This is a genomic window from Methanofollis tationis (genome assembly GCF_013377755.1).
GTDB lineage: Archaea > Halobacteriota > Methanomicrobia > Methanomicrobiales > Methanofollaceae > Methanofollis > Methanofollis tationis.
Genome location: NZ_JABXWR010000001.1, coordinates 895,971 through 952,217, shown reverse-complemented (window position 1 = coordinate 952,217; position 56,247 = coordinate 895,971). Strand labels below are relative to the sequence as shown.

Annotated in this window: 58 protein-coding genes and 2 tRNA genes (2 of these 60 running past the window's edge); 43 read left to right on the top strand and 17 right to left on the bottom strand. The window is 61.1% G+C overall.

The features are described from left to right. From HWN36_RS04890 to HWN36_RS04880, 3 genes are all read right to left on the bottom strand, one after another. On the bottom strand, positions 1 to 90 hold the beginning of the coding sequence (locus HWN36_RS04890; RefSeq protein ID WP_176788333.1) for a TIM barrel protein. It extends 759 nt beyond the left edge of the window; the window shows 90 of its 849 coding nt (coding positions 1-90); its start codon is at positions 88 to 90; its stop codon lies off the left edge, out of view. Positions 91 to 140: 50 nt separating this feature from the next. Continuing rightward, positions 141 to 213: transfer RNA gene (locus tag HWN36_RS04885), tRNA-Gln, on the bottom strand. A gap of 50 nt (positions 214 to 263) precedes the next feature. Continuing rightward, positions 264 to 989: a thymidylate synthase gene (locus HWN36_RS04880; protein WP_176788332.1), complete on the bottom strand. Its 726-nt coding sequence runs from the start codon at positions 987 to 989 to the stop codon at positions 264 to 266. 318 nt (positions 990 to 1,307) lie between these two features. On the opposite strand from HWN36_RS04880, the gene HWN36_RS04875 reads away from it, so the two are divergent. From HWN36_RS04875 to HWN36_RS04845, 7 genes are all read left to right on the top strand, one after another. Next, positions 1,308 to 3,725, top strand: a complete 2,418-nt coding sequence (locus HWN36_RS04875) for an MEMAR_RS02690 family S-layer glycoprotein (RefSeq protein ID WP_176788331.1) — start codon at positions 1,308 to 1,310, stop codon at positions 3,723 to 3,725. Positions 3,726 to 4,077: 352 nt separating this feature from the next. Beyond that, positions 4,078 to 4,389: a nucleotidyltransferase family protein gene (locus tag HWN36_RS04870; protein ID WP_176788330.1), complete on the top strand. Its 312-nt coding sequence runs from the start codon at positions 4,078 to 4,080 to the stop codon at positions 4,387 to 4,389. A gap of 612 nt (positions 4,390 to 5,001) precedes the next feature. Beyond that, positions 5,002 to 6,549: an AMP phosphorylase gene (locus HWN36_RS04865; RefSeq protein ID WP_176788329.1), complete on the top strand. Its 1,548-nt coding sequence runs from the start codon at positions 5,002 to 5,004 to the stop codon at positions 6,547 to 6,549. Then, on the top strand, positions 6,539 to 7,942 hold the full coding sequence (locus tag HWN36_RS12245) for a PEGA domain-containing protein (protein WP_176788328.1): 1,404 nt from the start codon (positions 6,539 to 6,541) through the stop codon (positions 7,940 to 7,942). The genes HWN36_RS04865 and HWN36_RS12245 overlap by 11 nt, the downstream gene beginning before the upstream one ends. 186 nt (positions 7,943 to 8,128) lie before the next feature. Then, positions 8,129 to 11,008, top strand: coding sequence for an Ig-like domain-containing protein (locus tag HWN36_RS04855; RefSeq protein WP_176788327.1), 2,880 nt, complete (start codon positions 8,129 to 8,131; stop codon positions 11,006 to 11,008). Positions 11,009 to 11,252: 244 nt separating this feature from the next. Then, positions 11,253 to 14,243, top strand: coding sequence for an Ig-like domain-containing protein (locus HWN36_RS04850; RefSeq protein ID WP_176788326.1), 2,991 nt, complete (start codon positions 11,253 to 11,255; stop codon positions 14,241 to 14,243). 230 nt (positions 14,244 to 14,473) lie between these two features. Further along, positions 14,474 to 17,374: an Ig-like domain-containing protein gene (locus tag HWN36_RS04845; protein WP_176788325.1), complete on the top strand. Its 2,901-nt coding sequence runs from the start codon at positions 14,474 to 14,476 to the stop codon at positions 17,372 to 17,374. A gap of 17 nt (positions 17,375 to 17,391) precedes the next feature. Here HWN36_RS04845 and HWN36_RS04840 read toward each other — a convergent pair. After that, positions 17,392 to 17,463, bottom strand: a tRNA-Arg gene (locus HWN36_RS04840). Positions 17,464 to 17,581: 118 nt separating this feature from the next. Between HWN36_RS04840 and HWN36_RS04835 the strand changes: the two genes are divergently transcribed. After that, a complete protein-coding gene (locus tag HWN36_RS04835) occupies positions 17,582 to 18,019 on the top strand; it encodes a dCTP deaminase (protein WP_176788324.1) in 438 nt (145 codons plus the stop codon). Continuing rightward, the gene (locus HWN36_RS04830) at positions 18,016 to 18,972 is read left to right on the top strand and encodes a DUF128 domain-containing protein (RefSeq protein WP_176788323.1); all 957 of its coding nucleotides are present in this window, start codon (positions 18,016 to 18,018) and stop codon (positions 18,970 to 18,972) included. The genes HWN36_RS04835 and HWN36_RS04830 overlap by 4 nt, the downstream gene beginning before the upstream one ends. Here HWN36_RS04830 and HWN36_RS04825 read toward each other — a convergent pair. Further along, complete coding sequence (locus HWN36_RS04825) at positions 18,965 to 20,788, bottom strand: tubulin/FtsZ family protein (protein ID WP_176788322.1); 1,824 nt, start codon at positions 20,786 to 20,788, stop codon at positions 18,965 to 18,967. The two genes, HWN36_RS04830 and HWN36_RS04825, sit on opposite strands and share 8 nt — an antisense overlap. 258 nt (positions 20,789 to 21,046) lie before the next feature. On the opposite strand from HWN36_RS04825, the gene HWN36_RS04820 reads away from it, so the two are divergent. Beyond that, positions 21,047 to 22,036 (top strand): 5,10-methylenetetrahydromethanopterin reductase, encoded by a 990-nt coding sequence (locus tag HWN36_RS04820; protein ID WP_176788321.1) that lies wholly within the window; start codon positions 21,047 to 21,049, stop codon positions 22,034 to 22,036. A 105-nt stretch (positions 22,037 to 22,141) separates the two neighbouring features. After that, a complete protein-coding gene (locus tag HWN36_RS04815; RefSeq protein WP_176788320.1) occupies positions 22,142 to 23,074 on the top strand; it encodes an HIT family protein in 933 nt (310 codons plus the stop codon). 316 nt (positions 23,075 to 23,390) lie between these two features. On the opposite strand, the gene HWN36_RS04810 is transcribed toward HWN36_RS04815, so the two are convergent. Next, positions 23,391 to 24,233, bottom strand: coding sequence for a F420-dependent methylenetetrahydromethanopterin dehydrogenase (locus HWN36_RS04810; RefSeq protein WP_176788319.1), 843 nt, complete (start codon positions 24,231 to 24,233; stop codon positions 23,391 to 23,393). Between the two features lie 137 nt (positions 24,234 to 24,370). Between HWN36_RS04810 and HWN36_RS04805 the strand changes: the two genes are divergently transcribed. From HWN36_RS04805 to cmk, 28 genes are all read left to right on the top strand, one after another. Continuing rightward, complete coding sequence (locus HWN36_RS04805) at positions 24,371 to 24,775, top strand: Tfx family DNA-binding protein (protein WP_176788318.1); 405 nt, start codon at positions 24,371 to 24,373, stop codon at positions 24,773 to 24,775. A gap of 612 nt (positions 24,776 to 25,387) precedes the next feature. Further along, the gene (gene rpl3p / locus HWN36_RS04800) at positions 25,388 to 26,401 is read left to right on the top strand and encodes a 50S ribosomal protein L3 (protein WP_176788317.1); all 1,014 of its coding nucleotides are present in this window, start codon (positions 25,388 to 25,390) and stop codon (positions 26,399 to 26,401) included. Between the two features lie 6 nt (positions 26,402 to 26,407). Further along, positions 26,408 to 27,148, top strand: coding sequence for a 50S ribosomal protein L4 (gene rpl4p / locus HWN36_RS04795; RefSeq protein WP_176788316.1), 741 nt, complete (start codon positions 26,408 to 26,410; stop codon positions 27,146 to 27,148). 5 nt (positions 27,149 to 27,153) lie between these two features. Continuing rightward, the gene (locus HWN36_RS04790; protein ID WP_004037683.1) at positions 27,154 to 27,402 is read left to right on the top strand and encodes a 50S ribosomal protein L23; all 249 of its coding nucleotides are present in this window, start codon (positions 27,154 to 27,156) and stop codon (positions 27,400 to 27,402) included. Positions 27,403 to 27,414: 12 nt separating this feature from the next. Further along, complete coding sequence (locus tag HWN36_RS04785) at positions 27,415 to 28,131, top strand: 50S ribosomal protein L2 (protein ID WP_176788315.1); 717 nt, start codon at positions 27,415 to 27,417, stop codon at positions 28,129 to 28,131. A gap of 12 nt (positions 28,132 to 28,143) precedes the next feature. Beyond that, positions 28,144 to 28,557, top strand: a complete 414-nt coding sequence (locus tag HWN36_RS04780) for a 30S ribosomal protein S19 (protein WP_176788314.1) — start codon at positions 28,144 to 28,146, stop codon at positions 28,555 to 28,557. 5 nt (positions 28,558 to 28,562) lie between these two features. Further along, positions 28,563 to 29,024, top strand: a complete 462-nt coding sequence (locus HWN36_RS04775) for a 50S ribosomal protein L22 (RefSeq protein WP_176788313.1) — start codon at positions 28,563 to 28,565, stop codon at positions 29,022 to 29,024. A gap of 1 nt (position 29,025) precedes the next feature. Further along, positions 29,026 to 29,736 carry a 30S ribosomal protein S3 gene (locus HWN36_RS04770; protein ID WP_176788312.1) on the top strand — a complete coding sequence of 237 codons (711 nt, stop codon included), beginning with the start codon at positions 29,026 to 29,028 and terminating at the stop codon, positions 29,734 to 29,736. After that, complete coding sequence (gene rpmC / locus HWN36_RS04765; RefSeq protein ID WP_004037688.1) at positions 29,737 to 29,946, top strand: 50S ribosomal protein L29; 210 nt, start codon at positions 29,737 to 29,739, stop codon at positions 29,944 to 29,946. Continuing rightward, on the top strand, positions 29,943 to 30,218 hold the full coding sequence (gene rnp1 / locus HWN36_RS04760) for a ribonuclease P protein component 1 (RefSeq protein WP_004037690.1): 276 nt from the start codon (positions 29,943 to 29,945) through the stop codon (positions 30,216 to 30,218). Before rpmC ends, rnp1 begins: the two co-directional genes overlap by 4 nt. Positions 30,219 to 30,228: 10 nt before the next feature. Next, positions 30,229 to 30,549: a 30S ribosomal protein S17 gene (locus HWN36_RS04755; RefSeq protein ID WP_004037692.1), complete on the top strand. Its 321-nt coding sequence runs from the start codon at positions 30,229 to 30,231 to the stop codon at positions 30,547 to 30,549. A 1-nt stretch (position 30,550) separates the two neighbouring features. Continuing rightward, a complete protein-coding gene (locus HWN36_RS04750; RefSeq protein WP_176788311.1) occupies positions 30,551 to 30,949 on the top strand; it encodes a 50S ribosomal protein L14 in 399 nt (132 codons plus the stop codon). 9 nt (positions 30,950 to 30,958) lie between these two features. Continuing rightward, a complete protein-coding gene (gene rplX, locus HWN36_RS04745; protein ID WP_176788310.1) occupies positions 30,959 to 31,324 on the top strand; it encodes a 50S ribosomal protein L24 in 366 nt (121 codons plus the stop codon). Further along, a complete protein-coding gene (locus HWN36_RS04740; protein ID WP_176788309.1) occupies positions 31,325 to 32,047 on the top strand; it encodes a 30S ribosomal protein S4e in 723 nt (240 codons plus the stop codon). It begins immediately after the preceding gene. Next, entirely contained in the window at positions 32,047 to 32,556 is a 510-nt protein-coding gene (locus HWN36_RS04735; RefSeq protein WP_176788308.1) for a 50S ribosomal protein L5, read from the top strand. The genes HWN36_RS04740 and HWN36_RS04735 overlap by 1 nt, the downstream gene beginning before the upstream one ends. Next, positions 32,556 to 32,714 carry a 30S ribosomal protein S14 gene (locus HWN36_RS04730; RefSeq protein ID WP_004037701.1) on the top strand — a complete coding sequence of 53 codons (159 nt, stop codon included), beginning with the start codon at positions 32,556 to 32,558 and terminating at the stop codon, positions 32,712 to 32,714. The genes HWN36_RS04735 and HWN36_RS04730 overlap by 1 nt, the downstream gene beginning before the upstream one ends. Before the next feature lie 9 nt (positions 32,715 to 32,723). After that, positions 32,724 to 33,116, top strand: coding sequence for a 30S ribosomal protein S8 (locus HWN36_RS04725; protein ID WP_176788307.1), 393 nt, complete (start codon positions 32,724 to 32,726; stop codon positions 33,114 to 33,116). A 12-nt stretch (positions 33,117 to 33,128) separates the two neighbouring features. After that, positions 33,129 to 33,653 carry a 50S ribosomal protein L6 gene (locus HWN36_RS04720; protein WP_176788306.1) on the top strand — a complete coding sequence of 175 codons (525 nt, stop codon included), beginning with the start codon at positions 33,129 to 33,131 and terminating at the stop codon, positions 33,651 to 33,653. Between the two features lie 5 nt (positions 33,654 to 33,658). Continuing rightward, on the top strand, positions 33,659 to 34,078 hold the full coding sequence (locus HWN36_RS04715) for a 50S ribosomal protein L32e (protein ID WP_176788305.1): 420 nt from the start codon (positions 33,659 to 33,661) through the stop codon (positions 34,076 to 34,078). Further along, positions 34,071 to 34,523 carry a 50S ribosomal protein L19e gene (locus tag HWN36_RS04710; protein ID WP_176788304.1) on the top strand — a complete coding sequence of 151 codons (453 nt, stop codon included), beginning with the start codon at positions 34,071 to 34,073 and terminating at the stop codon, positions 34,521 to 34,523. The genes HWN36_RS04715 and HWN36_RS04710 overlap by 8 nt, the downstream gene beginning before the upstream one ends. Position 34,524: 1 nt before the next feature. Next, entirely contained in the window at positions 34,525 to 35,052 is a 528-nt protein-coding gene (locus HWN36_RS04705) for a 50S ribosomal protein L18 (protein ID WP_176788303.1), read from the top strand. Between the two features lies 1 nt (position 35,053). After that, on the top strand, positions 35,054 to 35,671 hold the full coding sequence (locus tag HWN36_RS04700) for a 30S ribosomal protein S5 (RefSeq protein WP_176788302.1): 618 nt from the start codon (positions 35,054 to 35,056) through the stop codon (positions 35,669 to 35,671). Continuing rightward, positions 35,672 to 36,133: a 50S ribosomal protein L30 gene (locus tag HWN36_RS04695; protein WP_176788301.1), complete on the top strand. Its 462-nt coding sequence runs from the start codon at positions 35,672 to 35,674 to the stop codon at positions 36,131 to 36,133. Positions 36,134 to 36,138: 5 nt separating this feature from the next. Beyond that, on the top strand, positions 36,139 to 36,564 hold the full coding sequence (locus HWN36_RS04690) for an uL15m family ribosomal protein (protein ID WP_176788300.1): 426 nt from the start codon (positions 36,139 to 36,141) through the stop codon (positions 36,562 to 36,564). A 25-nt stretch (positions 36,565 to 36,589) separates the two neighbouring features. After that, entirely contained in the window at positions 36,590 to 38,023 is a 1,434-nt protein-coding gene (secY, locus tag HWN36_RS04685; RefSeq protein WP_176788299.1) for a preprotein translocase subunit SecY, read from the top strand. Then, the gene (locus HWN36_RS04680; protein ID WP_176788298.1) at positions 38,024 to 38,593 is read left to right on the top strand and encodes an adenylate kinase; all 570 of its coding nucleotides are present in this window, start codon (positions 38,024 to 38,026) and stop codon (positions 38,591 to 38,593) included. It abuts the gene before it with no gap. A 2-nt stretch (positions 38,594 to 38,595) separates the two neighbouring features. Beyond that, entirely contained in the window at positions 38,596 to 39,195 is a 600-nt protein-coding gene (locus HWN36_RS04675; RefSeq protein WP_176788297.1) for a DUF106 domain-containing protein, read from the top strand. 1 nt (position 39,196) lies between these two features. Beyond that, positions 39,197 to 39,724, top strand: coding sequence for a (d)CMP kinase (gene cmk / locus HWN36_RS04670; RefSeq protein WP_176788296.1), 528 nt, complete (start codon positions 39,197 to 39,199; stop codon positions 39,722 to 39,724). 629 nt (positions 39,725 to 40,353) lie between these two features. Here cmk and HWN36_RS04665 read toward each other — a convergent pair. Together HWN36_RS04665 and HWN36_RS04660 are read right to left on the bottom strand one after the other, a co-directional pair. Then, the gene (locus HWN36_RS04665; RefSeq protein ID WP_176788295.1) at positions 40,354 to 40,587 is read right to left on the bottom strand and encodes a hypothetical protein; all 234 of its coding nucleotides are present in this window, start codon (positions 40,585 to 40,587) and stop codon (positions 40,354 to 40,356) included. 94 nt (positions 40,588 to 40,681) lie between these two features. Further along, a complete protein-coding gene (locus HWN36_RS04660; protein WP_218133190.1) occupies positions 40,682 to 40,939 on the bottom strand; it encodes a YwbE family protein in 258 nt (85 codons plus the stop codon). Positions 40,940 to 41,177: 238 nt separating this feature from the next. On the opposite strand from HWN36_RS04660, the gene HWN36_RS04655 reads away from it, so the two are divergent. Then, entirely contained in the window at positions 41,178 to 41,594 is a 417-nt protein-coding gene (locus tag HWN36_RS04655; protein ID WP_176788294.1) for a hypothetical protein, read from the top strand. Positions 41,595 to 41,765: 171 nt separating this feature from the next. Here the strand turns inward: HWN36_RS04655 and ftsA are convergent, their stop codons facing one another. Beyond that, positions 41,766 to 43,115 carry a coenzyme F390 synthetase gene (gene ftsA, locus HWN36_RS04650; protein WP_176788293.1) on the bottom strand — a complete coding sequence of 450 codons (1,350 nt, stop codon included), beginning with the start codon at positions 43,113 to 43,115 and terminating at the stop codon, positions 41,766 to 41,768. 91 nt (positions 43,116 to 43,206) lie between these two features. Between ftsA and HWN36_RS04645 the strand changes: the two genes are divergently transcribed. After that, entirely contained in the window at positions 43,207 to 43,800 is a 594-nt protein-coding gene (locus HWN36_RS04645; protein ID WP_343044925.1) for a phosphoribosylanthranilate isomerase, read from the top strand. Here HWN36_RS04645 and HWN36_RS04640 read toward each other — a convergent pair. The 3 genes from HWN36_RS04640 to HWN36_RS04630 form a co-directional block, all read right to left on the bottom strand. Beyond that, a complete protein-coding gene (locus tag HWN36_RS04640; RefSeq protein WP_176788291.1) occupies positions 43,794 to 44,732 on the bottom strand; it encodes a flavodoxin domain-containing protein in 939 nt (312 codons plus the stop codon). The genes HWN36_RS04645 and HWN36_RS04640 overlap by 7 nt on opposite strands. A gap of 112 nt (positions 44,733 to 44,844) precedes the next feature. After that, on the bottom strand, positions 44,845 to 46,671 hold the full coding sequence (locus tag HWN36_RS04635) for a DUF2207 family protein (RefSeq protein ID WP_176788290.1): 1,827 nt from the start codon (positions 46,669 to 46,671) through the stop codon (positions 44,845 to 44,847). Position 46,672: 1 nt separating this feature from the next. Next, on the bottom strand, positions 46,673 to 47,236 hold the full coding sequence (locus HWN36_RS04630; protein WP_176788289.1) for a LemA family protein: 564 nt from the start codon (positions 47,234 to 47,236) through the stop codon (positions 46,673 to 46,675). Between the two features lie 90 nt (positions 47,237 to 47,326). Between HWN36_RS04630 and HWN36_RS04625 the strand changes: the two genes are divergently transcribed. Then, positions 47,327 to 48,460, top strand: coding sequence for a DUF362 domain-containing protein (locus HWN36_RS04625; protein WP_176788288.1), 1,134 nt, complete (start codon positions 47,327 to 47,329; stop codon positions 48,458 to 48,460). Here the strand turns inward: HWN36_RS04625 and HWN36_RS04620 are convergent. From HWN36_RS04620 to HWN36_RS04605, 4 genes are all read right to left on the bottom strand, one after another. Next, positions 48,457 to 49,500 (bottom strand): WD40 repeat domain-containing protein, encoded by a 1,044-nt coding sequence (locus HWN36_RS04620; RefSeq protein ID WP_176788287.1) that lies wholly within the window; start codon positions 49,498 to 49,500, stop codon positions 48,457 to 48,459. The genes HWN36_RS04625 and HWN36_RS04620 overlap by 4 nt on opposite strands. Beyond that, complete coding sequence (locus tag HWN36_RS04615; RefSeq protein WP_449405514.1) at positions 49,497 to 51,278, bottom strand: helical backbone metal receptor; 1,782 nt, start codon at positions 51,276 to 51,278, stop codon at positions 49,497 to 49,499. Before HWN36_RS04615 ends, HWN36_RS04620 begins: the two co-directional genes overlap by 4 nt. Before the next feature lie 198 nt (positions 51,279 to 51,476). Next, positions 51,477 to 53,042, bottom strand: coding sequence for a DUF4430 domain-containing protein (locus HWN36_RS04610; protein WP_176788286.1), 1,566 nt, complete (start codon positions 53,040 to 53,042; stop codon positions 51,477 to 51,479). After that, positions 53,027 to 54,892 (bottom strand): outer membrane protein assembly factor BamB family protein, encoded by a 1,866-nt coding sequence (locus HWN36_RS04605; RefSeq protein WP_176788285.1) that lies wholly within the window; start codon positions 54,890 to 54,892, stop codon positions 53,027 to 53,029. Before HWN36_RS04605 ends, HWN36_RS04610 begins: the two co-directional genes overlap by 16 nt. 262 nt (positions 54,893 to 55,154) lie before the next feature. Between HWN36_RS04605 and HWN36_RS04600 the strand changes: the two genes are divergently transcribed. Continuing rightward, a complete protein-coding gene (locus HWN36_RS04600) occupies positions 55,155 to 55,322 on the top strand; it encodes a hypothetical protein (RefSeq protein ID WP_176788284.1) in 168 nt (55 codons plus the stop codon). A 93-nt stretch (positions 55,323 to 55,415) separates the two neighbouring features. Here the strand turns inward: HWN36_RS04600 and HWN36_RS04595 are convergent, their stop codons facing one another. Further along, a protein-coding gene (locus HWN36_RS04595) for an IS256 family transposase (protein WP_176787296.1) crosses the window boundary here: on the bottom strand, positions 55,416 to 56,247 show its 3' portion. 296 nt of this gene lie beyond the right edge of the window; the window shows 832 of its 1,128 coding nt (coding positions 297-1,128); its start codon lies beyond the right edge, outside the window; its stop codon occupies positions 55,416 to 55,418.

Sequence of the window (56,247 nt, the reverse complement as noted above, 5' to 3'; positions counted from 1 at the left end):
CCGTCCTTCGTGATAGCGTGCGGCGAGGGCGGCAAAGGTCTCTTCGTCGTCGATGCGCACGCCCGCGCCGATCCTGTACGGCCGGTCCATGATGATTATGTGGCCGCTGCTCTGGCATCAGTCTGTCGGAAAAGAAAGAGTAGCCCGGAGCAGATTCGAACTGCTGTCGGGGGATCCAGAGTCCCCCATGATTGACCGCTACACTACCGGGCTGTGTGCCTTAATCTGTTCGCTCTTCGGGGTTAAAAGGGTGACGGATTGCGTCAGACCTGGCGCGAGCGCGCACACCGCCCGCACGCCCGGCAGACCTCGGGCATCGGAGCGATTTCGGTGCCTTCTTTGCAGAACGGGGGGATGTCGTTTACGTCCCGCCGGTAATAGATGTGCGGCACCAGGGAGATGTGGGTGTAGGCCCCGCAGGGGATCTCCAGTTCTTCGGCGATCGCCTTCTGCAGGTGGGCGAGGGCGAACATGTTTGCGCCGGCGGCGCTGAGCATGTCGTTGCTCCTGAAGACCACCTTCATCTGGAGTTTGCCGTCGCGCACGACGCACTGGACGAGCTGGAGGCAGGGGCAGTCGTGGAGGGTCTCGTCCACCGGGGGGTTCCAGGTGATCGCAACAGCCCGCCGGCTCTCCGGGGCCTCCCGCAGCTTTTTGACGATGTACCCGATCTGGTCGGCGTGGACTGCCGCGCCTTCGGCGCAGAGCCCCTGCCCCCAGTCGAAGAGGCGGCCGTGGTAGTCGTACTCGAAGACCGAGTCCGAGCCGTGGAGGAGGGCGTCGGCGTAGGAGTCGAGGAACCGGCGCCCGAAGCGCGAGCGTCCGCTCGCCATCGGTTCGGCGAACGGGTCTTCGACGGTGATCGCCGTCTCCTCGAACTCCACCGTCGCCTCGCCGTCCTCGGTGTCGAGCACATAGCCCTTCTCCAGGATCATCTTCACCACCAGCTCGTGCGCCCGTCCGAGGGAGGGGGCCCTGATCACTCTCATGGAGAAGAATTGGCCGGGCCCGATAGATGAGTGTTTGCCCGTTTGGTGTGGTGGCGCGAGAAATGTTCGGAGATGGTCCGGCGCTGCCGTCCCTCCGTTTTCAAAAAATGGATATTATCGGGTGATATCGGATTTCAGGGTGAATGCGCCGTCTGACGCCCCTCCTCCCGGCCGCACAACCACAAAGGATATATTAAGTGTTACACTAATAATGTCGTATATTCCGGCAATCGGAGTATTGGGCATGGTGAATCCGTATTCGACATCTGTCGAAGAGGGCTCGTCTGCTCACCACGTTTACGTTAAAGGAGGAATTGAATGAAGAGTACATCTAAGATGATGGTTATCGCCGCAGTGCTGCTCCTTGCCGCTGCGATGCTGGTTATGCCGGCGTCCGCAAGGGTTGTAGCGAACGGCGGAACCGTCTTTGACTACGAAACTGGTCTCAACCTCTCCGCCTTCGTGGCGAACGGCGACCAGCTCGCTAAGTACACCGACGATGACCCGACCAAGGGTCAGATCTTCTCGGTCCCGGTCGCCAACGCAACCGCGTTCGACCTGACCCAGATCGACATGCAGGGCAACTACGGCACGTACTTCCACGTCCAGAACCTTACCCACAAGATCTACATCCGTGACCCGACTGTGTCTTTCAACGCAGTTCTTCAGGATGACGTCACCTCGTCCATCGCCGGCAAGACGGTGACCAAGAACACTGTCATCGCCTTCCGGTTCGACGCCACCGAGGTCGGTACCTACCTCACCGGTGCGGATGTCGCTACCGTGAATGTCGAGATCGTCACCCCCGGCGGCGGTACGATCCGTCAGATCAACAACGCTACAGGTGTTCCCCAGGTCTTTATGGATCTCCGGCTGGACGCCCCGCGGACCTACTTCAACAACATCGACATCAGCCAGCTTGAGGCAGGCACCTACACCGCAAAGGCCGTCTGGGCCACCCCCCAAGGCTTTGCCGACTACGCCACCGACTCGAACTCCGTGAGCTTCACCGTCGCTTCGAAGGAGATCTCCATCGTCTCCAACAAGGAGAACGTTGTCAGGAACAACCCCTTCGTCGTGACCATCACCGGTGACTCCAAGACGAGATACTACCTGTACATCAAGGACGCCAGCCTCACTGCGGCGAACCAGTACCCGACCATCAAGCCGGGTCAGCCTGATGTGAACATCACCAACGTCGCCTTTGTGCCCTTGATTGGCCCCGCTGCCGCCGCCACCCTCGCCAACAACGAGCGTGCCAAGATCGGCGGTGTAATCGTCAACTCGACCGGCGCCATTGTCAACACCACCGCCGGCGGCACCCGCTCTGTCGAGTTCGGCACCACTGCCACCACCGACGACAAGACCTTCACGATCAAGATCGTCGACCCGGCCGACGCCTCCAAGTACGATGAGGTCAAGGTCAAGGTCGAAGAGGGCGAAGTCACCATCACCGCCGAGGGCGCAGGCTCCTACTACCTCGGTGAGGAAGTCAAGCTCTCCGGCACCAACACCGACAGCGACAACGTCTACCTCTTCATGACCGGTCCGAACCTCGGCACCGACCTGAATGGTGTTGCCCTGAACAACCTCAGCCGCGACGCCTCTGCCGGCAACTATGTTGTCCGCGCTGTCGAGTCCGACGACACCTGGGAATACCGCTGGGACACCGCGGCTCTCTCGGGCACTGGCTCTATCCTTGACGCCGGTACCTACACGATCTACGCGACCAGCAACAACGTTGACAGCAACGGTGCCTTCGTCTGCAAGAACCGTCTCTCCGACGTGAAGTACCAGACCTTCTCGGTCGTCTTCAAGGCGCCCTACCTCTCGCTCAACGACATCGGTGCCGTTGTCGCGAAGGGCGACGAGCTGAAGATCACCGGCGTTGCGGAAGGCAAGCCCGACCAGGTCCGTGTCTGGATCTTCGGCAAGAACTACCGCAACCTTGGCGCTACCGCCACCGTTGAGGACGACGGCTCCTTCGAGTACACCCTCGAGCGCGCCGACACCCAGGCCCTGGCCACCGGCCAGTACTTCGTCGTGGTCCAGCACCCGATGACCGACGGTATCTTCAACGTCATTCCGTCCCCGACCGCCTCCCAGCCCTTCCGGATCACGGATGCGCAGGGCAACGCCATCGACCTCGGCAGCCTCGCTGCCTCTGAAGCCGCCACCGCCGTTGTAGAGGCGCTCAACTCGCCGAACTGTGACGACACCTACCGCAAGGTTTCCTTCACCCTTGAAGAGGCCTGGATCAGGATCGACGCCATCGGCGACAAGGCCGTCGGCGACAAGTTCACGATCACCGGCACCACCAACCTCGCGGTCGGCAATGACCTAATTGTCGATGTGACCTCGGCGTCCTTCGCCGCGTCCACCAAGGACCAGGCGACCTCGTTCTCCGGCTCCTCCGGTACCGTGGTTGTCGCTGAGGGCACCGACTACAACACCTGGTCCTTCGCCGTTGACGCCTCCAGCTTCAAGGCAGACCAGTACTCTGTTAAGGTCGAGTCGATCGATGCCGACGTGACCACGAGCACCACCTTCAACGTGCTCGAGGGCGTCGCCACCACCGTCCCCGCGACCACTGCACCCGTGACCACCGCTCCGGCGACCACCGTCCCGGCGACCACCGCTCCGGCGACCACCCCGGTCTCTCAGCCCGGCTTTGGCGCGCTGATCTCCCTGATCGGCCTCGGCGCTGTTGCGTTCCTGGTCATGCGCAGGAACTAATCCCCCTTTTTTTCTTGTAATTTTCCCGCGGCGCTGATCCTGGCCGCGTTTGTGTTGTGATTCTGTTTTTGCATGGTGCCGGGGGATGACCTCGCCGGTTCCTGTGCGAAACCTGCCCGTCGTCTCTGTGTGGACTCACGCTCTAGGGGCGAAAAGAGGCGAAGAGAGGATTTGATCGAGGCACGAAGCGAATCCTTTGGGATGCAATTCCACTGCGACACCTTTGTGCCGATATCGTGCAGGGTGCCTTTTGCGATCTCATCATGAAGGGTCGCGGGTGGACCATGGGAGGGAAAAACCATATCTCCCTGCCCGTACCACTCCATCGTACCAGAGGAGGGAAGAATAGGGAATGCACCGGATCATCGCAGAGAAAATGTCGGAGATCGTTGAGATTTGCCGGCGTCACCGGGTAAAAACCCTTGAACTCTTCGGCTCGGCGGCCGGGGAGAATTTCGACCCCGAAAGGAGCGATCTCGATTTTATCGTCGCCTTTGAGCCCATGCCGCCTGCTGACCATGCTGATGCCTATCTTGACCTCGCACTGGACCTCGAGGCGCTGTTCGTCCGCCCCGTCGATCTGGTGGAGATGGCGCCCCTCAAAAATCCCTATTTTTTGAAGGCGATCGAAGAATCAAGGGTACCTGTCTATGCTGCGCCGTGAGATCGGGAAGTACCTGCCGCCGCTCCGGCCCTGGTGAAGAGGATACTGGACGATCTTTTGTCTGGAAATCAATGAGGGTTTTTGTCGTTCTTCTTCGGGGGATGAGGTCACATTATAGACTCTTCGCTGTTTCATGTAGGTAACGCTTTCACACGTGCCTATCGATCAACCGCCTTCCCCACGCTGCACGCCGGGGGTTGCACCCCCGGACCCCCGCGCACGATTGGACCGGGAAGGCACACACGGTATCCTGAGGGATTACGCCCATCCCCCCTATCGCAGATCAGCGGGGCAAGCCAGCCTCCAGGCACCAGCACAGGGATCAACTCCTTTTAATCTGGAAACACTCCTCGCCCTCTCAATCGCGACCTGCTTTGTGAGGTCAGCCCATTATCCCGTGTCGCCTGAGAGGAGTCAAATGAAGATATCAGGGCTACCCACACACAGTAGCGAAGAGCCACATTATAGCACCTTCGCGTGAATGGGCACCCAAACATTCATCCACGGTCATGTTTTGCACCTAAGGGTCCGCATCCTCAAACACTCTTTCCGGCACTCTTTTCTGGGTACAATGCCGATACCCTTTAGAGAAGAGAGGAGCATCTCTATTCCATGAAGCTTACAACCAAATCGATCGATATCGAGAACCGCGGCGTCCTTCTCCATGCCGGCGACGCCCGGGAGATCAGCGTGCGGGACGGCGACCGCGTGGAGGTGAAGAACCACATCACCGGCGAGTCGGTCTCCGCCTTTGTCGATACCACGGCCTCCATGATCCCGCAGGGCGTGATCGGCATCTACCGGCCGACGCAGGTGCGCATCGACGTCCTGGAGGGCGCCGAGGTGGAGGTGCGGGCGGCCGACCGCCCGGCGACCCTTGACTTCATCAAAAAGAAGATGGACAACCAGCGCCTCGACAAGGAAGAGACCCTCGCCATCATCAGGGATGTGGTGGACGATGTCCTTTCGCCGAGCGAACTCACGGCATACATCGTCGCCACTTACACAAACCCCCTTGACATGGACGAGGTCGAACACCTGACGCGGGCGATGGTGGAGACCGGGGAACAGCTCCATTTTCCCTCGTACCCGATCGTGGACAAGCACTCCATCGGCGGGGTGCCCGGGAACAAGATCAGCCTCCTGATCGTCCCGATCATCGCCGCCGCCGGGCTCAAGATCCCCAAGACCAGTTCCCGCGCGATCACCGGGGCCGCCGGAACGGCAGACCTGATGGAAGTCCTCGCCCCGGTGGCGTTCTCCGCCCTCGAGGTGCAGCAGATGACCGAGAAGGTGGGGGCCGTGATCGTCTGGGGCGGGGCGACGAACATCGCCCCCGCGGACGACCGGTTCATCACCGTCGAGTACCCCTTCAAGATCGATGCGCGGGGGCAGATGCTCGCTTCGGTGATGGCGAAGAAGTTTGCGGTGGGTGCGAACCTGGTCGCCATCGATATCCCGGTCGGGGAGCACACGAAGGTGCCGAACGCCGACGAGGGGCGGAAACTGGCGCGGGAGTTCATCGACCTCGGCGAGCGCCTCGGGATGCGGGTGGAATGCGCCCTCACCTACGGCGAGTCCCTGGTCGGGCACACCATCGGGCCAAAGCTTGAGGCGAGAGAGGCCCTCGCCGTCCTGGAAGGGGCGACCGAGCCGAACTCGCTCATCCAGAAAAGCCTCTCTCTTGCCGGCATCCTGCTTGAGATGTCGGGCAAGGCGGCGCCGGGGCAGGGCTATGCCGCGGCGCAGGAGATCCTCTCTTCGGGCCGGGCACTTGAGAAGATGAAGCAGATCATCGAGGTGCAGGGCGGCGATCCGTCGGTGACTTCGGCCGATATCGTCCCGGGTGAATTCCAGTTTGTCGTGAACGCCCCGGCGACCGGGTATGTGGTGGAGCTGAACAACAAGGCCCTCATCAGCCTGGCCCGCGCCGCCGGGGCCCCGCAGGACCAGGGCGCCGGGGTGTACATCCACGCGAAGAAGGGGTCGCGGGTGCGGAGCGGCGAACCGATCTTCACCGTGTACGCCGACCGGAAATGGCGCCTCCAGAAGGCGCTCGAGGAGGGCCGGCGGCTCATGCCGGTCGTTGTCGAGGGCATGCTCATCGATCGGGTGCCGGGTCGGCACTGGGGTGCGGGAGGTGATGTGCGTGGCGTATAAGGTCCCGCACCGTCTCCTCTTCTCCCTCATCGCCCTCGCCCTTCTCTGCTCTGCAGTCCAGGCGGTGACCCTCACGGTCACGGTGAAGGACTACGAGAGCGGTTCGTATCTCAGCGGGGCGTCGGTCTATGTCAGCGGCACCTATGTGGGCAAAACCGGCTCGTCCGGGACGTTCGACTATGCGCACTCTCTCACCTCGGACTTCAGCCTGAAGGTGACGAAGTCCGGGTATGCGGACTGGTCTGAGTGGATCGACTACGATGATACCTCGGTGACGGTCAGGGTGAAAAAGACCACCGTGGACCTTGCGGTGGTCGTCTACGACGCCGATACCGTCAAGCCGATCAGCGGGATCAGGGTGGCGATCACCGCAAAGGGGAGCGGGAGCGTCGAGTCCGAACGGACGAACTCTGCCGGGAAGGCGGTCTTTGACGTCGACGCGAGCGAGACCTACACGGTGGGGATCGATGCCGACGATTATGAAAGCCTTGAACGGGAGATCGAGATGGACGGGGAGAGCAGGAACGTCCAGTTCTGGCTCTACCCTGCCGGCCGGTTTGCCTTCAGGGTGCTGGATGCGCAGGACCAGAGCCCGATCGCCGGTGCCGAGATCAGCATTGGCGGCACCGTCAAGGGCGTGACCGGGAGCGAGGGAACGCTTGCCACCGTCCTCGACCAGGGGAGGTCCTACCAGGTGAAGGTAACGCACACCTCATACCAGGAGTACCTGCAGGAGGTGTACATCGGTGAAAACGCCGTTGTCACCGATATCTTCCTGAAGAAGGCCACCTATCCGGTCTTTATCTCAGTCTTCGACGAGGAGACAAAGCCGGTGGAAGGGGCGACGGTGACGGTCGACGGGTCGCGTGCGGGCGTGACCGACCGCTATGGCAGGCTCAGCCTCGGCCAGGTGGTCGGAGGGAGCCATACGGTGGCGGTGAAGGCGGACGGCTACACCTCCTGGGAGGGTACCTGCACGCCGGGCGCCACGGGTGCCGATCTTGCGGTCGAACTGGCCTCTGTGCCGGTCTCCCTCTCGGTGCTGACCGAGGACGCCGACCATGCGGCGCTCTCGGGCGTTACAATCGGGGTGAACGGCGCCTCGCAGGGAGTCACCGCGGCGGACGGCAGGCTCGTGCTCAGCCTCAAGCCCGGCACCTACAATATTTCCGGCTCTCGTGAAGGCTACCTGACCGCATATGCGGACCGGACGCTGGCGGTCGGGTCGTCCGGGGAGTCGGCGATCCTGACGCTCAAGCCCGAGGGGCCGACGCCCATCGTCGTGGGGGCGGCCGCCCTCATCCTGATCGTCCTCCTGCTGGCCGGCGTGGTCGTCACCCGCAGGATCAGGATGGTCGGGCGCCGGCGGCGGCCCGGGCAGAAGGGTTTCTAGATCTTTTTCTTTTTTTTCAGGGCCTTTATTCCAGTTGATTCCCCTGATGTTTCTAAGGGTTGTTCTTTTTGACTGGATCCGGAAAAATTGCTATTTTTATGAATATTATATCATATCGCCGTTGCGTGATAAATAGATATATTTATATAATAATTTGGTATCTTATAGGTTACGCAGGGATCTGCCATGGATATACCTATCAAAAATATGTTTCTGATCGGCTTCGTCCTCCTCGCACTGGTTACGGCCGCATCAGGTCTCCCCACCGTCAGCGTCTCAACCGATACGGCCTGGTTGACGGCCGGCGGAAGTGAGACCGCAACGGTGACGGTGCAGGTGAACGATGAAGCCTCGCGGATTGTTAGCCTCTCATCTACGCTTGGAACACTCTCCCCCTCTATCGTGACCACCGACGCTCGGGGGCAGGCGACGACGACCTTCACGGCCGGAACGGTGAGCGGGACAGCGACGATCACGGCGGTGTTCACGGACGAGAACGGCACACCGGTGAGCGCGTCGGTGGACCTGTCGATCGATCACGGCACACCGATTGAGATTTCGTCCCTCTCCTGCCCGGAAGAGGGCAGTGTCGGGAGTGAAGTCGAGATCGCTCTCGCCCTGTCGGACCGGTGGGACAACCCGGTCGATAACGCCAACATAATCGAGAACGTCACCTTCTCGGTCGGGTCGCCGGGTGACGGCGCGGCTTTTATAATCGGTGATCGGAATGCTGCCTCTGTCTCGCTCCCGGTCGGCCCTGACGGTCTGGTGACGGCGACGCTCCGCCTCAGCACGATGGCCGGGGAGAACATCGTCCAGATCACCCCGCCCGGTGCAGTGGGTGACCGTTATCTCACGATTCTGGGCGTTGCAGACGGGCCGCCGGTCTCTATCGAGAGCGCGTATGCCTCTGCCTCGTGCCCGGCCGACGGCGTGGGCACGGTCCTGATCGCCTACACCCTGTACGACCAGTATGGGAACCTCTGCAATGAGGCGCCGGTCAGGATCGCAAGCAGCCTTGGTGAGGCGACGGCGGTCACGACCAACTCGTACGGCAGCGTGCTCGTGCGTTATGGTCCGAAGAACGCCCCGGTGGATGTGACCCTCACCGCGACGGCGGCAGAGGACGCCTCGGTCTTTACCATCGATACCTTCTCCTTCGCATCGACCGATCCCGTCAACCTTGTTCTCGCCGCCTCTCCCCTGAATATGAAGAGCCTCGATGTCGATCCCTCGTCGGAGGCAGGCCTCGCGGCATGGGTGACTGATGAGAGCGGCGTCACCGTGACTGATAATCAGGTGGATGTGACCTTTACGATCACAGATATCGACGGCCACGGTGCGACTCTGACGGCCGATCCCTGTCTCAACGGTGGTTCTTCAACGGTCATGCAGGCGACCGGCGATGACGGTGTCGCCAGCGTCACTTTTACGCCCGGGGCGTTCGCGACCTCTGAGGATGCGACCGGCACCTGCACGGTGACGGCGACGGCGACGCTGAACGGGACTGTGGTTTCCCGGAGCGTTGATCTCTCCTGGCGGAACTACCCTTCGTTCTCCGTCTCGGTCTCTGCCTCGCCGTCCACAGTTCTGATCGGCAATGAGGCCAACGTGACCATCTCTCTGGCTGGCGATGGGTGGGAGTTTGGTCCGGCTCCAATGGATGTCATGATGTGCATCAGCAGGGCACCGACGATGCTGGATGGTGCTCCTCCTGCGATTGGAGTTGTAAAGAATGTCGCAAAAGACTTTTCAGCAATGATGGACTCCGGTGCGGACTCTCTTGGCCTGGTATCATATGGATGTTATCTCGATGAAGACGTATCTCTTGATCTTTCCCTGAGTTCGGGCTTTTCAACATTCAATGCCTCTATCAATGCTCTTTCGCCTGAGGATACGACGAATGGCAAGGGGCCTGATAAAAAGAGTGGTCTGGATCTTGGCATTGCTCTTGGAATGGCGGTTGATGAACTGGTAGATCATGGTACTTCCGATAATAAAGTGATCGTGGCAATCCTTGATGACGAGTTTACCAATGGTTGGAACCGTGATTCTTGGGAAACCTCTGCAAAACAGAAGGCAATCGATAACGAAGTTAAGATTTATGTTATCATTCTGGATATGCCGAAGAAAAATGGAAATTCGAATGGAAATGATCATAACGGGCTTGAAAAGAAGATTGAAGAAATGGCGGAGGATACAGGCGCAAAGATACTGAAAATTGATGGCACAAATTGTAACAATTACAATTCAGATCTTGTTGCGTTTTTTGCAGTGATTAAATCCGATCTAAAGGATGCTACGATCTTTGAAACAACACTGGATACCAGTCTGGTTAACGTCACGGTCACGAACACCACCGTCACCGATTTGCCGGTTCTGGGTGGGAATGTTCTCCAGTACCAGTATGTTGACGGTGTCTCGACAAACATAGTAAACCAGACCTGGGTCTCGACCACCGTCGATGACACGCTCGACTGGACCGACCGGGTGCTGGACTACGACATCGGTACAATGGAGTACGGCCAGACCTGGACCGCGAACCTGCGCTTCGCCCTCCTGCAGACCGGCACCATCGGCCTCTTCACCGATGGGGCATCAAAGATCAGTTTCTCGAATGCAGCGGGCACCACCTATGAGCAGACCCTCCCGCCGGTCTACATCACCGTCTTCGACCAGGAGACGGCCGACATCTTCGGCACGAGCGCGCTCTCGATCCCGTCGCTTGACGCACTGGGCGACAACAACACCCTCAGCATCGCCGTCGACTGGACGCTCGACTATGCCGGTGAGCACCCCGAATCGGTCAGGCAGCGGGCCCAGTACCAGTACAGCGCGGACAACATCGTCTGGAACAACCTCTGGCATGACTTTGCCGTCCCGGCGGTCGATGAGGATGTCACCGGGGATTACTCCGCCGAACTCGACACCGACAAAAAGAACGGCTATTACCGGATCCGCATCCATGCCTGGGAGGCGATCAGCGGCGGCGCCGAAGCATGGCGGACCACCGAGCAGCCGGTCAGGATCGACGACGGCAAAAAGATCAGGATGAAGCTGATCTGATCTCCCCTTTTTTTCGCGTCCCGCTGGTGTCTCCCCTCGCCCCCCCCCCCAAAGACGCCTGGCCTCTATAATTAATGCTACTTTAAATAGATTTTGATTTATTCTTACTCTTTTGAATCATATATTCTGATAAAATCCAAAAAATATCTATATTTTACAAAAAATGGCCGTTTAAAGAATGTTTGAAAAATAGGTATTTTTAAATACCGCCAAAAAATCTATTCTCTCCACGAGAGGTGGAACGATGGCAACACTGCGTCCCGGGCTCTTCCTGCTCTGCCTCCTGCTCATCTGCACGGGGGCGGCGGCAGGGGAGCCCTATGATATCACGGTCTCAACCGGAACAGACTGGCTGATCGCAAACGGCGCCGACTGTGCGGCGGTCACGGCCACGGTCACGAGCGGCGGCGCCCCGGTCACCGGGGTGGGCGTCACGTTCTCCTGCGACCCTGCGATGGGCAGACTCTCCCGGGCCCTGGCGGTCACCGACGGCAGCGGCGTCGCACGCTCGACGTTCACGGCGGCGACGACGAGCGGGGCCGCGGAGATCACGGCCTCGGCCACCTATGGGGGCGACAATGGTCCGGTGACCATCTCTGCCTCTTGCGTTCAGCAGATCGACCACGATACGCCGTATCGACTGGCGTCCCGCACCTATACGAGCGAGGTCTCGGTCGGCTCCGTGACCCCGATCGTCCTCTCCATGCAGGACCGCTACAAAAATCCGATCGACTCCCGCCGGACGGCTGAAACCGTCCGCTTCACCGTCGGCTCCCCCGGTGGCTCTGCCGGGATCTGGGACGGAGCCGCCTATGTCGATGACTGCGTCCTGCCGGTGGACGAAGACGGGAACGTCGCCGCCGTCCTGAAGACCTCCTCCCTTGTCGGGGAGAACATCGTCTATGTCGACCTCCCCGCGCCGGTGGCCGACACCTACTTCACGATCTACGGCATCGGAGACGGGATCCCGGCCTCGATCTCCTGCACGATCAGCCCGACCGGCACCCCGAACCCCTGGGTCCCTGCCGACGGCGTCAGCAAGTTCTCCATCCTCTACACCCTCAAAGATGCCGCAGGCAACCCGGCCGGAAACCGCAGCCTCTCGATCACCGCCCTCCCTGGCGAGGACCGGACCGTCACCACGAACTCAGACGGCCAGATCATGATCACCTATGGCCCCAAGGACACCACCGGCACGGTGACGATCACGGCGACCTCTGACGACGACCCCTCCGTCACCTGCTCCAGGACCGTCCAGTTCACCAACACCGCCCCGGTCGAGATGCTCCTCTCTGCAAACCCGCAGACGATGCCGAGCCTTGACGCAAACCCTGCCTCTCTCTCAGAGATCCGTGCGAAGGTCATGGATGAGAAGGGCAACCCGGTCTCGGGTGAGACGGTGGCCTTCTCGATCGACGCCATCGATCTCGAAGGAAACGTCTGCACCGATCCCGTCCTCATAGAAAATACCGCCACCACCGACGGCGATGGCTACGCCGTCGTCAGGTTCGTCCCGGGCGCCTTCGCCCTTCCCGGCAGTGACGACTACAACCAGACCGCCACCGCCACCTGCGCCGTCGTGGCCGCGTGGGGCGAGGTCACCCACTCCATCCCGCTCGCCTGGAAGAACTACCCCTTCCTCTCGGTCACCACCTCGGTCGATCCCGAGACCGTCGAGGTGAACGAGACCGTCAGCGTGAACATCACGCTCAGGGGCGACGGGTGGGCGCTTCAGCCCGATCCGATCGACGTGGTGCTCGTGATCGACCGGTCGGGGAGTATGCTCAAAGACTACCCTGACCGCATGGTATCGACCATGTCTGCCGCAAAGACCTTTGTGGGTCAGATGAACCCGGCAAGGGACAGGATTGGGATTGTATCCTTCGGTGCCAGAGGAACTGCCGACATCTATGCGTACTCGTATAAGTATTGGGCAGGAAATGACACGTCGTACTGGCGCGACTCCTCGCCGGCCAACGACGACGCGGCGTATATTTCAGCCCATTATCCTGGCAACGGAAAGTGGTATGCCGACTATGCGACCACGGACTCTCCGCTGAGCTATGATCACGCCGCCGTCCTCTCTTCCATCGACAACCTCGTGCCGTACTCCGGGACACCCATGCGGCCCGCTCTCTATAAGGCGGTTAAGGAGTTGATCGGCAACGCCACAAGCGATGTGCGTGCCATTATCGTGTTATCGGACGGTGACTGGAATACCGGCGGCGATCCTCTTGCTCAGGCGTCGGGATACGATTATTATTCCGATCTGAGTGCGGAAGACCAGAACATGGCCATCTACGCGCAAAACAACAATGTTCGCATATACTCCATCGCGTTTGCCCAGGATATTTCAACGATCGGAAAATCCACCCTGCAAACCCTCGCCTCCACTACCGACGGCATGTATTACGAGGCTCCCACCGCCGACGATCTCACGGCGATATACACCGAGATCGCCGGCGAGCTCAAAACCGAGGCTGGCGTCGACACCACCGTCGGCCTGCAATTCGACAACGTCCTGGTGAACGGTCTTGCGGTCTTCAACGACCCCGCAGACCCGGTCCTCGACTATGTCTACCTCCCTGGCGAATCGACGGTGATCGGGAGCTGGATCGACAACGAGACCGGCCGCCACGAGATCCTGCCGCTCGCAACCCACGACAACACCTCTGAATGGGCGGCCGGCCTGAGCCTTGCCTTCAACGTCGGCACCGTCCGGCTCAACCAGACCTGGACGGCCCGCTTCACCCTCACGGTGCTCAAGGAGGGGAACATCAACATCTTCGGCCCGGGCTCCCTGATCACCTTCAACGGGGGGGCCTCGAACCTCACCCTGCCCGACACCTTCGTCACCGCCGTTCCCGACCTGAACAACACCGGCCTCAATTCATCGGTTCTCTCTGTCGACACCCTCGCCCGGGAGGGCTCGGGCGAGGTGACCGACTTCCTCCCGCTCATCTGGAACCTGAACTACACCGGCGAGGGGACCGTGACCCAGCGTCTCTATTACTCCACCGACGATAAACACACCTGGACGCGGTTTGCCACCCTGACGGCCGTTGCTCCGGGCAACATCACCCAGCGGTCGAGCCTGGATGTCAGGGTGCTGCCTGCCGGCTACTACTGGATACGGGTCCGAGCCACCGCCCCTGACGCCCCTGATGCGATGGACGAGCTCATGGCGCCGATCCTGGTGGGATCCGCAGAAACCCCGAAGATCAAACTTGAGTAGGGTCCTGCCCCACTCCTTTTCTCTCCGGCGGCCATTCGCCCTCCTTGCAGCCGGCCTGCATTGTGCAAATATGATTTTCGACAATCATTTTCAATGTTATTCTGTATTTGTCTGTGATTTTATGGTTTTCAATCCTGCAAAAAACAAAATTTTATGTTTATTCAATTAGATAAATATACAAAATATTTATATATTGTTCGCGTATTCACTGACTCACCTCGGGGGAGGACATGTCAGCACTACGTTTTGGTCTTATTTTTGCAGTGCTCCTGCTGCTCTGCGCTCAGGCGGCGGCCGGTTCGCCAATGGTCACCATTGATTCGGATACAGAATGGCTCGTTGCCGGCGGCCCGCAGAGTTCGTGGATCGCGGTGCAGGTCACCGACGATGCCGGCTCCCCGGTGAACCGGGCAGAGATCACCTTCTCCTGCGACCCGGCGCAGGGGGCGCTCACTCCCGGCACCGTAAAAACCGGCCCCGACGGCACCGCCCGGGCCAGGTTCTCTGCAGGGACGGCGAGCGGCACCGCCGCCATAACGGCGGTTGCCCGGTGGCAGGAGGGCGATACTCCGGTAACGGTATCCTCCGTCTGCGAACAGCAGATCGATCACGCCGCCCCGCAGAAGATCGCGGTCCTTCGCTACCCTGGCGAGATCACCGCCGGCACGACCGCATCCATCCTCGTCATGCTCGCCGACCGATACGGCAACCCTATCGACTCCCGCCGCACGGCCGAGACCGTCCGCTTCGTCACCGGTTCGCCCGGCACCACGGCCGGCGTCCATGACGGCATCGACTACGCCGATGACGTCTCCCTTTCCGTCAACGAGAGCGGATGGGTGACGGCGCTCTTCAGGGCCGACTGCGTCGCCGGCGAGAACATCGTCTACGTCGACCTCCCCGCCCTGGTGGCCGACGCCTACCTCACCATCCGCGGCACCGCCGACGGTGTCCCTGCCTCGATCTCGGCCTCGTTCTCGCCGACATCTCCCATTCCGGCGGACGGAACGGGTATCTACCGCATCGTCTATATCGTAAAAGATCGCTATGGCAACCCGGCCGGAAACCGCTCCATCAACATCGCCGCCCTTCCGGGCGAGGAGACGACGGTCCGCACGAATTCGCTCGGAACGGCGGCGATCTCCTATGGCCCGAAAGACTCAGCCGGTGCGGTTGAGGTGACGGCGACGGCGGCGGACAACACCTCGGTGACCGTCACCGTCCCGGTCGCCTTCACGCACCTCTCCCCCTCAGACATGCTCCTCACGGCAAACCCGCAGACGATGCCGAGCCTGGACGCAAACCCGTCGATCACTGCCACCATCAGGGCAAAGGTGATCGACGAGAAAGGCAACCCGGTCGCCGGGGAGAGCGTCTCCTTTGCGATCCCGGGAGACCGGCAGGGCGCCTCCCTCAATACAACCTCGGCCGTCACCGACCGGGACGGCTACGCCAGCGTCCTCTTCACTCCCGGCGCCTTCCCCGCACCCGGCGAGGCCGGGTATGACCCGACCGCCACAGCCGCGTGTACTGTCGAGGCGCGGTGGGGCGATATCGTCCGCTCCCTCCCGCTCATCTGGAAGAACTACCCCTTCCTCTCGGTCACCGCCTCGGTCGAGCCCGAGACCGTCGGGGTGAACGAGACCATCAGCGTGAACGTCACCCTCAGGGGCGACGGCTGGCGGCTCCAGCCCCACCCGATCGACGCCGTCCTCGCCATCGACTGCTCGGGGAGCATGAAGGACCGGATCGCCGGGGCCGACACAAAAATGGCAGCCGCACAAACCGCTGCACGCACCTTCGTCGCCCGGATGAACCCCTCCTCCGACCGGATCGGGCTCGTCCCTTACTATGAACGCTCCGCACCCGTTCGGGTCAGGCTCTCGACCGACTACGTCGCAGTCATCTCGACCATCGACGCCCTCTCGCCGGCCGGCTATACGCCGACCCGGCTTGCATTGAAACGCGCCATAGATGAACTCGTCGCCTACCCGAACCCCGACCCGGACGCGGTGCGGGCCGTCGTCCTGATGTCTGACGGGGCGTACAACTACTTCGGCGACCCTCTCGGGCGTGGGAATGCGTCATCGACGTATTACGTGACCTCCTCAGACCGGGAGGCCGACTACCGGTGGCACGGCTACTGCAACGGCACGGAGTACGGCCTTTCCGCCCTCCCAGAAGACGACCTCTCGGCCTATGCCCGCGCCAGCGGGATCAGGATCTACTGCATCTCCTTTGGCGACGGCATCGTCGAGGGGGACAACACCTACGACACCATGACCGCCCTTGCCGGATCCACCGGCGGTTTCCACGAGCACGCCCCTGATGCGGCCGCGCTTTCCGAGGTCTACAGCCGCATCGCCGGTGACCTGAGGGACGAGGCCGGGGTTGAAACCGTCATGGACATCTCCATGCAGGAGATCTCGGTGAACGGCGAGCGCATCTCTGGCGCCGACGTCTTCGATTACCAGTATATCGAGGGCTTTTCGACGGCGGTGGAGGACTGGATCGGTAACGCGGCGGCACGCTACGATTTCGTCGCCCCCTGCACCCTGGACCAGCGCGATGACTGGGAGGACGATCACGCCCTCCACTTCGAGATCGGCACGGTCCGTCTCAACCAGGTCTGGACCGCCAGATATACCCTGACGGTCAAAAAAGCGGGCAACATCAATGTCTTCGGACCGGGCTCCCTGATCGCCTTCAACGGCGGAACTTCGAGCCTCACCCTGCCCGACACCTTTGTCACCGCCGTTCCCGACCTGAACAACACCGGATTTAATGGCCCTATCCTCGACGTCGCCGACCTCCATCGGGAGGGTTCGGGCCCGGTCACCGCTTTCCTTGAAGTGGCATGGGCCCTGAACTATACCGGGAGCGCTCAGGCGACCCAGCGTTTGTCGTACTCGAACGACGACGAGCACACCTGGGTCCTGTTCCTGACGATGCCGCCGGCCCCACCAGGGAGCAGAACCCAGGAGGCCTGCCTGGACGTGCGTGACCTCCCGGCCGGTCTCTACTCCCTGCGGGTCGATGCCGTCGCCCCTGACACGCCTGACGACCGGGCGGTACTGCCCTCTCCGATCCTTGTCGGAAACGGGCAGTTGTCAAAAATAAGACTTGAATAACTTTTTTTAAGCCGTAACGGACCCAGCGGGAATCGAACCCGCGTCCCTGGGTTCGAAGCCCAGAAGGATATCCTCTACCCCATGGGTCCATGGCACCGGAGTATAACCGATCATCGGTCGTTCCGTCAGAAAGGATGAATGAATTGTACCGTGTTATATATCATATCACAAGTTATTAAGCGTTTTCCGGCACCATCAGATCATAATATGATCCTTTCCTCCGCTGAGATCCGGTCCCGTCTGGCGGCGCCCGCAGATAGGGGCCGCCTGGTCATCACCCCATTCGCCGACACCTCCCTCCAGCCTGCCTCCTATGATCTCCGGGCAGAAGGCGACCTCTCTCTCCAGCCCGGAGGGTGCACCCTCGTATCAAGCCTCGAACGCGTCGAACTCCCCTCAGACCTTGCCGCCACCCTCAGGTGCCGCTCCAGCTATGCGCGCCGCGGCCTCCTCCTCGGCGGTGGCTTTGTCGATCCGGGCTTTCGGGGGCAGCTCACCCTCTGCCTGGTCAACATGGGAACTGACGCCATCCCCCTTGCCAGGGGCGACCGGGTGGTCCAGATGATCCTGCACGAGGTCTCGGGCGGCGCCCACTCCTATGAAGGGCGATACCAGGACAGCGAAGGTGTGGTGAGGGCGCGATGAGCCAGATCCGGACCGAGCGGAAACTCGTCGAGATCCTGCGGATCCTCAAGGAGCACCCAGGCCCGGTGGGGGCGAAGCGGCTCTCCGAACTGATGGCAGAGCGCGGCTTCGTTCTCACCGACCGTGCCGTCCAGTACTATCTCAGGTCCCTCGACGAGATGGGCTTCACCAGAAAGGTCGGCAACAAGGGGCGCGTCCTCACGCAGAGCGGCATCGCCGAGATAGAAAATGCTCTTGTCGGTGAACGGATCGGATTTATCATCTCGAAACTCGAACGCCTCGCCGTCAGGACCACCTTCGACCCGGCGACCGGCACCGGCGACGTCGCCTATAACCTCTCCTACGCTCCCTACGACGAGGTCGACCGCGTGCAGAAGGCCTTCGATGAGGTCATTGCCGCAGAATGCGGTTTTTTCAGCGGGTATCGTATCGTCGACAACGACCCCAGGGTCCCTGACGACCATGTGGGCTTCATCACCCTCTGCTCGGTCACCATGGACGGGGTCATGCAGAGGCAGGGCATACCGGTGGAGATGAAGTACGGCGGCCGCCTCGCCGTGGACGCTGCCCTGAAAAACAGCCGTTTTCTGGACCTCGTCGCCTACCGGGGCTCGAGCATCGACCCCCTGCAACTCTTCATCTCGGCCAGCCTCACCTCTATCCACACCTATGTCACCGGCGGCGCCGGCACCGTGCTTGCAAACGTCAGGCAGGTCCCGCTCCCTGCAAAAGAGAAGGTCTTCGAGATCGCCTCGGCCATGCGGGCGTCCGGGTTTCGGTTCCCGATCACGACCGGAGAGCAGGTCTTCAACCTTACAAAAGAGCCGTACAGGCTCTCGATCGTATCGCTCTCAGGAATGAACCTGATCGGCCATGCCGTCGAAGTTGGCTGTCAGATAAAAACAGAAATCGGTGCAGGAAACATCCCGTTCTCACGCGTTCTCTCTAGGTAATCCAGTCGATCCCGCCGGCATCCTCTTCGCCCTCTTTTTTGCGGGCCTTCTCTTCCCGGGTGCTCGTCCTTTTTCCCGGCTCCACTTCTTTTGGCTTCTGTTTCGGGGCGATCTTCGCGCTCGCCTTCAGGAGGTCGTCGTCGGGCAGCGCCACCCCGGCCGCGAGAGAGACCGAACGCCCCTCGAAGAGGTCGTCTTTCGCTTTTTTTACGGGGGGTTTCAGGCGGACGCTCTCGCCGGAGAGCGCATCGTCCTTTGCCGCCGGCAGGGTCTCGACCCGCACGCCTGAGTAATCGACCTCTTTTGGCCGTATCGCTGCGGTCCGGGATCCCCCTGAACCCAGGGCCAAGTCTTTCGGTGCCTGCGGGATCGCCACGTTCGTCATCCTGGTGATATCGCGGGGCGCCTGCTTCTTCCCGGTCGGAAGGACGACGGCGTCGCCCTCCTCAGCCTTTGTCTTCAGGTTGTCGCTGGAGAGGTGCAGGCGGAGGACCTCGCCCCCCTCATCCCGGGTTTTTTTCACCGGTTTTTTCTCGTCGGTCGCGATCCTGATCATCTCGTCACGTTCGCCGGGCATCTCTTCAACGCGCTCCTGTGGTGGTCCAAGGGGGTCGGGGGCGGTATGCATGCCGGTATCCTCGCCCCCCTCTCCTCCCGAGGCGGCCCGATAGTTCTCCTCCTCGATCTCAAGCAGATACTGCTCCCGCAGGATCTTCAACTCCTCGATCCGCGGCACGTTCTGCACACCCGAGAGCACGATGACGATCCCGACGAAATGGGTGCTCTTCACCGGATAATCTCCCGACCTCACCTCGAGCCCGGCAATGCTCCGGTCGATCCACTTCCGCACCGTCACAAAGCCCTTCACCGAGAGTTCCTGGCTCGGCCCGGCGATGAGCACCAGCGCTTTCTGGGCGCTGGTCATATCGCACGGGACCGATATTTCCTCGTACACGGCCCTTTTTGCAAGCGAAACGATCCGTGCCGCCCTCGTCTGGGAGCCCTCCATATAATTCCTGGCAGAACTCCATCGTTTCAGGAAATCGAAGGTGCCTGAGGGGAGGCGGTCCACCGCATACCCGACCGCAACCGTCCCCATACCGGTGAGCGTGTTGAGCACCTCACCGGCGTCCAGGACCAGTTCGCCCACCTCAAGGCCGCTCTCGCTGAACTCTCCCGCGCGGAGGAGGAGACCGATGCGCCGGGCGATCTGTTCGTTCAAAAGCGAGTTCACCTGCCGCGGGTTCCGGGAATAGGTCAGATCCTTCTCCCGCCGCCGTTGTCCCCTGGTCAGCGTCCCGGCCTCCTCCCCGGCCAGGATCTTCTGGTACCAGGTCTCGTTGTCGAAGACGATCGTGGCATCGACGAGGGCGTCGACATTTTCGATATCGTCTGCAGCCTTTGCAGACTGCTTTTTCCCCTCGCCGCGGCAGGGGAGGGTGACAACGGCAAAGATCGGTTCGATGAACGTCTCGCGCAGCTGGGGAACGATCATGTCCATCGTCTCGATGAGGGTGCCGCCAAGGCCGGCGCAGATCAGGATTGCATCGATCTGCACGGTGTCGACCTTCTGGATCCTGGTCATCACCTCCTCGATATCGATGGTGGTCTTCACGTCATAGGGATGCGATGGGTCGATCGGCGGGAAAAAGAGTTTGGATTCTTCGGGGAGATGTTCGAGCTGTATGAGGGTGTTTGCGTCGAGGTCGATCGCAAGGGCGTTCATACAGAGGATCGTGCTCCGCCGGTCATGGTCATAGAGACGGTCCACTATCCTGCTGCCAGCACCACCCAGTCCGATTGCCAGAACCCGCATGAATACATCGCCCCGCCCTGCGGCCGCTCAGTTCCCGGCCGTACGGGCGTTCATTCTTCTTGGGTATTTGTGCCGGTGATCATAAATACTTCTCGCCGGATGCGTTCCTGACGCGTCCGGTCTTTTTTGCGTCTCTCTGATTCTTCGGGTATCGCTGCTATCTGCTATCGGATATCCGGGTTAATTTGTAGGTTTTAAAAGGCAAATGATAATACTTTTATCTTCGTGCGATAACTACTCTCTCTGAGGTGAAATGCCTTGAGTTATGGAATTGAATTTGTGCCAGGCAACATTAATGTAAAGCAGGTTGTAAAATACGTCAAACTCGCGGAGTCCAAGGACATCGACTACGCGTGGATCACCAACCACTACAACAACCGTCACTGCTACCCGACCCTCGCCATGATCGCAGCGAACACCGACTCGATCAAGATGGGCCCGGGCATCATGAACACGTTCACCGACACCCCGGCGGCCATCGCTTCCTTCATGTGCACGCTGAACGAGATCTCCGACGGACGCGCCGTGCTCGGCATCGGCCCCGGCGACCTTTCTACCCTGCCGAAGCTCGCGATCCAGGGCACGAAGCCCGTCGCCCGCCTGAAGGAAGGCGTCATCCAGTTCCGCCGCCTTTGCGCTGGTGAAGAGGTCAAGAAGACCGGCGAGATGGAGTTCTTTGACTACGACGGTGCGAAGCTCACCGGCGTCACCCTGCCCGGTAAGAAGGGCATCCCCGTCTACATTGGTGCTCAGGGCCCCAAGATGCTCGAGCTCGCCGGTGAGATCGGCGATGGCTCCCTGATCAACGCCTCGAACCCGAAGGACTTCGAGATCGCCATTCCCATGATCAAGAAGGCTGAGGAAGCTGCAGGCAAGAAGGGACACGATGTCGGTGCCTACACCGCCATGTCCATCGACCAGAGCGAGAAGAAGGCCCGCAACGCTGCAAAGATCGTCGCCGCCTTCATCGCCGCCGGCTCCCCGCCCGCGCTGCTCCAGCGCCACGGCCTTGACGAGGGCAACGTCGCCAAGATCAAGGACGCTCTCGGACGCTTCGACTTCAAGGCCGTCGGCGGCCTCGTCGGCGACGCCGAGATCGACGCCTTCACCATCGCCGGAACCCCGGACATGGTCAGGCAGAAGTGCGAGGACCTCAAGGCAGCCGGTGTCACCCAGATCATCTTCGGCTCCCCGCTGGGCCCGGACATGACCAACTCGATCCGCCTGCTCGGCAAATACGTCGTCTGAAGGGACTGAATCTTCCCTTAACCCGTTTTTTCAGGAGGATCCATTTCCATCCTCCTTCCGGGTGCATTTATCTGTCCCGGCGTCCCAGACCTTCTTTGAGAGGGTATGTTTTCCGTCGACCATTACGCTGACGGCCGGATCGAAGTCAGACGGGAGGCGCTGACCGGCATTGCCGCGCGGATCAGTCCTGAAAGGATACAGCGTGGGATCAGCCCCCCCTACATGCCGGCGCCCGACGAGTCCTGCCCTTTCTGTCCGGGCCGCCTGGAGGCAGAGACCCCCGCCTTCGCGGATGGGGCCAGGATCCGCCGCGGCGAGAGCGTCACATTCCCGAACCTCTTTCCTTTTGCCGCCTGGCACACCGTGACCGTGATCACGCGCGCGCATAGCGTCGAGCGTTTCACGGTGGACCAGCTCGCAGATGCTCTCGCAGGCCTTGCCTCGTCCCTTGAGGGGCAGGCGGACTACGCCTCGATGAACTGGAACTTTCTCCCCTCGGCCGGGGCGAGCATCGTCCACCCCCACATGCAGGGGATCGCCGACCCGGCGCCGACTGCCCTGCAGGGCCGCTACATCCGGGCGTCGGCGGCCTACCGGCAGGAGCGCGGCCGGCGCTACTGGGACGACCTGGTGGACCTGGAGTCCGCCTCCGACTGTTTCCTCTTTGAAGACGTCATCCCGTGGTTCGCAAGCCCGGTGCCGGTCGGCGAGCGCGAGGTCCGCGGTGTCCTGCCCGTTACGACGGTGGGGGAGGTCGGCCCCTGCACGAGGCCCCTTGCCCGCGGCATCCTCAGGGTGATCGAGTGCTATCGTTCCCTGGGCACCCGGGCCTTCAATATGGCCGTCTATTTCGGGAAAAAATCCGATGAAGAATCTTTTTCTGCGTTCTGCTCGATCATCGCCAGGATCAACCCGAACCCGGCCTCGATGACCGACTCAGCCTTCATGGAGCGCCTCCACTGCGAACCGGTGGTGATGACCCTCCCCGAGGAGTTCGGGCGGTATTTCCGGGGCGAGGCAGAGGCCGGGCGGTTCTGACCGGGCCGGTGCCTGCCGTCCTGGCGCACCGATCCTCTCACGCGATAGGCGTGAAGAAACGAGGCCCTGATCTGCTCCCCCCTTCGCGTCTATAGTGTGAGACGTTCCCGGAGCATCTCTACGAGAGTGCCTGCTTTCTTTGCCTGCCGCCCGCTCACGCTATAGACACAAAGCCCTGAAACGCTCTTCGCCGCTTTGCAGCCTATCGTGTAAGATCATTGCCAATCGCCTCGCCTCTTTCTGAGCGGAGTCAGACGAAGGGGTCATGCATATCCGCATGCAGGAGCGAAGAGTCGAAAAAAAGGTGAATTTGGGTTTACTCGGGCTTGGAGATGAGTGCCGTCTTGGAGACGATGACCCCATCCTTCTTGTGGGGCTTGCGGATGACGGCGTCGCCGGCCTTCTCGATCTCGCGGGCCTCGTCGCAGAGCACTGCGGCCTGGCGCATCATCTCGTGGGCCGAGCAGACGATCGGGATGTACTTCTCCCACTCCTTCGTCATGAAGCAGCCCTTCACGTTGACGCCGGCGACCGCCGAGGCGATCTCGTAGGCGGCGCGTGCCTTTGCAAGGGCGTACGGGTTCGAGAACTCGCCCTCGACCGCCTTGTCGGAGGTCATGACGACCTTCGGGAGGACGAGGTCCGCACCCTTCTTGCCTGCCTTGACCTGGTCGATGACCTTGTCAAGTTCGAACTGGAGTTTGCGGAATGCGCCGGTCAGGGCGAGCACCTTGACCAGGTTGCCGTTGTAGTCGGCCATCTCGATGGGGTCGAGGAACTCGCGGCGGGCGCCGATCATCGAGTCGGCCTTCATGATGATGTAGCCGAAGGTGCTCGCCTTGAGTGCGTCGAACTGCTCCTTCTTCGTGGTGATGTCGTCGGTGATCACGACGACCGGGATGCCGGCCTTGGCCAGTTCCTCACGCGCGCCGGTCGGTCCGGGCAGAACGCCGTTCGGAGAGACGACAATGCAGAAGTCCGGGCCCCACGCCTTCATGTTGGTGACGACGCGGTCGATGTCCTCGGGCTGCAGTTTCGTGCCGGACGTGGCCATAAAGGTCTGCATGTCTTCGCGGTCCGCACGCTCGTCGAGGAGCAGCTCAGCCATGACGCCGCTCGCAATGTTGCCGAGTTTGGCAATTCCTACTTTAACTACCATCTATACACCTCTCAAATTTGAGAACAGACATACTATAAGCGAAATCTGATATAAAGATTGTGAATCCACCGCCTGATCCGGTTTCCTCATGGGTTAAATAAAAGTGTTTAAGTGACATGAAGTTCATTGATATTCCTATGAAGCAGGGGCTTCTCACCGACAGACAGAAGGAGGTGCTCAGGTACCGTAAGACCGGGCTGACGCAGCAGCAGGTGGCAGATATTATTGGCACCTCCAAGGCGAATGTCTGCACCATCGAGAAGGCGGCGTATGAAAATATCGAGAGGGCGAAAGAGACGCTCGAATTCCTTTACACTCTGGACTCGGATCACCTCTGCACGATCAAGGCCGGGACCGATCTCTTCGACGCCTCGTCAATGATCTTCGAGGAAGCGGAAAAATGCGGGATCAAGGTAAAGTACAACACCATCGAACTGATCAACCTCATCCACGACTCGAACCCCGGCCGTTTCAGGGCGCGCTATGTCCGCGAGGACGTCGAGGTCTATATCAATAAAGAGGGCGACCTCTTTTTTGGCTGATGGTTCTCTTTTCTCCCGGCCTTTCCGGTGCATACGGGAAGGTTTATATTCGTTTCTGAAGAATAATTAAAGAACCGGAGACGATGGTATCCTGTACAACCGGACACAGAACAATGGCCTTATGGTGGTATGACGGCCATTCTGTAACCGTTTGACGGATAAACCGGTCTGTTCCCCAGGCGGGGGGCAGGCTGTGATGCCCCGGCTGCCCCTTATGGGGGCACAACCGAGAAGGACTCTAATCCAGTCCCAAGGAGCTGACAGACGCTGGATCTGATCCGTGTACTGGGCCTCCGCCCGTGCAGGCGAGCCCGGCCGGCCCCGTGCCGGCATGCACAATGATCAGGATCTCTTCGCGAGACGAGGTATTCCGGTGCACACCGGAATGATCTCCATGACATGGAGACCGCGACCCACGGCACATCACTCCCGACACCACCGCAGCAGGACTCCAGATGATCTGCTGCGCGGAAGAAGCGTGCCCGTTCAATCTGTCCGGACCCCGGCAACGGGGCGAGGAGTGGGCAGGTCCCCGTTCGCAAGTGTTTGCGCAATCCTGAGCAGGAAACCTGGGATTCTCGGAGAGAACCAAAGCAGAGGATTGATAGGAACATGGCGAATATACACAGGCCACGCAGGGGTTCCCTCGCGTACAGCCCGAGAAAACGGGCGAAGAGCCAGGTACCGAAGTACCAGTCCTGGCCGGAGCATAAGGGCGAGCCCGTGCTTCAGGGTATTGCAGGCTATAAGGTAGGGATGACGCACGTCATCATGGTGGACGACCACAAGAGCAGCCCGAGCGAGGGGCGCGAGATCATGGTGCCGGTCACCGTCGTCGAGGTCCCGAAGATGCGGGTCGCCGCTGTGCGCGCCTACGTCACCGACTCGTACGGGCGTCACCCGCTGACCGAGGTCTGGGCCGAAGAACTCGACCCGCTCCTTGCAAAGAGGGTCACCCTCCCGAAAGAGCACGACCGCGAGGCCGTCCTCGGAGAGATCAGGGCGCGCCTCGCCGCAGGCCAGGTCAGCGACATCGTTGCGCTGGTCTACACCCAGCCGGCCGCCACGACCGGTGTCCCCAAGAAGGTACCCGAGCTGATGGAAACCAGGATCGACGGCACTTCAATCGAAGGCTGTTTTGACCTTGCCACCTCGCTCCTCGGCAAAGAGATCGACCCGCTCTCCCTCGTATCCGAGGGCCAGTACGTCGATGTCACGGCCATCACCAAGGGCAAGGGCACCCAGGGCGCCGTCAAGCGCTGGGGTATCCAGGTCAGGAAGAGAAAGCACTCCCGCGGCGGCAAAAAGCGTCACATCGGCAACCTCGGCCCCTGGAACCCGCACCACGTCAGGTGGCAGGTCCCGCAGATGGGTCAGCTGGGCTACCAGCAGAGGACCGAGTTCAACAAGCGGATCCTCAAGGTCGGCACCGACGGCCCTTCCATCGTGCCCGAAGGCGGTTTCCTCCACTACGGCATCGTGCGGAACTCCTATATCATGATCAAGGGTTCCATTCCCGGACCGACAAAGCGGCTCATCCGTATCCGCCCGGCGATCAGACAGGGCGAGCACGCCATCAGGTCGCCCGCCGTGAACTATGTCAGCCTGGAAAGCAAGCAGGGGTGATCAGGAATGAAAGCAAATGTCAGATCAATCGACGGATCGGTCGTACGCGAGATGGAACTCCCTTCAGTCTTTGACGAACTCTATCGCCCTGACCTGATCAAGAAGGCCGTCCTCTCCATTCAGAGCACCCGGCTCCAGCCCCACGGCGCGCACCCGTTTGCAGGCATCAGAAGCTCGGCAGTCGGCTGGGGGTCAGGCCGCGGCGCATCGCACGTCCCCCGTCTGAAGAACGGGTCGAGAGCTGCAAAGGTCCCGCAGGCCAAAGGCGGCCGTGAAGCGCACCCGCCAGTCACGGCAAAGATCCTCGTCAAGAAGATCAACAAGCAGGAAAAATGGGCGGCTCTGCGCTCGGCCATCGCCGCAACCGCAGTGTCCGAACTCGTCGCCGCCCGTGGTCACCGCTTCGAGGGCGAAGTGCCCCTCGTCGTCGACGAATCGTTCGAAACCCTCGGGAAGACGACCGACGTGATCGCCGCTCTCACCGCCCTTGGCGTCTATGCAGATGTCGAGCGTGCAAAAGAGAGCAAGAAGGTCAGGGCAGGCCGTGGCAAGATGCGTGGCCGCCGGTACAAGCAGCGCAAGAGCGTTCTGATCGTCACCGGCGACGAACCGCTCCGTGCAGCCCGCAACCTCGCCGGTATCGACGCGGTCAGCATCTTTGACCTCGACACCGAGATGCTTGCGCCGGGCACGCACGCCGGCAGGCTGACGCTCTGGACAGAAAGCGCCCTCAAGAGGATGGAGTGATATCGATGGTGCTCAGGCATCCGTATGTGACGGAAAAAGCGATGATGATGCTCGAGAACGAGAACAAGGTTCAGGTTCTCGTGCAGAAGTCTGCCTCCAAGGACGAGATCAGGCGCGAGATCGAGAAGACCTTCGACCAGAAGGTGGCATCGGTGCGGACCATGATGACGATGAAGGGCCAGAAAAAGGCCGTCGTCAGCTTTGAAAATGAGAAGGCCGCCGAGGAGATCCTCAGCCGGCTCGGTGTCATGTAAGGTGGTGAAGAGATGGGACATAGAATTATCAGCCAGAATCGTGGGCGGGGCGGCCCGACCTATCGGTCACCATCCCACAAATATAAAGCCGAGCTGAAGCACGTCTGCAAGAATAATGAGGACCTCATCGGCCGTATCATCGATATCGAGCACGACCCGGCGCGCCACGCGCCGATCGCGCGCGTCGAGTTCGACGGCGGCAGGAAAGAGTACGTCCTGGTGACCGAAGGCATGGGCATCGGCGACGAGGTCGCCTGGGGTGCCGCAGCTTCTGTCCGGAACGGCAACACCCTGCTCCTGCGCGACGTCCCGATCGGGGCATACGTCTGCAACATCGAGTCCCGGCCCAACGACGGCGGCAAGTTCGTCCGCGCCAGCGGCGTTCAGGCGATGATAGTCGGCAAAAACGCCGGCAAAGTCGCAATCCAGATGCCCAGCGGCAAGCAGAAGTGGTTCAACGAGATGTGCCTGGCCACGATCGGCATTGTCGCCGGTGGCGGACGCGGCGAGAAGCCGTTTGTCAAGGCCGGCAACAAATACCATAAGATGAAGTCGCAGGCCCAGAAGTGGCCCAGATCGTCGGGTCTGAAGATGAACGTCATCGACCACCCGTTCGGTGGCGGTGGCCACCAGCACTGTGGAAGGCCCAAGACGGTCGCTCGCGGCACGTCGCCGGGTCGTAAGGTCGGGTCTATCGCTGCCCGCAGGACTGGCAGAACAAAGAAGTGAGGAGGGGATTGAATGGCAAAGAAAACGCAGAAGCGGTTACCGCGGCGACGTGAGGAGTTCACCTACCGCGGCTACAGGATCGAGGACCTCCAGCAGATGGGAGCGAGCGAGCTCGTCTCCCTGATGCCGGCCCGGGCGCGCCGCAAGGTCACCCGCGGGCTGTCGAGAGATCATGAGAACTTCCTTGCAAAGGTGCGCACCGGCGACGACGCTGTCCGGACCCACCTGCGCGACATGATCATCATGCCCGAGATGGTCGGCAAGACGGTCGAGATCCACAACGGCAAGGAATTTGTCGCTGTAGAACTTCAGCCCGAATCGGTCTTCCACTACCTGGGCGAGTTCGCCCTGACCAGAAGGAGAGTCTCCCACGGAACGGCCGGTATCGGTGCGACCAGATCCTCCAAGTACGTACCCCTGAAGTGATGGCAATGGCAAGGACTGGATATTCACTGCAGATCGAGGGGGAGAACCTCGCTCGCGCCAAGGCGAACGAGCTCTCCGTTTCCCCGAAGCACTCCATTGAGATTGCCCACTTTATCAGGGGCATGAAGGCCGACGCCGCTCTCGCATATCTCGAGGACGTCGTCGCGAAGAAGAAGGCGATCCCGTTCAAGCGGTTCAACAGAGACGTAGCCCACAAGAGAGGGCTCGTTGGCTGGGACGCCGGCAGATACCCGGTAAAGGCATCAGGTGAGTTCATCATCCTGATCAACCAGGCGAAGAAGAACGCCGAGTACAGCGGCCTTGACACCGAGAAACTCGTCATCGTCCACGCCGCCGCCAACCGCGGCCGTGCCGGGCGCGGCGTCTTCCCGCGTGCGATGGGACGGGCCACCCCGAAAAGGCGCGAGACCGTGAACGTCGAGCTGATCCTCCGGGAGGTGGAGTAAGATGGCAATTGAGCGTAAATTCGTCAGTGAAGGCGTCACCAGGGTCAGGGTCGAGGAATACCTCTCCCGCGAACTCAAGCGCGCCGGCTACGGCGGCATGGACATCGTCCGCACGCCGATGGGCACGCAGGTGACGATTTTCGCCGAAAAACCCGGTATCGTCATCGGGAAAGGCGGCAAACTCGTCAGGCAGCTCACCCAGGACCTCTCGACCAACTTCAACCTCGAATCTCCCCAGGTCGAGGTCCAGCAGGTCGCGAACCCGAGCGTGAACGCCCAGATTATGGCTGAACGCCTTGCCACCGCCCTTGAGCGCGGCTGGTACTTCAGGAAGGCCGGGCAGAGCACGATGCGGCGCGTCATGGAATCGGGCGCACTCGGCTGCGAGATTGTGCTCTCAGGCAAACTGACCGGGGCCAGGTCCCGCGTCCAGAAGTTCCTGGAGGGATATGTCAAGCACTGCGGCGAACCGAGCATAACGATCGTCGAGAAGGGCTATGCAATTGCCGTCAAGAAACTCGGCATCATCGGCGTCCAGGTGAAGATCATACCGGGCGACGCAAAACTCCCTGACCGCTTCGAAGTTCTTCCGCCCAAGCCCTATGTGGCGGAAACGGTTGAAGAGTCCACCGATATCGGCGACGACGTCGATGCCGAACTCGCAGAGTTTGAGGACAAGGTCCCTGAGACCCTGATCGAGGGGGAGCAGTAAATGGCAATCTTCAGAGCGCACGAAGTCCGCCAGCTCAGCGACGTTGAGCTTGGCGAACAACTCCAGAAACTGAAGCTCGACCTGATGCAGTCACGCGGCAAGGTCAGCGCCGGCGGTGCCCCGGAGAACCCCGGGCATATCCGCGTGGTGCGCAGGACAATCGCCCGGATCATCACCGAGCAGAACGCGCGGAGGACCAAACAGGCATGATCGCCCCGCAGACCCTCCTCAGGCACGAACTCATCGGGCTTGCAGTCTCTTTGGTGAAGGCCAGGAACCCGACGCATGTCGGCATTTCGGGCCGGATTGTAGATGAGACTCGCAATATGCTGGTGATCCTCTCCCGGAACGGGGAAGTCCGGGTGGAGAAGAAAGGCAGCGTCTTTCTCTTCACCCTCCCTGACGGGACACGCGCCGAAGTGGATGGGTCTGCCCTTGTGGCACAGCCTGAAAAACGGATCAGCATGCGCAAAACGAAATAGAGGATAGATAATGGCGAGAAACATTGGGTTAAACGTCCCGCTTCCCGAGAAGGAATGCAGTGACGTGAATTGTCCGTTTCACGGCACCCTGCCGGTGCACGGCCAGGTGATCACCGGCAAGGTCGTGAGCAACCGTATGAACGGGACGGTCGTTGTCGGACGGGATTACCTCCACTTCGTGCAGAAGTATAACCGTTACGAGAAACGCTCCTCGAAATATCATGCTCACCTGCCTGGATGCATCGACGTTCAGATCGGCGACACCGTAAAGATCGCCGAGTGCCGCCCCCTCTCCAAGACAACGAACTTTGTTGTGGTTGAGGTGATCTGAAATGAAGGCAAAAATCTCCCGGATTCCACGAGCAGTCCAGACCGGCACCCGCCTGATCTGCGCCGACAACACCGGTGCCAGGGTCGTCGAGGTTGTCTCGGTCGACGGCTACCACGGTGTCAGGAGAAGACAGCCGAAGCTCGGTATCGGTGACGTTGCAACCGTCTCCGTCAAGAAGGGCACGCCCGACATGCGGCGCAAGCTCATCAAGGCGGTCGTCATCAGACAGAGAAAAGAAATGCGCCGGCCAAGCGGTCTGCGTGTCGGCTTCGACGACAACGCCGTCGTGATCATTGACGAGCGCGGCGAGCCCAAGGGCACCGAGATCAAGGGCCCGGTCGCCCGTGAGGTCGCAGAGCGGTTCCCGAAGATCGGATCGACCGCCACGATCATCGTGTGAGGTGTGTGTATGGTACGAATTGCAAGCAAGCAGCCAAGAAAACAGCGCAAGGCGCGCTACAATGCACCCATGCACCAGCGGAGCCGGTTCCTGTCCGCGCCCCTTGCCGTGGCGCTGAGAGGAGAGTACAAGAAGCGTAGCGTCCGTGTCGTCACCGGCGACACGGTAACGGTGCTCCGCGGCGACCATGCCGGAACCGAGGGCATCGTCGACGGTGTCAACACCAAGACCGGCACCCTGCTGGTCCACGGCGTCACCGTCACCAAGACCGATGGCACCGAAGTGCCCAGGCCGGTGAACGCCTCCAATGTGCTGGTCACCAAACTGAATGTCAAAGACCCCCGCCGGGTGGCGAAGCTGGAGGAGAGGAAGTAAATGTCATATCATCTGAAGAGGCTGACGGCTCCCGTCTCCTGGCATATCGCCAAGAAAGAGGAGAAATTCGTCACGAAGACCAGCCCGGGTCCGCACAGCGGCGCTGCAATGCCGGTCGCCGTATGGCTCCGCGACAAGATGGGCCTTGCCGGGAACATGAAGGAGGTCAAGCGCATCCTCAACCAGCGGCAGGTCATCCTGAACGGTAAACCGGTCACCGACCCGAAGCTCGGTCTCGGGATCTTCGATATCATCTCGATCCCGAAGATCGGCAAGCACTACCGTGTCCTGACCGACAAGAAGGGGCGCATGGTCACGATCGAGATCGACGCCGAGGCCGCAAAGACCCGTCTCTGCAAGATCCGGAACAAGCGTGTCGTCCGCGGCGGCAAGGTTCAGCTGAACCTCCTGTACGGTGCGAACCTCCTTGCGGACAACACCTACCACCCGAAGGACTCCATTGTGCTCACCCTTGAGGGCGAGAACCGCTTCCAGATCGTGGACCACTTCCCCTTCGCCGTCGGAAACATGGCGATGGTCATCGGCGGGAAGCATTCCGGCAAGGTCGGCAGGATCAGCGAGATCCGTGTCGCTGCCGGCAGCATACCCAACCGCGTGATCCTCCAGGACAAGGACGGGGAAGCCTTCGAGACGGTCGAGCAGTATGTCTTCATGATCGGAAGAGAGACGCCAGCAATCGCTGAATGGGGGATTGAGGGCTGATGACAAATCCGATGCAGGCAGTCCACATCGACAAGGTCGTCGTCCACATGGGCGTCGGCGAGAGCGGTGACCGGCTTGTCAAGGGCGAAGATATCATCAGAGCGATCACCGGTGGAAACCCGGTTCGCTCGATTGCAAAGAAGACCCAGCCCGCGTTCGGGATCAGGAAGGGCGCACCCATCGGTGCGCGTGTGACCCTGCGGGGCGCAAAGGCCGAGGCATTCGTCCAGACCGCCTTTAACATCATCGAGCGCAGGATCGGTGCGTCGGCAATCGACCGCGAGGGGAACTTCTCCTTCGGCATCGAGGAGCACACCGACTTCCCGGGCCAGAGCTACGACCCGCAGATCGGCATCTACGGGATGGACGTCAACGTCATCCTTGAGAAGAAAGGTGTGCGTATCGCCCGCAGGAGAGTCGGACCGCGCAAACTCCCGGCAAAGCAGCGTGTCTCTCGCGAAGAAGCGATTGCCTTTCTGACCGAGAACTATGGGATGGAGGTGCAGTGATGGCAGATGAGGTACAGGATAAGAAATTCGGACGCGGCGCAAATGAGTGCCGGATATGTGGCCGGAAGCAGGGCCTTGTCCGCAGGTACAACATCATGTTCTGCCGGCAGTGTTTCCGTGAGTGGGCTCCCAAGATGGGCTTTAAGAAGATGAACTGAGGTGGAGAAATGGCACGACTGAATACAATTGCAGATGCGATGAGCGCCATCAAGAACGCCAGCGACGGCGGGAAGCCCTCAGTTATCATCGAGCCCGCGAGCAAACTTATCGGCTCCATGCTCGGGATCATGCAGGAGAGCGGCTATATCGGTGAGTTCGAGTACGTCGAGGACGGCCGCGGCGGCCAGTTCCACGTCGGGCTGGTCGGCAGGATCAACCGGTGCGGTGCGATCACGCCCCGTTTCTCCACGACGGCCGATGAGATGGAAGGATGGGAAAACAGGTACCTCCCGGCAAAGGGGTTCGGTCTCCTGATCATCTCGACCTCTCAGGGCGTCATGTCCCATGAACAGGCACGCCGTGCCGGAATTGGCGGCGAACTTCTGGGGTTCGTCTACTGAGGTGAGAGAGCAATGGTAGTTGAGAGAAGAGTTACCATCCCTGCCGGGATCACGGCAGCCTTCACGAACTTCACCATGGCGGTGAAAGGTCCGAAGGGCGAGCTCACGCGGGACATGCGTTACCCCGGCGTCAATATCGCCATCACCGATGGCGAGGTTGTCATCACCACCGAGTCGAGCAGGAAACGGGTCATCGCCATGGTCGGCACCTATGCGGCGCATGTGAAGAACATGTTCGACGGTGTTGCACAGGGCTATGAGTACAGAATGAAAGTGGTCTACTCCCACTTCCCGATCCAGCTCAAGCTCAAGGGTGATATCCTTGAGATCAACAACTTCCTTGGTGAGAAGCAGGCGAGATACGCCAGGGTCTCCCCGGGCGTCAAGGTCGCGATCGGCAACGATGAGGTGACCATCACCGGCATCAACAAGGATCTCGTCGGAGCGACCTCTGCGAAGATTGAGCGGGCGACCAAGGTCCGTAAGCGCGACACGCGGGTCTTCCAGGACGGAATATACATCGTAGAAAAGGCGTGATGCAGATGGCAGACAACAAGATTCGTTTAATCCGCGTCCGTTCGGCGAAGACCGGGTGCAAATTCCAGCGCCAGTGCCTCCACGCAAAGAAGAAGCTGGAAGACACCTGGAGAAGACCCCGCGGTCTTACCAGCAAGCAGCGGAGGCAGTACAGGGCGAAGGGCGCCCACCCGCAGGCCGGGTATAATGCCCCGATTGCGGTGCGCGGCATGCACCCGTCCGGCTACTTCGAGGTGCTCGCATACAATCCTTCTGACCTTGAAGGACTCGATGCAGCCACCCAGGCAGTCAGGATCGCCGGTGGCGTGGGCAGAAAGAAGCGCGGCGAGATCCAGCAGAAAGCGATCGCGGCCGGCCTCAAGGTGCTGAACGCAAAGAACCTCGCGCCGGCAGCGGTTGAAGAGGAGGCTGAGGCTGATGAGTGATCTTTCGACGCAGAAGCGTATCGCAGCGGCCGTCCTGAAGTGCGGTGTAAACCGCGTCTGGCTCAACCCCGAGCGTCTCTCCGACATTGAAGCGGCAATCTCCAGGAGCGAGATCCGCGAGCTGGTCGGCGAGGGCGTCATCAAGGCAGGCGTTGTGAAGGGGAACAGCCGCGGTCGCGCCCGTATCAGGGAAGCGAAGCGGTCGTACGGTCATAAGAAGGGTTATGGCCGCAGGAAAGGCAGTGCGGGTGCCCGCACCCCCTCGAAGAGGCAGTGGATCATGAAGATCCGGGCGATCCGGTCGTCGCTGCGCGAGATGCGCGAGGACGGCACCGTTGACCGCCGCACCTACCGGACCCTCTACAGGAGAGCCGCAGGTGGACAGTTCAGGAGCAGGGCGCACATGAAAAGCCATGTGGACATGATGAAAGGGAGGACAGAGTAATATGGCAACTGGAGCACGGTATTTTGTTCCCTTCCGCAGAAGGAAGGAGGGCAGGACCGACTACCACGTGCGTACGAAACTCCTGCTCTCAGGGATCCCGAGAATGGTTGTTCGCAGGACCAACCGCCAGATCATCTGCCAGCTTGTGGTGCCGGGCGACCAGGGCGACCAGACCCTTATTTCTGCATACTCTGCAGAACTGAAGGCGTTCGGGTACGAGGGTTCGTTCTCGGGCACCCCGGCGGCATATCTGACCGGGATGCTCTTTGCGACCAAGGCGCTTGCGGCCGGCTATGACGAGGCGATCCTCGACATCGGTCTTGCACGGGCACAGAAGGGCGCCCGCGTCTTTGCGGCGCTGAAGGGCGCGGTTGAGGCCGGGCTTGAGATCCCGCACGGCGAATCGGTTCTCCCTGACGATGAGAGGACCAGTGGGGCGGTCATTGCAGAGTTCGCTCCTGAAAGGGCCGGAAACCTGGTAGAGAACGTTGAAGAAGTGGCAAAGGCCATCATGAAGGAGCAGGAGTGACATGGCATACGAACAGCAGCCCTGGATCCCGCTGACCGGCCTCGGCCAGGCGGTCGCATCCGGCGAGATCAAGAGCATCGATGAGGTGCTCGAGAGCGGCAAGCCGATCAGGGAGCCCCAGATCGTCGATGCGTTCCTTCCCGACCTCGAAGACGAGGTCATCGACATTTCCATGGTCCAGAGGATGACCGACTCAGGTCGGCGCGTCAAGTTCAGGGCCGTGGTCATCGTCGGAAACCACAATGGTTACATCGGTTTCGGGCAGGGCAAGGACGCACAGGTAGGAAACGCAATCCGAAAGGCAATTGATGATGCAAAGACCAATGTCATCAAGGTACGCCGCGGCTGCGGGAGCTGGGAATGCGGGTGCAATACCAGGCACTCGATCCCGATGCAGGTGAAGGGCAAGGCCGGATCGGTCCGCGTCACCCTGATGCCGGCACCGCAGGGCATCGGCCTCGTCACCGGCGAAGTCGGCAAGAAGGTGCTCAGCCTTGCCGGCGTCAAGGATGTCTGGGCGTTCTCGAGCGGGAACACCAGGACGACGATCAACTATGCCAAGGCGACCTTCTATGCGCTGAAGGCGACGAACATGATCAGGTCCGGGGGAGCAGAGTAAATGTTTGCAGTAGTGCAGGTGCGCGGTGTCGTTAATACCCGCGCCGACATCAAGGACACGCTAAAGATGCTCCGCCTCCACCATATCAACCACTGTGTGATGGTCCCGGACACCCCGGCATACATGGGTATGATCCGGAAGGTCAAAGACTATGTCGCCTATGGCGAGGTGGACGAGAAGGCCGTGGCGACGGTCCTTTCGACCCGCGGCCGTCTGACCGGAAACCTGAAGCTCACCGACGAGTACGTCCGTGCTCACTCCTCGTTCTCAGGTATCGAGGAGTTTGCGGCGGCACTCTGCCGGGGCGAGGCAACGATGCAGGACATCCCTGATCTGAAGCCGGTCCTCCGTCTTCACCCGCCGAGAAAGGGTTTCAGGACGATCAAGCGCACCTTCCAGCAGGGCGGAGCGCTTGGAAACTATGGTGAGGAGATCAACGACCTCCTCATCAGGATGAGGTGAAAGAGATGCCCACGAATACACGCTCAAAATACCGCGGAACGCGGACCTGCGGCGGCGGCACCCATAAGAACCGCCGTGGGGCGGGCAACCGGGGCGGGAGAGGCAGGGCAGGACACCGGGACCACCGGTGGAGCCGCTTCCTCCTTGCAGGACAGGTCCACAACGGGAAGAACGGTTTCGTCAACCCCGGCCAGACGAAGGTGTCTGTGCTGGACGTCGGCGAGATCGATCAGGTCGCTGAGTTCCTCCTCCAGGCCGGCTTTGCCGAAGAGGAGGGTGGCGTCATCGCCATCGATCTCGCCGACCTCGGCATCGAGAAGGTGCTCGGCAGCGGGCAGGTTACCCACGCCCTGAAGCTGACCGCTCTATCGTATTCAGCGCAGGCAAAAGACAAAATTGAGGCGGCAGGCGGTCAGGCACTGACCGTCTGATCGTCTCATTTTTTTAGGAGGAACCATGGGGAATCTGCTGGATAGAATGGAGCCTTTGCTTGCGGCGATGCCGGCGGTGAAGTCTCCGGAGGGGCATGTCCACTTCAAGAACAAACTGATGTGGACCGCTGCGATCTTGTTGCTGTATTTTTTCCTGACAAACATACCCGTCTTTGGCCTGGACGCCAGTTCGCAGGACGTGTTCCTGTACTTCCGCGCCCTGCTTGCTGGTGCAAACGGGTCTATTGTTCACCTTGGTATCGGGCCGATCGTCACGGCGTCCATCGTTCTGCAGCTCCTGAAAGGCGCTGACCTGATCCAGATCGACACCAGCGACGCTCGTGGCCAGGTCCTGTACATGGGGCTCCAGAAGCTTCTCATCTTCGTCATGATCGTCCTCGAGGCGGCTCCTAACCTCTTCGGCGGATTCCTGGTCCCTGATGCTGCAATAGCCTCCGCGTTCTTCGGAGGGAACACCTTTGCACTTTCACTCCTGATCTTCCTGCAGATCTGTCTCGGCGGCGTTCTGATCTTCCTCATGGATGAGGTGGTCACCAAGTGGGGTGTCGGTTCAGGCGTCGGCCTCTTCATTATCGCCAGGATCTCCCAGAGCCTGGTCAACGGCTTCTTTAACTGGTCGGCAGTCTCTGACCCGTATCCGGTGGGCTTTTTCCCGAGGCTGTTTGCCATCGGGATCTCGGGCGGGAACTATCTCCAGTACTTCGGGACCGATCTGCTCGCCTTTGTGACGACGATCGCCATATTCTTAATCGTCGTATACGTGGAGTCGACGCGCATCGAGATCCCGCTCGCTCATGCCCGCGTCCGCGGCGCACGGGCGCGGTTTCCCGTGAAGCTCATCTATGCAAGTGTGCTGCCGATGATCCTGGTCCGTGTGCTCCAGGCAAACGTCCAGATGATCGGCATGTTCCTCTCGAATGTCGGGATCACCATCTTCGGCCGGTTCGACGGGCAGGCGCCTGTGGACGGGCTGATGTGGTTCCTTGCCCCGGTGAACGGGCCGACCGACTGGATGTGGTGGATCTCCGATCTCGGCCATGCGCCCTGGGAGATCATCCTCCGTCTCGGTATCGATATGGTGTTCATGGTCGTCGGCGGTGCGATCTTTGCGCTGTTCTGGATCAAGACCGCCGGTCTCGACTCGAAGGACGTTGCCCGGCAGATCCAGCTCTCGGGCATGCAGATCCCGGGCTACCGCCGCAACACCCAGGTGCTGATCAAATACCTCGATCGCTATATCCCGCGCGTGACGGTGATCGGTGGTGTGTTTATCGGACTCCTGAGTGTGTTTGCAAACCTCTTTGGTGTGATAGGTGCAGTGAGTGGTACAGGATTGCTGCTTACTGTCAGTATCACGTACCGCCTCTATGAAGAGGTGGCGAGTGAACAGATCATGGAAATGTATCCGTTCATGCGGCAGTTCTTTGGGAGAGAATGAATGGCAAAGAGAGTGATCATTACCGGAGTTCCCGGCGTCGGGAAGACCACGGTCATTGAAGAGTCCATGAAACGCCTTGCAGGGGAGAATATCCCCTACAGGGCGATCAATTTTGGCAGCTGCATGTTTGAGACCGCAAAGTCCGAAGGTTTCGCTGAAGACCGGGACCAGATGCGCAACCTCGACCGCGATGTCCAGAAGGACCTGCAGAAACTTGCCGCACGGCGGATCGGTGCGATGGAGGGGAATATTATCATCGACACCCATGCGTCGGTGAAGACGCCGGCAGGCTATCTGCCCGGTCTTCCCGCGTGGGTGCTCACCGAAATCCACCCTGATACCGTCGTGCTCGTTGAGACCGACGAGGACCAGATCCTGATGCGGCGGATGGGCGACGAGAGCCGCCGGCGCGATGCCGAAGGGTGCCGCAGCATTGCCGAGCACCAGGCGTTCAACCGGGCCTTTGCGGCGTCGTATGCGATGATGACCGGGTGCACCGTTCATATTGTCCGGAATGAGAATTTCCTGCTCGATCACGCGATCGACGCACTGGTAGCCGTGCTGAGGTGAGGATGGCGCTCAAGGATCATGGCGGCACGATCGCAATTGTCTTCACCATGCTGATAATGATCTCGTACGGCATCCCTTCAATCAGGGAAGGTGTCGGCGGGGCGATGGATCTGATCTTCGGCCCGATGATCGATGATTGGAAGATCCCGTTTTTTGTGCTGATTATGATCATGTCTGCGATCACCGGCCTGTACTCCTCGCTGATCCAGAAGTATACCATTGATTACGAGAAGATGCAGCGTGTCCAGGCGCAGATGAAGGAGTTCCAGAAGGAGTTCCGTGAGGCGCAGCTCGGCGGCGACGAGAAGAAGATCAAGAAACTTGAGGCGAAGCGCGACCGTATGATGCAGGACCAGATGGAACTCTCCAAGCAGCAGTTCCAGCCGATGGCATATATCCTGCTGGTTTCGGTTCCGATCTTTTTCTGGCTCCTCTACCGTCTGCCTTCGGTGACCCAGACGATGACCCTGCCGTTTGCCGGGACGGTCAGCTTTGGGGAGATGGTCATGGGGTTCGTCCCGATCTGGATCCTCTGGTATATGCTCTGCTCTCTTGCGATCAGCCAGGTGATCAGGAAGTCGCTCAATATCGGGGGTCTGTAGGATGCGGATCACCATCAGCGGGCCGCCCGGGAGCGGCACGACGTCGCTTGCCCGGTATCTTGCTCAGAAGCACGGTTACCGGGTGATATCGGCGGGAGAGATGTTTCGGGCGCTGGCGCAGGAGCGCGGCATGTCGCTCGCTGCGTTCGGTGCCCTTGCCGAGTCCGATCCCTCGGTGGACAAACAGATCGATGCGCGCCAGAAGGAGACGGCTGAGGCGGCGGACAATATTGTCGCCGAGGGGAGGCTGTCTGGCTGGATGATCTCGAACGCTGATATCAGGATCTGGTTGACGGCGTCTCCTGAGTGCCGCATCGGCCGCATCTCCTCGCGGGACGGCGAGGAGGAGGAGGCTGCGCGTCTCCATACGGAGGAGCGGCAGGCCTGCGAGCGGACCAGGTATATGACGTATTACGGGATCGATATCGAGGATCTCTCGGTGTATGATCTGGTGCTCAGCTCGGAGCGCTGGAACGTCGAGGGCCTCGGGGCGATTGTGGACGCGGCGATCGACGCGTCCCTCCGCTGATCTTTTTCTGGTCTCTTTTCAAACTGTTTTTTGTAGGTCGGTTTGAGGTGCGCCTGTTTTGGGCTTCTCTGTCTCTCGTTCGATAGGCAGAAATTGCTCATGTGCGGCTCTCCCCTCCTGTCAGGGCTTCGCGTGAAGCGGAGGGTTGATCTGGATGCCGGTGCCTTTGTGTGATTTTCCGGCTTTGTAGAATCCCTCATACCGAGGTTGACATATCTCCTGTAATCACAGGGAGAGCGCGCGGATCCCCCGCCTTCCCCATACTGCCTGCCGGGGGTTTCACCCCGTTGGAACGGATGGGCCCCGGGAAGAGCGAACAGGGCGTGCGGGGGGCCGTATCCCCACCTATCCTGCACAGGGGTCCGGGGGCAGCAGTTCCCGGGTTCAAGCACACCAGAATAGGATTTTTCCAAAGTCGATTTTCCCGGTGAACCTCACGCGAAGGTGCGAAGGCCGCGAAGGTGCGGGGAGGAGAACGGGTAATGAGGGTGCGGTGGACGATTGCCTTGAGGGTATGAGTCCGGGGTCCGGGCCGGTGTCGCCCGCATCCCGGATCCTGAAAAGAGGGGTGGGTGTCTGGATTGTGTGGATGGCATTGAGACGCTGGTGCGTGGTCTTTGTGCCTGTGCTCACCTCGCCAGAGGGATGCCCGGGGTGTACCTGATCTGCTCGCGCAGGAGGGGGTGGAGGGAGGGCGTCCGGGCGAGATCGTGCAGTGCGGCCACCGCCTCTTCGTTGCCTTCCCGCGCCATCCCGAAAAGGATATCCACGGCGTCGCGCTGGATTTCGTCTATCATCGGTTCGTTGCAGTCCTTTACAGAGAGGTAGAGGTGGAGTACGGTTTCGTCCTTGAAGTAATGCAATCTCTCACCTGATCATATGAACTATTTTAAAAAATTAAATTATTTTTGTTAACTTGACCTGCGGCGGTGGGGTGGCGCCGTTCATTGGCCGGCCTCAGCGATCCTTCTTGCCGGTCTGATCGACGGCGTCGCCCTGATCGTCACCTGATCGGGCGATGATCGCGCAGACTCTGCCCACCTGCCCGTCGGTGAGTCTCACCTTGATCCCGTGCGGGTGGTGAGGTGAATTCGTAAGGATGGCGGCGACAACACCGCGCGTCTTCTTTCCTGTTCTCTGATCGGCTTTCAGGACGATGTCCACGGTCAGACCGGGCCTGATATCGCGTCTCCACTCTCCGCTCATCCGTATCATGTTGGTATGGGAGGGCAAGAACGTGATGATGGTGGCGGGGGCTTATTTTTCCCGGGCCGGTCTTTGCGAACCTTCCCGGAATACCGCCTCCCTTTCTGAAAATCTGCGGCCTCCGGCGATTTTCTGGCCGGGGGCCCCTCTTCCGCCGGTGTAAATCCCGGCTCTCCCTCTCAGATAAAGACGAATGAAAAACCCTTTTAATGTTGCTGGAAGTATAGGTAATGAGAGTGGATTATCAATGGGTGCAACGAAAGAAGGTTTTTACAATACGGTTGAGCGCGACCTGAAGAAGGCCTACAGGAATGAAGAAGGCTGGACTCTTGAGCGCCGCCCCCGTATCGATGGCGCGGACCCGGACTATCTCCTGATCAGGAAAAAGCCCGGCATGGTGGAGCGCATCCTGGTCAATGTGAAGATTGCCGCCGAGGTACCGGCCACCGACTTCGAAGCCCTCAACGCATCGGTCATGGGCCTCAAGGCCCGGAAGATTCCGGTCGCAAAGGCCCTTCTCGTCGTCCCCAGGGACGTGAAAGTGCCGGCAGACACAAAGGGCGTGGATCTCTTCTACCTCAACTCCTATGCCGTCAAGGGCGGCGAGGTGATCTGGGGGCGCAGCAGCCTGCGCGCAGAGGACGGAACCCCCGTCTTTGCGTAAGGCGGAAAAAAACTTATTTTTCAAGATAATTCTTAAAAAAAGGAGGTTTCAGGTGCCAGAAATTGGGCCTGAAGGCAATGCGCCGCAGCACGCCACATGCCTCCGGCTATGTAACCCCTTGATGCCGGGTATATTAAATCTGTCTATTTAACTCCTGCCAGATGTTAATCTTTACCTGCGGTCAACGAGCCGTTTCGGCCTCCCCCTGATCGCGGCAAGTTCGAGACCGCCGGGAGGGGTGAAGTTGAAGATCACCGAGAGCTGTCCTTCTTCATAGATCTCTGAGAGTTCGGGTCTTTCATGGAAGAGGGTGTTGAAAAATGACCTTTTAATCGCGGCCTGATCCGCGGCCGCCGGGTCGATGCACTCCATGCTCACCCGCAGCGTCGTCTCATCCCCGTCGCCGTAGAGGAACGCCTCGTATTCGCCGGTGATGCTCTTCATGTTCTCGGGCTGGAAGACGGCGCGCTCGATGTCGATCCGGTTGATGGCACATCCATGGACGACGATCGTCTCGGCGTCACGCCAGGGCGGTTCGATCTTCATGTGCGTCCGGCCGCATGCGCACCGATCTCTGGTCAGGACGCGGCTGTTGTCCTCGGTGTCGTAGTTGATCAGGAGGGTGCCGGCCTTTTCCCCGACCGGGATGAGTGTGGTGAGGACGAGCCTTCCCTTCTCCCCATCCCTGACGAAGCGCTCCATCGCCGGGTCGTAGAGGTCGACATGGACCAGGTCTTCAGGGCAGTGCAGCCCGTTCTTCACCCTGCACTCGCCGCACATCGTCCCCTCGGTTGAGCCGTAGGTGTTGTAGACCGGGCACCCCCAGACCCCTTCGAGATGGGTGCGCGCCTCTTCGGCGAAGCTCTCTCCGCCGACGATCAACCGGCGCACGCCTGATTCGGCCGGGTCGATCCCCTCCTCTGAGAGCCTGCGCGCCAGCCTGAGGAGTTTGAAGACGCTGCCGACGATCGCTGTCGGGCGGTAGGAGCGGATCACGCGCACCGGGAAGGTGCATTTCCCCGTGGGGATGACGGTCACCCCCATCGAGTGCGCCGCGAGCGTCATCGTGTTCGCCCCGACGTTCATCCCGTATGAGGCGCAGATGACCATGCGGTCGCCCGGGCTGATCCCCTCCATCGTAAAGGCCCGGGAGTACTTCTCGGCATAGCGGAGCCAGTCGTCCCATGTCAGGAAGAAGGCTTTCGGAACCCCGCTCGTCCCGCTCGTTTCGTGGATGGTGAAGACCTCTTTTTCGTCCACAGAGCAGAACCCGAACTCGTCGGTGATCGGGGGCTGATGCTCCCTGATCGTCCAGCCGCCGATGACCGGGAGTTCGAGGAGGTCTTCGTGGCAGGTGACTGAGGCCGGGTCGATCCGGTGGGCGGCAAACCATTTCCGGTAGAAGGGGGAGTGCTCGTTTGCGTACCTCACGGTGTAGCGCACCCGCTCGTCGACCAGGGCGTCGAGGTCGCCCCTCTCCATCGTCTCGATCTCTCTGTTCCAGCAGGTGTCTTCGTCCATGGTTGATGGGGTGGACTGCTGATCTTGTGAAGGTTGCGGACGGGCGAAGGGTCCATCACTGCCGGGTGCAGAGTGTAGAGGTATGTGGCAGATGGGATACTCTCCCAGGGTGAAGATCTGCGGGCTGACCCGGGTGGAGGACGCCGTTGCGGCCGAGAGGGCCGGGGCCGACGCCGTGGGCGTGGTGATGTGCTCTGACTCGCCGCGCTCGATCGGGGCCGGTGCGGCGCGTGCGGTCTTCTCGGCCGTCGGGCCGTTCACGGCGACGGTGGTCGCGACCCATACGGCCGATCCCGATGAACTCGACCGGATCCTTGCCCTGCGCCCGACGGCCGTGCAGATCTCGTATCCCCATGAGATGCCGGAGGATGCCGGGGCGAGGGTGATCAGGGTGACCGGGCAGGGCAGGCCGCTGCCCCCGGGGAGGACTGATGCGTATATCGTGGACGAGAGCTGCGGGACCGGTCGCCCCTTCGACCCGGCCTTTTCCAGGGCGTTTGCGGAACTGAGCAGTCTCCCGGTGATCCTTGCCGGCGGGCTCACACCTGAGAACGTGGGGGCGGCAATCGCCGCGGTGCGCCCCTATGCGGTGGACGTCTGTTCAGGGGTGGAGACGGCGCCTGGGGTCAAGGACCACGGCCTGATCGAGCGCTTTATCGCCGCTGCGAAGGCTACGCCTCAGTAGCGGAGGGTCTGCTTCATTGCATGGCCCTGCCGCTTGAATGCGGCGTTGAGGAACTCGGCCTTCTCAGGCGTGATCCTGATGACGTTTATGTCGGCGTTTAAGGCCCTGAGTCGGTCGGGGTCGATATCCCGCAGGGCGAGCGCCTCCGCGTGCCCGGCGGCGCCCGGCCTGAGGATCTCGGCCTTACCCTCGATCTGGAGCCCCGCGATATCCTCCATCGAGGTGTATTGCGTATAGACGGCGATGGCGGCCGCCGGGTTTCTGAGGAGGTGCGCAAACTTCTCGCCTCCCTCGCTGTAGATGTAAATCTTCCCGTTCTCGAAGAGGTAATCGACCGTCGTCGCCCTGACCCGGTTGTCATGGCCGGTGGCGAGGACGCAGATGTGGTGGGCCTTTAAGTAGTCCTCGACCGCCGTCCTGATCTCCGTTTCGGCCATCTGCCCCCCGCATGCCATCCGCTCGCGCAGGGCGAGGGCGAAGGCGGTCACCGCTCCCATGTCGGTCAGGTCCCGGTCTTCGAGGGTAAAATCGGTCTTTTTCGCGTAGAGGGAGAGGGCGGTCAGGTCGTCCCGGTCAAGGTGCCGCACCTCCATGCGGCCGCCGAAGGCCACCGCCGGGGCGTCGTCCCCCATCATCTCACGCAGTTCTTTGAGGTATTCGTGACCCTTGTGCAGGTTTATGCAGGTGCAGAAGAATGCCACCGTCTTTTTTCGCAGCCATGAGGCGTTGGTCTCGACGAACCGTCGTATCGAGGGTGCAACATTGCCGTTGTAGATGGGCGTGCCGATCACAAAGAGGTCGAAGGACCGCATCTCGCTGGAAAACTCCTCTGGCCTGCAGGTCCGCGCCGGCCCGAGGACGAGGGCGATTGCCCCGGCGATCTCTGCCGTCGAGCCGTATTTGCTCTCATAGATGACGCATGTCCGCTGCATGTGCCCCTCTTCTGCCCCGGCGCTCATAATACTTTGGAGGGTGGGGTGTCTCTCCGGGTTTGAAAAAGAGAGTGAATATGTTCTGGAGAGTGTGATGGAGGCCCGGGGGCTCTTATCGCCCGCCGACGCCCCCACCGCCAAAGCCTCCACCGCCACCGAAGCCGCCCCCGCCACCGAAGCCGCCTCCGCCGCCGCCAGCCGAGGGCGGGGCGAAGGCGACGATCGGGACGAAGCCGAGGTGCATCGTGGAATAGAGGGGCATGCCGGCCTCCCTGATGTTGATATTCAGGTCTTTCATCGCCGCCTCGACCTGATCGCCGACGCCGAGGGCGGTGCCGTAGACCAGCCACTCGCCCCACATCGAGATGTCGGCGGGGGCGTACTTCCTGATCTGTGCCAGGTCTGAGAGGAAGCGGGCGAAGGCGTCCCACTCCAGTTTCTCCCGGTAGCGGTCGTCCTTCCAGTGGCCGAAGAGGGTGGAGGGGAAGGCGAGGGCGACAGCCACCTCGGCGATCGCCGCTCCTGAGAGGAAGATCGCCGGGAAGGCAAGGTAGCCTGTCGCCGGCGCCATGACGATGACCAGGACGGCAAGGGCGAGGACGATGACGCCCGGGAAGAGGAGGGGGGCGACAAGGGTCCGGCCGTCGGTGGCATACCGGCGGGAGAGCGAGGCGTCCACGCTGCTCTGGAGGGCCTTGAGCCCGCCCTGGAACCGCATGATCGCCGTCTCGGCCGCCTTGTCGTGCGCAGCCCTGGCCGCGAGCGCCTCGACGGTGGCGGTGTCGAAAGTCCGGCCTTCGGTGAGGTTGGAGAGGTAGGTGAGCACCCGCTGCTCGTAGGCGTCGTCCGAGGTCTGAGTGTTGACGGTGATCAAAACGCCCTTCCCTTCGGTCTTCTCCTTCACGGTCAGGGCGCCCTTCCGGTGGAGATCGAGCACCGTCGCATAGAAGCCGTTCTCGTCGAAATCGATTACGTCGCCCGTGAAGAGGAGGTTCACCTGCCACGGCTTCATGGCGGTGTTCGGGGTGACGCTGAGGTACTCGGGGACCGTGAACGCCTTCTCCTGTCCCCGGCGCCGGTAGACGAGGAGGAGGGCGAAGGGGATGACGAGGGCGAGCAAGGCTGCAATGACAAAGAGGGCGAAGGCTGCAGAGTAGGGGAGGTTGTACCAGAAGGCGCCCGACTCGGTCTTTCCCTTCAAGTCTTCCACCTGAGATAGGACGCCGTTTAAGCGGTCCTTCGCCCCCGCGTCGAGAAGGAGTTCGACTGCCACGATGTCGTTCTCAGGGGCGCTCCCGGTGATCGTCACGGTGTTACCGTCCTCGGCGACGTCCAGACCGGGCGGGTAGGCATAGACCGCCTCGATCCCGCTCCAGTCAGGGAGGATGATCGAGAGGTGGCGGTACGGGATGTGCTCACGCACCAGTTTCAGGTTGAGGTGCGTGTTCACGTTGTCGTACTCGATTGGCGGGACGACGGCGTAACGGTACTCCACGGTGTAGGTCCCGGTGTCGAAGTATGCGGGGGTGTAGATCCCGAGCTCGTTCGCGTAGGCGTTCTGCCTGATGAACGCCTTCTCTGTCTCGGTTGCGTCCGGGACGACGACGATATCGCCGGAATAGTCCTTTGCGTAGCCGATGACGCCTTCGGGCACCTCCATGCCGAGATATTTGATGTGCGCGCTCTCCCTATCCGCAAAGGTCAGGGTATCGTCGAAGTAGCGGAAGAGCATCCGGTACTCGCCCGAAACCCGGACGTCATAGGTGTAGCGTTCGATGAGAGTGCCGTTCTCGTAGAAGACAGCCTGGTAATCGTCGACGACCAGGTCGCCCTCGAAGAGGGGGGGCAGCACCACGGCGGCGCCGACTGCAAGGACGCCGAGGAAAAAGGTGATGAGGATGAGGGTGGCAATCTGCCGGTTTTCGCTCAGCGGAACCACCTCAGAATGCGATCTTCGGCGCCCGCTCGATCTCTTCCTCAAACTCAAGGTAGTCCAGCTTGTTCATGTGGATGAGAGAGGCGACGATGTTTGAGGGGATCGTCTCGGTCATCGTGTTGAGCTGCTGGGCGATGTTGTTGTAGGTGTAGCGCTGGCGGGCGATCTCGTCCTCGATGCTCCTGATGGAGGCGGTCAGTTCTGAGACGGTCGCCTGCGTCTTCAGGTCGGGATATGCCTCGGCGACGGCGAAAAGCCTGCCGATAAGCGAGCGCGACTGCCGCTCCACCTCGTTGAGGTCGCCGGGGTCGGCCTTTCCAAGGCCGGCGCGCATCGCCGTCACCTGGGTGAGCGTTTCCTTCTCGAAGGAGGCATAACTCTTGACGGCGCCGAGGAGCTGCTCGATCTGGTCGAGGCGTTTCTTCATGGCGACCCTGATCTGCCCGAGCGTTGCCTCGCCCGAGTTCTTCAGGTTCATGAAGCGGTTGTAGATGCTCACGAACCACCCGATGAGGGCAAGGACGACGATAACGACGACGGCGATCAGAATAATTGTGATCAGGTCCATTTTTTCACCTATGAGTGATTCCGCGCCTGCGAATAAGAAGATATGGATGAACCGGGTGGAACCGGATACGCAGCGTGCATGAGGGTTTCGATGTTCGATCCTGTATCTCTTGCCCGCTGCCGCTCGTACGGCCCTGACGAAGTGGGCTCTGCTCTCTCTGCGGTGCTGGCGCCCCTCGGCGGCATGGCGGCGTTCGTAGCACCTGGTATGCGCGTTCTGGTGAAGCCCAACCTCCTCTCGGCCCGGCCGCCTGAACGGGCGGTGACGACGCACCCGGCCGTGGTGCGGGCGGTGGTCGAGGCGGTGCAGGCGTGCGGGGGCGTCCCGGTGATCGGCGATTCGCCCGGCGGGCAGAACACCCCATCTTCGTACGACGCACTCCTCGAGACGACCGGGATGATGGGGGTGATCGAGGAGACCGGCTGCGAGTATGTGTACTTTGACGACGAGAGCGTCGCCGTCCCGTCGTCTGACGGCCGTTTCTTCCGCCGGTTCACGATCGCAAAGGCCGTTTTAGACGCCGACGCCGTGATCTGCCTGCCAAAACTGAAGACCCACCAGCTCACCGCATACTCCGGGGCGGTGAAAATTCTGTACGGCTGCATTCCCGGCATCACGAAGGCGGCCTACCACCTCCACGCGGGCCGGGACCGTGAGGTCTTTGCCGACCTCCTCCTCGACCTCCACGCCGCCATCCAGCCGTCGCTCTCTATCATGGACGCCGTCGTCGGGATGGAGGGGAAGGGCCCGCAGAGCGGCGATCCCCGTCTGATCGGGCTGCTCGCCGCCTCGGCGAGCTGCACCGCCCTGGACTGCGCGGCTGCCCTGGTCATCGGCCTCGATCCCCTCTCGGTCCCGACGATCGCTCGCGCCGCTGCGCGCGGGGAGGGGCCGACGGGCCTTTTAGATGTCCTGGTCCACGGCCCGCCCATTGCGGAAGTGCGGGTGGCCGATTTCGTCCCGGCCCCGGCGTCGCCCCCGTCGCTGCCGTCGTTTGTCGCGCAGTTTGGCGGGCGGCTCGTCGCCGCGCGCCCGGTCATCGACTCGGGACGGTGCACGGCGTGCGGCACCTGCGCCGCCGTCTGCCCGCCGCATGCGATCACGTTTGTGCCGGGCGAGATCCCGCAGATCGACGAAAAAGAGTGTATCAGGTGTTTCTGCTGCCAGGAGCTCTGCCCGCAGGGGGCCGTGGAGATCGTCTGGCCCTCTGTCAGGGAGTATTAACCCCGCCATCTCGCGCAGAGGAGCGCCGCCACGGCTGCAAGGAGGGGTGCTGCCGACTGTGTCGGGGTCGGTGTTTCGCCCTCTGGCCCCTCCTGCCTGGCCGTTGGGGTCGAGGCCATTGTCTCATCTTCGGTCGGCGTTCTGGATGCAGGCCGGTAGAGTGCGACTGCTCTCCCTGCGCCGGCCGCAACGGCGCCGTTGCCCGAGAGCGCGATCGATGTGATCTCTTCACCCCCTATGCGGCCGATCTCGGTTCCGTCCGTTGAGAAGAACCTGATCCCATCCCTGCCGAGAGCGACGAGAGAACCGTCCCCGGCAAGAGCGATGCCCGGTCTTCGCTCCCCGCTGACCTGCCTCCAGAGAACTCTGCCGTTCCTGTTGAGCAGTTCTGCAACCCCGTGATCTGCACCGACGGCGATATACCCGCCGTCGTCGGTCATCGAGCAGGAGAGCGTGGCGCTTCCGGTGGCGTAACTCCAGAGGGGCCTTCCCTCGCCGGTGTAATACCTGATCGTGCCGTCTTTTTCTCCGGTGACGATATGCCCGCCGTCGAGGGAGAGGGCAAGGGCGATGACATCCTCAGTTGTATTGACGATGGCTGACTGTTCAAACGCCCCGGTGCTGTTTTTCCTGAAGATCATCACCCTGGTGTTGTCAAATCCCCCGGCAATGCAGGAGCCGTCAGGGGAGATGGCGGTGCCGAAGGCGAAAAAGCCGGTGTCATGCCTGAACGCCAGAGCGCCGCTCCGGTCATAGAGGCGCAGGTCCTCTCCGCCGGTCACGATGAGCGAACCGTCGCCTGAAATGCCGACCGTCTGGGCGTGGCGGCCCGGCACCTCCCAGAGGGGCGTGCCGTCGGCGTCCAGGCAGGAGAGGGCGGCGGCGGTGAGCACGACGACGGTCGTGCCGTCATCCGATACGGCGATATCGAGCACATTCTCCGGCATCGTGGTCTCCCATGCACTGCCGAAGGAGAGGCCGGCCGCCGTCGCCGCAATGCTCAGGGCGAGGATGAGTGCGACGGCGACGCCTGCTCTCATTCTGCCCTCCGCAAGAGGATCAGCCCGGCGGCGGCGAGTGCGACCGATGCGGCGAACGCCCCGAAACCGGGCGACTGCTGGGCGGCGGTGGCCGGTGCCGGTCCGCCCTCGAAGAGGTCGGGGTGGATGGCGGCGGCGACCTCTTCCAGGGCGTCGACCAGGCGCGGCCCGCCCCGGTCGATCAGGTCTGAGTCGACGATATAGACGCGGTTGTTCTTGATCGCCTTCAGGTTTTTAAAGCGCGGTTCGTCCATGAAATAGCGGTAGATGAGGTCGGTGCCGCCCTCGCCCATCCCGGTCCCTGAGTTGACGATGATCACCTCGGGGTCGGTGGTGATGAACCGCTCCATCGTGATGATCTGCCAGCCTTCCATGTCGGGAAAGGCATTTGTGCCGCCGGCGAGGGCGATCATCTCGTCCTGGAAGGTGTTGTTCCCGCTGATCCAGATGGGATCGTACCAGACGGCGTGGACGACCGTCGGGGTGTCGGTTGCCTTCTCTGTTCTCTCCTTCACGGCGTCGATGCGCGCCTCCATCGATGTCACCAGCCGCTCTGCCTCGGCTCCGGTGCCGGTTGCCGTTCCGACGAGCCTGATATCGCGGAGCGTTCCCCCGGCCGAGTCCGGGTTCAGGGCGATCACGGTCAGGCCGAGGCTCCTGAGATGGTCCACGACCTCCCCGGTATTCCCGAAGGCGGCCACCACCAGGTCAGGATTCGCCGCCACCACCCTCTCGATGTTCACGGTGGAGTACCCGCCGACCTTCGGTTTCGCCGTTGCTTCAGCCGGGTAGTTGCAGTAGTCGGTCACGCCAACCACCCGGTCACCGAGGCCGAGGCCGAAGAGGATCTCGGTGTTCGCAGGGGCGAGGGAGACGATGCGCATCGGCATCGCCTCGATCCTGACCTTAACGCCATAGTCGTCGGTGACGGTGACGGGCTGCCATTTTGCGGTTGCGGCGGTGGGTGCTACGGTCTGCGGCACCGTTGTCTTCTCAGGCACCGTTGTTGTTGACGTTTCCGGCGCCTGGAGGGCGGGCGCCTTCTGGCCTGGCAGGACCGGGTAGGGTTTCCCGAGCAGGGCCGGGATCGCCCGCGCCGTCATGCCGCAGGGGTTGTCCGTCGTGTACGCCGTCCACCTGAATGAACCGTCGGGCTGCTGGAGGTCTGCAAGGGTCGAGACCACGTCCCTGCCGTTCTTCGACCACGCCGAGGGATCCTCCCCGGCGGCGGTGATCGCCTGGATCGCCCATGCCGCCGAGGCAGCGTTCGAGGAGGAGGAGCCGCCGTAGTTGAAGCCGCCGTCCTCCATCTGGTTTACCCTGAGGTAGTCGAGCGCCCGCGAGACGGCGGGGACGTCTGTTCGCTCGCCGGCGGCGATGAGGGCCATGATCACGGCGGCGGTGTCGTCGGAATCGCTCTCGGCGCCCGGCATCCAGCCGTAGCCGCCGTCGTCGTTCTGCTGGCTCTTCAGCCATGCCACAGGCAACGAAATGTCTTCACCGGCCGAGACGAGAGCGAAGAGCCCCCAGTAGGTGGTGTAGACGAAGTCGCCGAACTGGCCGCTGGCTTTCATGCGCCCTTTGAGTTCGGTGAGGTAATCGTGGCCGCCGAAGGCGTGCGGGTCCTCCCCGGCCGCCGCGATCAGGGTGACCATCTTGCCGAGTTCGGCCGTCCCCTCCGGGTTTACGGCGTCTTCGGCTGACTTCCAGTAGTCGATCGCCGAGGTGCCGTTCACCTGCCAGCCGTGCGGGTCCTCGCCGGCAGCGACGATCGCCATCACCGCAAACCATGAGGTGCCGGGGTTTGTGCTCCGCCCGGCCTCGGCGAACCCGCCGTCGTCATGCTGGCAGGACCTGATGTAGTCGAGACCGCTCCGGACGGCCGCATCGTCAGCACCAAAGGGGTAGGCTGCCGCCGTCGCGATGCAGGCGGCGATGCAGAGAAGAAAAAGAAGTGGGGCAATCGGTTTCAGGATTCACGCCTCCTTTCTTCTGGAGAGACAGACCCCGCCGCCGATAAGGGCAGCAGCGATCGCCGCCGCCCACCCGAGGGGCGTTTGTACCGGGGCCGTTGTGGAAGGGGCTGCCGCGGCGGTCGTCGGCATGGCCGTCGTGCTCGACTTCAGGGTGGCCTCGCCGAGACTGACGAGGGCGAATGTTGAGAGCCCTTTCGGCGATATGCCCTCGAAGATCAGGTTGCCCTTATCGTCGATCCCGACCATGTCGGTGTCGAGGATCTCGACCGTCCCGTCGTCGGCGATGTGAACGATGCGGATCGCGCCGGCGCCGCCGTGCTTTTCCACCCATGCGGGGGCAAGATGCATCCTGACGGTGGCGCTCGCGATGTCCTCACCGTTTACGAGCCCGTTCATGCCGACGTTCATCACGCAAGCGGTGCCGGTGACGGCGGTTCCATCGACGGCGCAGAGTGCGAAGAGAGCTGATTGTTCTTCTGCCGAGAGGTTGGAGGCGTAGGTGACCGTGATATCGCCGAGGGCCGTGACACCGTTCAGCGAAAGGATCAGCGTCGCCCCGACATCGCCGATCCCGGCGATCGTCCCGCTCTTCGGTGTCAGCATGGCCGTGACGCTCTTGAGAAATCCGGTGGCGATGCCGTCTCTCTCGGTGATGTCACCGGTGAGGATGGTCATGACCAGGCCGGGCCGTTCGATGATGATGCGGTCGCCCTTCACGGTGACTCGCTCCCCATCGTGCGCGGCGCTCAGGTCGACTGAAATCCTGGTCTTTCCACCCACCACCGCGGTGGTGACGCCTTCGGGCAGTCCCACAGGCGTTTTCGGATCTGTGGCCGGGCCGAAGGCCGCAGATCCGGCTGTTGTCGTGCCCGCATCGCCGCTGTCGCTGCCGCTCCCATAGACCACCTTCAGCCAGATTGCCTCGTCCGAGGTCGCCGGGGTGGAGGACATGCTCTCGCTCCAGTAGAAGACGACCCGGTCGCCGTTCTGCACGGTCTTTGCATTGGCGCCGACCGATGGGGAGACGCCGTTGACCTGGTACATCCAGCCTGACGCGCCCCTGTTTGTCCGGCCGTTGATGGCGGTGATGTAGAGGGTGCCGTACTGGTCGTACCAGCCGTCGTCGATCGTGTAACTCGCGCCCGAGGCGTCGAGCGCTCCCAGGGCGGTGCGCCTGTTCACCGTATAGGTCGTGCCGCTGTTGGCGGCGGTGACGGTGAGGTTGCCTGCCGGGAGGACGACGTTCTGATAGAGATCGCCGCCGTCACCACCGTCACCGCCGCTGCCGCCCGCTGAGATGGTGACGGTTTCGGCCACCGTTGCACCCCCTGCGGCCGCCGCAATCGAGAGTGTCCCGGTCGTGTGGGGGATGTACCTGACAGTCGTGCCCCGTGCGAAGACCGGGGTGCCGCTGTTCTCCTGGAAGACGAAGAACGCTTCCTGGTCGCAGGTGACGATCACGGCGGAGCCGGCGGTGGTTCCCGAGATGTCCATGCTCAGCGCCGCGGCCGGCATGGTGCAGGCGATTGCTGCCAGCAGGCAGAGCAGTGTCAGGATACGACGCATTCCGAGCCTCCGCTGTGGGATATCAGGCCGGCCGGGTAGTCTTCAAGGCGGTAGATCCCGGCATACAGCGTGTAGGTGCCCGCGCTCACCTGTGCGGGGACGGCGACCAGCACCGGCACGGCGACCATCTCGCCGCCGTTCAGGCGGACCGTGCCGGTACCGGCGATCCCCTCGCCGGCGGCGTTCGTGCCGCTCACGACGACGACATACCAGCCGCTTTCCTCTGCGGCGGCGTCCACCTCAGCGAGGACGAAGCCGCCGCGTTGCCCGTCTCCGAGCGAGGGTGTCTCAACCGCTGCTTCGGCGACGTCGACATCGATCGATACCACGTAGGCAGCCTGGTCGATGAGGGGCGCCCAGGTGACCGGGTCGGTGGGGCAGTAGGAGAAGGTGAGTCTGTCGCCGTCGTGGAGGTCGTTTGCCCCGATCCCGGTCGGTGCCGCCGCCCCGTTGATGAAGATCGACCACGAGCGCGCGTTCTCCTGGGTCCAGTCCTCGTTTGCGATGCCGTCGATGTCCTCCAGCATGAATGAACCATAGGTGGCATACCAGGCGTCTGAGGCGTTGAAGGTAAACCCTCCGGCTGTTGCGGCGGCGTCAAGGGCGCCGAGGTCGGTGGTGCGGTTGATCGTGTAGGATGCCGATGCATTGTTCGAGGGCGTGAAGGCGAAGGTGGTGCCGGTGAGCGTGACGGTGCCGTCCCAGATCACGTCAGGGCCGGGTTTTTCGGTTCCAAAGGCATAAAAACGGTTGTTTTCTGCGCCGATGTAGAGCACCCCGTCCGATACGGCCGGTGAGGACATGTAGAATGAGGCCCATGCGCCGTCGCCCGGCGAGGGCAGGATATATGACCATGCACCGGCGCCGGTGGCGATATCCACCGCATACACGGTGCCGGTCTCCTCGTTTGTCGCGAAATACGCCAGATCCCCGGCGATCACCGGGGAGACGCTCACCTGTGCACTCGCAAACGTCCAGAGTGCAGCGCCGGTGGAGGCGTTGTAGGCGCGGATGCCGGTGGACGTGCCTGCGATGACGGTGTCGGCCGAGACGGCCGGTGTCGAGAACGTTCCGGTGATGGGGGCATTCCATTCCTCTGTACCGGTGGCTGTATCGAGGGCGTAGAGGCAGTCTGCTGTTGTCACATACACCTTACCGTCACTGACGACCGGCGTCGACTTCACGGCGGTCGGGAGGGTGGCGCTCCACACGGCGGCGTGGGTTGAGGCATTGATGCAGAAGAGGCCGCTCCCGTTTCCGGCGACAAAGACCTTTCCGTCTGCGGCCGCAGGTGAGGTGAAGTAGCCGACGGATCCGCCGGTGGGGAAGGACCATGACTCTGTGCCTTCGGGCGTGAAGGCGTGCAGCACGCCATCAGAGGCGGAGAGGGCGTACACCGTTCCCTCATAGACGAGGGGCGATGACGAGAGCCCGAAATAGCCGGTGGTGTCGATCTGGTCGCTCGACCAGAGTGCAGCGCCGCTGAAAGCGTCGACGGCGTAGAGTCGTCCGTCGGTCCCGCCAACATAGACCTTTCCATCGGCGACGGCGGTGCCCGAGACCGATCCTGTGGCGGCGCCGCCGAGTTCGTTCGTCCAGAGCACCGCCCCGGTAGCGGCATCACAGCAGACAAGCCCCATCGGATCGTTGTCGGTGAAGTTCATATCGGACCACGTGGGGATATAGACCCTGCCGTCATGGACGGCCGGTGATCCGTCGGAGAACTCGTCGGTCTCTGCCGACCAGAGGAGTGTGCCGTTCAGGGGTCCCGGTGTCGATGCCACCCCGGTGCGCGCCGCATCGGCGTGGAACATCGGGTAGTCGGCCGCCGCGGGGGCGGCCAGGATCATCAGGAATATGCAACATATCCCTATGAGAGAGAAATTACCAGCCATTCAGATCGCTCCAATTTAATGTGGTTATAACAAAGATATTTTATAAAATAATATGGTGTTAGTTCAAATATATTTTGTTTTACGCGGCGCCGGTCACCCATTCTCTCGCCCCCCCGGGGCATCATAGTGATGAATTATATGAATATATATATATATATATGGTGCGATAATATGGGGGTGGTGGTGAAAAGCCATGATCTGTATGGGGTATGCGAGCATGTCTCCCGAGCAGGTGGAGAAGGTGAAGAGTCTTGAGAAGGAAATGAAGGTTACACTCCTTGCGTACGCAAAACCGACCTATTCGACGCTGAAGGATGCCGATCTCAAAAGGATCCAGGGCCTTGAGAAGGAACTCGGTCTTTCGCTCGTGGCGTACGAGATCTGAACTCAGGTTTCATCTTTTTTGTCCGACCGCAGGCGGCACCGGGTAGTGTTTCAGATCTTCTGTAATTCGTCTGAGCCCTGTCTCCTTGTTTGATCATTCCCCCTCCATCGTCAAATATCTTCTGCCGGTCACCCACTCCTCATTGATGTCCATCAGGATGGATCCTGCCAGCCTGAGGAGTGACTCTTCATTGGGAAAGGCCCCTACAACTTTGGTTCTCCGTTTCAGTTCCTTGTTGACTCTTTCCATCATGTTCGTCGTTCGGATCCGCTTTGCGTGCTCTTTCGGGAACGCCGTGTAACTCATAAGTCCCGGGATGAATCTCTCGATCGTATTGGCCGCTTTCCGATATCCTCGTTCGTTCAGATCGTCTGCAAGCTCCTGCAGTCTCTCCTCGTCCCCATATGCCTCCTTCAAGGACTCAGCAACTTCTTTCTGATGTTTCCGTGGAATATTCTTTAAAACCGCCCGGGTGCAATGGACCGAGCACATCTGCCACGATGCGCCGAGGAAGGTGGCTTCCGCCGCCTTCTGGATCCCGGCATGACCATCTGAGACAACCATCTTGACACCCACCAATCCTCGTTCTTTGAGGTCTTCGAACAATCCCGACCAGAACATCTCATTCTCGCAATCAGTGATTCTGGCTCCCAGGATTTCGCGGTAGCCATCCATTCGAACACCGGCGATCACCAGAAGAGCTTTGGTGATGTACCGTGGTCCCTCTCTGACTTTGTAGTACGAAGCATCCACAAAGAGATAGGGAATCTCCTGTTCAATAGGCCTCTGAAGGAATGCATGGACCTGTTCATCGAGGTCCTTTGCTATCCTGGATACTGAAGCAGGAGAGAGTTGTTCGATGCCAAAATGAGCAACAATCTCCTGGATCCGGCGGGTTGAGACTCCCTGAAGGTAGGATTCAAAG

Coding starts and splice junctions, on each gene's coding strand:
- HWN36_RS04880 (WP_176788332.1), bottom strand. CDS start 989: ATGAGAGTGATCAGGGCCCCCTCCCTCGGACGGGCGCACGAGCTGGTG.
- HWN36_RS04625 (WP_176788288.1), top strand. CDS start 47,327: ATGTTCGATCCTGTATCTCTTGCCCGCTGCCGCTCGTACGGCCCTGAC.
- HWN36_RS04785 (WP_176788315.1), top strand. CDS start 27,415: ATGGGACATAGAATTATCAGCCAGAATCGTGGGCGGGGCGGCCCGACC.
- HWN36_RS04605 (WP_176788285.1), bottom strand. CDS start 54,892: ATGATCCTGGCCGCCCCCGCGGCGGCCGACTACCCGATGTTCCACGCC.
- HWN36_RS04835 (WP_176788324.1), top strand. CDS start 17,582: ATGATCCTTTCCTCCGCTGAGATCCGGTCCCGTCTGGCGGCGCCCGCA.
- HWN36_RS04725 (WP_176788307.1), top strand. CDS start 32,724: ATGGCACGACTGAATACAATTGCAGATGCGATGAGCGCCATCAAGAAC.
- HWN36_RS04705 (WP_176788303.1), top strand. CDS start 34,525: ATGGCAACTGGAGCACGGTATTTTGTTCCCTTCCGCAGAAGGAAGGAG.
- HWN36_RS04715 (WP_176788305.1), top strand. CDS start 33,659: ATGGCAGACAACAAGATTCGTTTAATCCGCGTCCGTTCGGCGAAGACC.
- HWN36_RS04645 (WP_343044925.1), top strand. CDS start 43,207: ATGGGATACTCTCCCAGGGTGAAGATCTGCGGGCTGACCCGGGTGGAG.
- HWN36_RS04655 (WP_176788294.1), top strand. CDS start 41,178: ATGGGTGCAACGAAAGAAGGTTTTTACAATACGGTTGAGCGCGACCTG.
- HWN36_RS04720 (WP_176788306.1), top strand. CDS start 33,129: ATGGTAGTTGAGAGAAGAGTTACCATCCCTGCCGGGATCACGGCAGCC.
- HWN36_RS04750 (WP_176788311.1), top strand. CDS start 30,551: ATGAAGGCAAAAATCTCCCGGATTCCACGAGCAGTCCAGACCGGCACC.
- HWN36_RS04710 (WP_176788304.1), top strand. CDS start 34,071: ATGAGTGATCTTTCGACGCAGAAGCGTATCGCAGCGGCCGTCCTGAAG.
- HWN36_RS04875 (WP_176788331.1), top strand. CDS start 1,308: ATGAAGAGTACATCTAAGATGATGGTTATCGCCGCAGTGCTGCTCCTT.
- HWN36_RS04805 (WP_176788318.1), top strand. CDS start 24,371: ATGAAGCAGGGGCTTCTCACCGACAGACAGAAGGAGGTGCTCAGGTAC.
- rpmC (WP_004037688.1), top strand. CDS start 29,737: ATGGCAATCTTCAGAGCGCACGAAGTCCGCCAGCTCAGCGACGTTGAG.
- HWN36_RS04870 (WP_176788330.1), top strand. CDS start 4,078: ATGCACCGGATCATCGCAGAGAAAATGTCGGAGATCGTTGAGATTTGC.
- ftsA (WP_176788293.1), bottom strand. CDS start 43,115: ATGGACGAAGACACCTGCTGGAACAGAGAGATCGAGACGATGGAGAGG.
- HWN36_RS04770 (WP_176788312.1), top strand. CDS start 29,026: ATGGCAATTGAGCGTAAATTCGTCAGTGAAGGCGTCACCAGGGTCAGG.
- HWN36_RS04695 (WP_176788301.1), top strand. CDS start 35,672: ATGTTTGCAGTAGTGCAGGTGCGCGGTGTCGTTAATACCCGCGCCGAC.
- HWN36_RS04810 (WP_176788319.1), bottom strand. CDS start 24,233: ATGGTAGTTAAAGTAGGAATTGCCAAACTCGGCAACATTGCGAGCGGC.
- HWN36_RS04600 (WP_176788284.1), top strand. CDS start 55,155: ATGTCTCCCGAGCAGGTGGAGAAGGTGAAGAGTCTTGAGAAGGAAATG.
- HWN36_RS04690 (WP_176788300.1), top strand. CDS start 36,139: ATGCCCACGAATACACGCTCAAAATACCGCGGAACGCGGACCTGCGGC.
- HWN36_RS04740 (WP_176788309.1), top strand. CDS start 31,325: ATGTCATATCATCTGAAGAGGCTGACGGCTCCCGTCTCCTGGCATATC.
- rpl3p (WP_176788317.1), top strand. CDS start 25,388: ATGGCGAATATACACAGGCCACGCAGGGGTTCCCTCGCGTACAGCCCG.
- HWN36_RS04815 (WP_176788320.1), top strand. CDS start 22,142: ATGTTTTCCGTCGACCATTACGCTGACGGCCGGATCGAAGTCAGACGG.
- rnp1 (WP_004037690.1), top strand. CDS start 29,943: ATGATCGCCCCGCAGACCCTCCTCAGGCACGAACTCATCGGGCTTGCA.
- HWN36_RS04735 (WP_176788308.1), top strand. CDS start 32,047: ATGACAAATCCGATGCAGGCAGTCCACATCGACAAGGTCGTCGTCCAC.
- HWN36_RS04780 (WP_176788314.1), top strand. CDS start 28,144: ATGGCAAAGAAAACGCAGAAGCGGTTACCGCGGCGACGTGAGGAGTTC.
- HWN36_RS04790 (WP_004037683.1), top strand. CDS start 27,154: ATGGTGCTCAGGCATCCGTATGTGACGGAAAAAGCGATGATGATGCTC.
- HWN36_RS04845 (WP_176788325.1), top strand. CDS start 14,474: ATGTCAGCACTACGTTTTGGTCTTATTTTTGCAGTGCTCCTGCTGCTC.
- HWN36_RS04615 (WP_449405514.1), bottom strand. CDS start 51,278: ATGGCGATCGTCGCTGCCGGCGAGGACCCGCACGGCTGGCAGGTGAAC.
- HWN36_RS04825 (WP_176788322.1), bottom strand. CDS start 20,788: ATGCGGGTTCTGGCAATCGGACTGGGTGGTGCTGGCAGCAGGATAGTG.
- HWN36_RS04865 (WP_176788329.1), top strand. CDS start 5,002: ATGAAGCTTACAACCAAATCGATCGATATCGAGAACCGCGGCGTCCTT.
- HWN36_RS04855 (WP_176788327.1), top strand. CDS start 8,129: ATGGATATACCTATCAAAAATATGTTTCTGATCGGCTTCGTCCTCCTC.
- HWN36_RS04830 (WP_176788323.1), top strand. CDS start 18,016: ATGAGCCAGATCCGGACCGAGCGGAAACTCGTCGAGATCCTGCGGATC.
- HWN36_RS04620 (WP_176788287.1), bottom strand. CDS start 49,500: ATGAGAGCAGGCGTCGCCGTCGCACTCATCCTCGCCCTGAGCATTGCG.
- HWN36_RS04775 (WP_176788313.1), top strand. CDS start 28,563: ATGGCAAGGACTGGATATTCACTGCAGATCGAGGGGGAGAACCTCGCT.
- secY (WP_176788299.1), top strand. CDS start 36,590: ATGGGGAATCTGCTGGATAGAATGGAGCCTTTGCTTGCGGCGATGCCG.
- HWN36_RS04680 (WP_176788298.1), top strand. CDS start 38,024: ATGGCAAAGAGAGTGATCATTACCGGAGTTCCCGGCGTCGGGAAGACC.
- cmk (WP_176788296.1), top strand. CDS start 39,197: ATGCGGATCACCATCAGCGGGCCGCCCGGGAGCGGCACGACGTCGCTT.
- HWN36_RS04755 (WP_004037692.1), top strand. CDS start 30,229: ATGGCGAGAAACATTGGGTTAAACGTCCCGCTTCCCGAGAAGGAATGC.
- HWN36_RS04700 (WP_176788302.1), top strand. CDS start 35,054: ATGGCATACGAACAGCAGCCCTGGATCCCGCTGACCGGCCTCGGCCAG.
- HWN36_RS04850 (WP_176788326.1), top strand. CDS start 11,253: ATGGCAACACTGCGTCCCGGGCTCTTCCTGCTCTGCCTCCTGCTCATC.
- rplX (WP_176788310.1), top strand. CDS start 30,959: ATGGTACGAATTGCAAGCAAGCAGCCAAGAAAACAGCGCAAGGCGCGC.
- HWN36_RS04660 (WP_218133190.1), bottom strand. CDS start 40,939: ATGATACGGATGAGCGGAGAGTGGAGACGCGATATCAGGCCCGGTCTG.
- HWN36_RS04730 (WP_004037701.1), top strand. CDS start 32,556: ATGGCAGATGAGGTACAGGATAAGAAATTCGGACGCGGCGCAAATGAG.
- HWN36_RS04640 (WP_176788291.1), bottom strand. CDS start 44,732: ATGCAGCGGACATGCGTCATCTATGAGAGCAAATACGGCTCGACGGCA.
- HWN36_RS04675 (WP_176788297.1), top strand. CDS start 38,596: ATGGCGCTCAAGGATCATGGCGGCACGATCGCAATTGTCTTCACCATG.
- rpl4p (WP_176788316.1), top strand. CDS start 26,408: ATGAAAGCAAATGTCAGATCAATCGACGGATCGGTCGTACGCGAGATG.
- HWN36_RS04630 (WP_176788289.1), bottom strand. CDS start 47,236: ATGGACCTGATCACAATTATTCTGATCGCCGTCGTCGTTATCGTCGTC.
- HWN36_RS04610 (WP_176788286.1), bottom strand. CDS start 53,042: ATGCGTCGTATCCTGACACTGCTCTGCCTGCTGGCAGCAATCGCCTGC.